Origin of the sequence: Streptomyces sp. NPDC058880 (assembly GCF_042742535.1) — a bacterium.
GTDB lineage: Bacteria > Actinomycetota > Actinomycetes > Streptomycetales > Streptomycetaceae > Streptomyces.
Genome location: NZ_JBHYMC010000001.1, coordinates 336,366 through 394,036, shown reverse-complemented (window position 1 = coordinate 394,036; position 57,671 = coordinate 336,366). Strand labels below are relative to the sequence as shown.

Here is a 57,671-nt window from a genome sequence, read left to right as displayed (position 1 = left end):
TGCACGCCGGCCTGCGGGCCGCCACCGCCGGCGACACCGCGCTCGCCCGGACCCGGCTGCGGGCCGCGATCGCTCTCTACGGCGGGGAGTTCCTGCGCGGCGAGAGCGCCGACTGGGTCGTCGAACAGCGCGAGTACCTCCGGGCGCTGGTGCTGCGGGCACTGGGCGTGCTGCGCGCGGACGCCGAGGAACGCGAGGACTTCGTGGAGCTCATCGAGCTCTGCAAGCGCACCCTGGAGATCGACCGCCACCACGAGGAGACCTACCGCGCGCTGATGGCCGCCCACGGCCGGCGCGGCGAGCTGGCCTGCGTACGCCGCTGGTACGAGCTGTGCGCCCGCCGGCTGCGCGACGAGCTGGCGGTGGCGCCGGGCGCGGAGACCCAGCGGCTGCTGCGCTCCCTGATCCCGGCCGCCGCCCGCAGCGCCGCTCCGGCACCGGCCTCCGTCGGCGGCGCCCCCGCCACGGTCCGCGCGCTGCGGCCCGCAGGGCGCCAGCCCGGAACGCCCCCGTGGACCGCGGAGGTCCGTACGACCGTCACCCTGGCCCGCCCCGTCCGCAGGGCCAGGCCCGACACCCGGGCCCCGGCCGTCCTGGCCCGCACCGCGGACCCCGCGACCGCGTGACCGACGCAGCTGTTCAGCGAGCCCGTCAACTCCGTGACCGAGTGAGGAACCCACCGTGACCGTGCTGACCGTGCCGACCGTGCCGCAGGACTCCAGACCGCCCGGCGGCGAACCGAACGCGGCACCCCTGCCGCCCCGTTACACCGACCAGTGGATCGGCGGCGCCTGGGTCGCCTCCGACACCGACGGCCGCCTCGTGGTGACCGACCCCGCCACTGAGCGCGCCCTGGCCACCGTGCCCGCCGGCACCGGCCGGGACGCCGATCTCGCCGCCCGCGCGGCCGCCGCGGCCTTCGAGGGCTGGGCTGCCACCCCGCTGCGCGAACGCACCGCTCTGCTGCGCAGGGTCGTCGAGGCCATGGAGGCACGGGCCGACCGCTTCGCCGAGGTCATCACCGCCGAGGTGGGCGCGCCCACCCGGATGGCCCGCCACACCCACGTCGGGCTCTCCCTCGGCATGGCCGCGCACTGCGTCGAGACCGCAGCCTCCTACTCCTTCGAGGAGCGCGTGGGCCACTCGCTCGTCGTGCGCGAAGCGGCGGGGGTCGCCGCTTGCATCACCCCGTGGAACACCCCGCTGCTGCTCACCGTGCAGAAGATCCTCCCGGCGCTCGCGGCCGGCTGCACCGTGGTGCACAAGCCGAGCGAGATCACCCCGCTGCACGCCCGGCTGTTGGCCGAGGCCATCGCCGAGGCGGACCTGCCGCCCGGGGTCTTCAACATGGTCGTCGGCACCGGCGACACCGTCGGGACCGCGCTGGTCGCCCATCCGCTGGTCGACGTCGTCTCCCTGACCGGTTCCACCCGGGCCGGACGCGACGTCTCCGCGCTCGGCGCCGACCGCCTCAAGCGCGTCCACCTCGAACTCGGCGGCAAGAACGCCAGCCTCGTCCTCGACGACGCCGACCTGGCCCCGGCCGTCGCCGCCACCGTCGACCAGATGCTCTTCAACACCGGCCAGACCTGCCTGCAGTGGAGCCGGCTGCTGGTGCCGCGCGAGCGCCAGGACGAGGCCGTGGAGCTCGCCGTCCGGGCCATGGACGGCTACGTCACCGGCGACCCGCGCGACCCCGCGACCGATCTCGGCCCGCTGGTGTCCGCGGCCGCGCACGCCCGTGTCACCGCGTACATCCGCCGCGGCGCCGAGGAAGGCGGAGCCCGTCTGGTCCACGGTGGCCCCGACCGGCCCGCCGGCCTCGACACCGGCTACTACGTCCGGCCGACGGTCTTCGCCGACGTCGACCCGCTCACCACGATCGCCCAGGAGGAGATCTTCGGGCCGGTGCTGTCCGTCATCCCCTACGACGACGAGGAGCAGGCCGTCCGGATCGTCAACGGCACCCGCTACGGGCTGCACGGCGCGGTCTGGTCCGGCGACGACGTCCGCGCCCAGCGGATGGCGCGCCGCTTCCGCTCCGGCCTGGTCGACGTGAACGGCGGCCAGTTCAACCCGGCCGCACCGTTCGGCGGGTTCAAGCAGTCCGGGATCGGCCGAGAGTGCGGCACCGCCGGGCTGGAGGCCTTCCTGGAGACCAAGTCGATGCAGCTCCCGCAGGGCGCGGGGGACCAGGTGGTGGGTCCGCGGCTGCGGGCCACCGAGGCCGCCCGCCCCGTGGACACCGAGAGGAACGACGGATGACCGAGCCCCTTGCCGGGCCGCCCGGGGCGAACGCCCCGGGCGGGCTCCCGCCGCTGTTCGCCCGCCTGGAACGGTGGACCCGCGAACAGCCGAACGAGACCGCGGTCAAGGCCGTGGACGGGAATCTCACCTACGCCGCGCTGACCGCCCGCACCGCCCGGTACGCCGCCGCCCTCGCCCGCGCCGGAGTCGGCCCGGAGACCTCGGTCGGGCTCCTGCTGGGACGTTCCCGGGAGAGCGTGCCCGCCCTCCTCGCCGTCTGGAGCCTGGGCGGGACCGCCGTACCGCTGGACCCCGGGCACCCCGTGGAACGCCTCGGCGGCGTACTGCGCGACGCCGGGGCCGCCGTCCTGGTCGCCACCGGGGTGCCCGCCGGCCTGGAAGCGGGCGGGACCGAACTCCTGACCCCCCGCGAGGTCCGCCGCGGCGCCCCCGGGGCACTCGCCGTGTCCCCGCCCGCCCCCGACAACTGCGCCTACCTCATCTACACCTCCGGAACCACCGGCCGTCCCAAGGGCGTCGAGGTCACCTACCGCGGCCTGGACACCTTCGTCGAGGCCCTCCGCGGACTCGGCCTGCCGCCCGGCGGTCTGGGCCTCAACGCCGTCTCGCCCGCCTTCGACGGCTGGCTCTGGTGCACCCTCCTCTACCTCGTGCACGGCCAGGGGGTGGCCCTCACCGACCTCTCCCTCGACGGACTGCGGCAGGCCGCGGCGGAGGGCCGCGAGCCGCTGCCCGCCGGACTGCGCACCGTCTCCCTCACACCGTCGCTGCTCGCCGCCCACGGCGCGGGACTCGACTCCGCCGAGGTGGTCGTCGTCGCCGGGGAGGCCTGCCCGGCCGCACTGGCCGAGCGGTTCGCCCGGGACCGCCGCCTGCTCAACGTGTACGGGCCGACGGAGGTGACCATCGCCGCCACCTGGGCCGACAGTCGACGAGGGGACGACGTGACCGGAATCGGACGACCGCTGCCCGGCTACCGGGCGTACGTGCTGGACGAGGAGCTGCGGCCGGTGCCCGCGGGTGCCGAGGGCGAGCTCTACCTGGGCGGGCCCGCCGTCGCCCGCGGCTACCGGGGCCGCCCCGGCCTGACCGCCAGCCGCTTCCTGCCCGACCCCTTCCAGGGCGGCGGCACCCGCATGTACCGCACCGGCGACGTGGTGGTCCGCCGCGACGGCGGCGAACTGGAGTACCGGGGCCGCCGGGACGACCAGGTCAAGATCCGCGGCCACCGCATCGAGCTCGGCGAGATCGAGCGCGTCGCCGCAGAACTCCCCGAGGTCGTCGCCGCCGCCTGCTGCCCGCTGGCCTCGGGACAGGCCCTCGGCCTCGCCGTCGTCGCCGCCCCCGGCGTCGACGACCCGGACGGGCTCGCCGGCCGGGTCGTCGAACGCTGCCGCAAGCAGTTGCCCGCCGCGGCGGTACCGGGCACGGTGCGGGTACTGGACCGGATCCCGACCCTGACCACCGGCAAGGCCGACCGGGTGGCGCTGGCCCGGGCCCTGGAGCAGCCGGAAGACGGCGCCGGAAGTGGCGCGGCCGGGGACGGCGCGGTGAGCGCGAGCGAGCGCACCGTGATGACGGTCTGGGCCGAGGTGCTCGCCACCGAGGTCCCCGGCCCCGAGTCGGACTTCTTCGACCTCGGCGGTCACTCCCTGGCGGCCGCCCGAGCGGTCTCCGAGCTGCGCCGTGCCACCGGACTGCGGGTCGGCCTCGGTGCGCTCCTGGCCCGGCCGACGGTCACCGACGTCGCCGCCGAGATCGACCGGCTGGCGGCCGAACAGGGCGGGTCCGCAGCCGATGCGGCCGGCGCCGCCGAAGGGGCGTAGGCCATGGGCACCTGGATCTCCACCTGGACGGCGGAGCCCGCCGACCCGGCCCTGCCGGTACTGCTCTGCCTGCCCCCCGCCGGGGCCGGCTGCCAGCAGTTCCGCGCCTGGCAGCCCGCGCTCGACGGCACCGCGCAGGTGTACGGCGTACAGCTGCCGGGCCGCGAGAACCGCTGGCGGGAGCCGATGCCGGACACCTTCGACGAAGCCGTCGAGGCCATCGCGGCCGAACTTGTGTCCGTCGTCGGGAACCGGCCGCTGATCGTCTTCGGCCACAGTTTCGGCGGCCTCCTCGGCTACGAGGTGTCTCGCCGGGTCACCCCGCGGGCCCTGGTGGTCAGTGGCTGTCGGGCCCCCGGCCACTGGACCGGCGCCGGACGCGGCATCGTCGACGACGGTGAGGAGCTGGACAAGCTCTTCGACACGGCCGACCTCGACCCGCGGCTGCTCGACGAGGACACCCGGGCCCTGATGGTCGGGATGCTCCGCAAGGACGCCCAGCTCTCCCTGAGCTATGTCCACCAGCCGGGCACCCGGCTGTCCGTGCCCGTCCACGCCTGGGGCGCCGATGGCGACGAGACCGTCAGCGCGGCCGAACTGGACGGCTGGGCGGAGGTCACCACCGCCGGCTTCACCCGGCACAGCACCACCGGCGGACACCATGCCGTACTGCGCCGCCCGCAGCCCGTACTGGATCACTTGACCGCCCTGTTGCGGGGCGAGGGCGCCCCCCTCGCTCCGACCGCCTGACAGCCCGCCCGCACCCATCGGCCGAGTCCGGAGGACACCGTGCCCACCACCCACCAGGTCCTCGTGAACCACGAGGGGCAGTACGCGCTGTACCCCGCCACGCGCGAGACGCCCGACGGCTGGACGCCGGCCGGCTTCGACGGCACCGAGGACGAATGCGCCGCCTTCGTCGACGCCCACTGGCCCGACACCCGCCCGCTCAGCCTGCGAGGAGCCTGAGATGGAGATCGACCTGCTCGACCCGGGCCCCTTCGGCCGCAACGACTTCTGGCCGACGTTCACCTGGCTGCGCGCCAACGCGCCGGTGCACTGGCACCCCGAGCCCGGCAGCGACGACGGCGGCTTCTGGGCGCTGAGCCGGCACCGCGACATCATGAAGGTCTACGCCGACAGCGACACCTTCCTGTCGGGCCGCGGGATGCGGCTGGGCAGCGACCCCGCCGCCGTCGCCGCGGTCGCCCAGCGGATGCTCATCGTCTCCGACGTCCCGCACCACACCCGCCTCAAGCGGGCCCTCGGACAGGCCTTCGGCCCGCAGCAGATGCCGCGCCTGGAGGCCCTCGTCGAGCAGGTCGTCGCCGACCTGGTCACCGAGGCCGCCGAATGCGACGAACTGGACTTCATCGACCTCGCCAAGCAGCTGCCCAACCGGGTGGTCTGTGCCATTCTGGGCATTCCGCGCGCCGACTGGTCCTGGATCGGCGCCCTGACCACCGACGCCTTCGACTCCCCGGACGAGGCGGTGCGCAGCAGCGCCCACTCGGAGATCTTCCTGTACTTCATCGAGCTGCTCGCCGAGCGCCGGGTCCGCCCCGGCGACGACCTGGTCAGCCAGATCGCCCACGACACGCTCGTGGACGAGGGCGACGGCAGCGAACGGCCGCTCAGCGACCACGAGATCGTCTTCAACCTCAACGGCGTCCTGTCCGGAGCCAACGAGACCACCCGCTACTCGGCGGCCGGCGCGGTCCACATGTTCGCCGAGCACCCCGACCAGTGGCGGCTGCTGCGCGGTCTGGGACCCGACGGAATCGCCCCGGCGGTCGAGGAGATCCTGCGCTGGACCACGCCCGGGGTGCACGCCCTGCGCACCGCCGCCCGCGACACCGAGATCAACGGGATCCCCATCGCCGAGGGCGCCCGCGTGACCCTGTGGAACGTTTCGGCCAACCGGGACGAGGACGTCTTCGCCGACCCGCACTCCTTCCGCGTCGACCGCCGCCCCAACCGGCACGTCGCCTTCGGGCACGGCCGTCACCTCTGCCTGGGTGCCCGCCTCGCCCGCTTCGAACTCGGCGCCCTGCTCACCGAGATGCTCGCCGTACTGGACGGGTTCGAACTGACCGGTCCCGCCACCTTCAACTCGTCCAACTTCACCTGGGGGATCAACAGTCTCCCCGTGCGGCTGCTGCGCAGCCGAGCCTTCGCGAAGTAAGAAAGGGCCCGTACTGTGACCACCGCACTCGTCGACTTCAACCGTTCGGACGCCGCGTTCCCCACGACCGGGTACCCGGAACTGCTCGCCGGACAGGCCGCCCGCACCCCCACGGCCACGGCCCTCGCGCAGGGCGGCCGCACCTGGACCTACGCCGAACTGGAGGGCGCCACCAACCGCCTGGCGCACGCCCTGATCGCCCGCGGTGCCGCGCCCGGGGCCAGAATCGGCCTGTGCTATCCGCGCAGCGCCGAGTACGTCCTGGGCTCCCTGGCGATCCTCAAGACGGGCGCGGCGATCGTCGCCCTCGACCCGGTCAACCCGGACGACCGGCTCGCCGCGATGATCGGTGACGCCGACCCGCTGCTCGTCCTCGCCCCGGCCGAACTCGCCCGCCGGATACCCCAGGACGTGCCGCGGGACGAGGTCGCCACCGCCGGACAGGGCATGCCGGACACCGCGCCGCCGTCCGTGACCGGGCCCGACACCGTCAGCCACCTCATCTACACCTCCGGCTCCACCGGCACCCCGAAGGCCGTCCTGGAACGGCACGGCGCGCTCACCAACCTGGTCCACTGGACCACCCGCGCCTACGGGGTCCGCCCCGGCGACCGCGCCTCGTGGATGTCCACCCCCGGCTTCGCCGTCCAGATCATGGAGTGGCTGGCCTACCTGCCGGCCGGCGCCGCGATCCACATCCCCGAGGCGGGCCAGGCGCAGACCCCCGAACAGATCCGCGACTGGCTGGCCGGCGAGGGCATCACCCACACCATGCTGGTGGCCGCACTGGCCGAGCCCGTGTGGGGCCTGAGGTGGCCGGCGGACACGGCGCTGCGGATCCTGGTGACCACGGCCGAACGCGTCCACAGCTGGCCGCCCGTCGACACCCCCTTCCGGGTGGTGATGACCTACGGAACCACCGAGACCACCAACGTCCTGTCCTGCTTCGACCTGGGCGCGGGTACCGACTTCACCAGTCAGGCCACGCCGGAGGAGGTCCGTGCCACCCGCCAGGTCCCGGTCGGCGTGCCCATCGCCAACCTCCGCGTCCACCTCCTGGACGACGACGGCCGTCCGGTTCCCGAGGGGGAGGTCGGCCGGCTGCACGTCTCCGGCGCCGGGGTGGCGGCCGGCTACCACGGCCGCCCCGAGCTCACCGCCGCCACGTTCCACCCGAACTTCGTCGAGGGCGACCCGCACCCGGTGCTCTACGACACCGGCGACCTCGCCCGCCGGCGCGAGGACGGGGCCGTCGAGCTCCTCGGCCGGTCCGACTCGCAGGTCAAGATTCGGGGCTTCCGCGTGGAGCTCGGCGAGGTCGAGACGCACATCGCGCGCCTCGACGGCATCGCCGAGGCGGTCGTCGTCGCCCAGGAGCGCGACCCCGGCGGCAAGCGGCTCGTCGCCTACGCGTCCCCGGCCGGCGGGGCCGAGCCCGACCCGGCCGGCGTGCGCGCCGACCTCGCCCGCACCCTGCCCTACTACATGGTCCCCGCCGTCGTCGTCGTGCTGCCCGCCCTCCCGCGGCTGCCCAACGGCAAGGTCGACCGGCGCAGCCTGCCCGAGCCCCCCGAGGGCCGCGACGGCGTCGGCGCCGGCTACGAGGCACCGCGCAACGAGGTCGAGGACGGCCTGAGCCGGCTGTGGGCCGACGCGTTCCGCACCGACGGCATCGGTGTCCACGACAACTTCTTCGAGCTGGGCGGACACTCGCTGCTCGCCTTCCAGCTCATCGACGAGATCCGCCGCCGCTACGGCGTCGAGCTGAGCCTCTCCGACCTGTCCACCTGCCCCACGGTCGCCGAGCTCGCCACCCTGGTCACCACCGAACGCGCCGGTGGCCGCGGCTCCTTCGGCGGACTCCCGGCGATCGTCCCCGACCCGGCCGCCCGCTTCGAGCCCTTCCCGCTGACCGAGAGTCAGCAGGCCCTGTGGATCGGCCGGGGCGGGCTCGTCGAGCTCGGCAACGTCGGCTGCCACGGCTACTTCGAGTGGGAGAGCGAGAAGCTCGACGTACCGCGCTTCGAGGGTGCCTGGCGCCGACTCGTCGAACGCCACGACGCCCTGCGCACCCGGGTCCTGCCCGATGGCACCCAGCAGGTCTTCGAGGAGATCCCGGCGTACGAGATCCCCGTGACCGACTTCGGCGGCCTCGACGAGGAGACCCGGACGGCGGAACTGGCCGCCCTGCGCGAGCGGCTCTCCCACCAGGTCCTGGACGCCGACGCCTGGCCGCTGTTCGACGTGCGGATCAGCCTGCTCGGCGGCGGGCGTGCCCGCATCCACCTGTCGCTGGACTTCCTCGTCGCCGACGCCTGGAGCTACTTCCAGGTCCTCGTCCCTGACCTGGTCACCTACTACGTCGAACCGGACGCCGAACTCGCCCCGCTGGAGCTGACCTTCCGCGACTACGTGCTCGCCGTAAGCAATTCGCTGCGCGACAGCGAGATCTACCGGCGTTCCGAGTGGTACTGGCGCGACCGTCTCGCCACCCTCCCGCCCGCGCCCGCGCTCCCCGAGCGTCCGGCCGACGCACCCGAACTGCCCGTCCGGTTCGAACGGCGCAGCCACATCGTCTCCCCGGAGCTGTGGACGCGCATCCAGGAGCGGGCACACGCCCGCGAGGTGACCCCCTCCGGGGTGCTGGCCGCCGCCTACGCCGAGGTCCTCGGCAGGGCCTGCGGGCAGGCCCGCTTCACCATCAACTTCCCGCTCTTCAACCGGCTTCCGCTGCACCCCCAGGTCAACGCCCTGCTCGCGGACACCACCACCACCCTGCTGCTCGCCGTCGAACAGCAGGACTCCACCTTCGCCGGACGCGCGCAGGCCGTCCAGCGCCGTCTCTGGGCCGACCTGGAACACCGTTACTTCAGCGGGGTGCAGGTGCTGCGCGAGCTGACCAAGCTGCGCGGCTCCCTCGCACCGGCCATGCCCGTGGTGATGACCAGTCTGGCCGGCCACCCGCCGCAGTACGAGGAGACCGAACTCGGCGCCCCGGTCTACGGCATCTCCCAGACCCCCCAGGTCTCCCTCGACTTCCAGGTCTTCGAGAAGCCCGAGGGGCTCACCTTCAACTGGGACTTCCTGCCCGCCGTCTACCCGGACGGGCTCATCGACGCCATGTTCGAGGAGTTCACCGCCCTGCTGCAGGCCCTCGGAGAGGACGAGGTCTGGGAGCGTTACTCCCCGCCGCCCGGCGAGGAGGGGACCGACAGCGGCAAGGCCGAGGAACGTGACACGGGCGACGCCTGGGAGCGCTACTGGGCCGGCATCCAGCGCACCGGCCGCGGCGGCGACGTCATCTGGGACGCCGACAGCGGCGAGGAGTTCCGGTGGCTCCTGGACCAGGCCAAGCGGCACTTCCGGGGCGACCTGCCGCTCATCGACCTCGGCTGCGGCAACGGCCGCTACAGCCGCGAACTCGCCCCGCACTACCCGTCGGTCATCGGTGTCGACGTCTCCTCCAGCGCCATCGACCACGCCAAGCGGGAAGCCGAGGGCGTGGCGAACGTCGACTACCTGGCGATCGACATGACCGACGCCGAACAGGCAGCAGTGCTGGGGGAGGGGCCCTACAACATCTTCGTCCGCGGTGTCTTCCACGTCCTGGACACCGAGGCGCGGGCCCGGCTCGCCGCGGTCGCCGACCGGCTGCTGGGCGACGAGGGCACGCTGATCGTGCACGAGCCCGACTACTCCAGCAACTCCTTCGGCTACCTGGGCTTCGTGGGAGGCAAGCGCGGCCGCGCCGAGGACCTGGTCGGCCCGCTGGAGGCGGCCGGTGTCCGCCACTCGCACCGCTTCACCCGGCCCGAACTGGCCGAGGCGTTCGGCGCGGACGGCTGGGAGATCGTCGAGGACGAGGCGATAGAACTGCATGCCATCGACCCCCGGTCGGACTCCGACGCGTTGCGGCTGCCCGGCTACTACGCGGTGCTGCGCCGCAGGCGCTGATGGCCGGTCTCGCACTGGCCGGGCCGACCGGGGCGGTGCTGGCCGCGGCCGGGGACGTACGGGAGCTGCTGACCCGTACCGAACTGGACCGCGCCGGCGCCCTCCGGTCGGCCGCCGACCGGGAGGACTTCCTGGCCGCGCACGCACTGGTCCGGCTCTGTGCCGGGCGGCTTCTGGGCCGCCCGGCACAGAGCCTCACCGTCGTTCAGCGCTGCGGCTCCTGCGACCGGCCGCACGGCAGGCCGCGGCTCGCCGAGGTGCCCGGCACCGCCGTCAGCCTGGCGCACACCCGGGGCTGGGTCGCGGCCGCCGCGGCCGGCGGCCCGGTGGGCGTGGACGTGGAGGCCGTCGAGGAGGCGGAGATGGACTGGCGGACGGCCGAAGCCGTCTGCACCGGAAAGGAACTGGCCGCCCTGCGGTCGGACACCCACCCGCGGCGCGCTTTCCTGCGCCAGTGGGTGCGAAAGGAGTCCCTGGTCAAGGTCGGGGCGGGCACGCTCGACGAGCCCGCCCGCCTCGACGTTCCCGTGTACGGGCAGGAGCCGCCGCGCTGGCACGGCTGGCGGCTGCTGGACTGGGGTGGAGCGGAGGCCGTCGGATGCGTGGCGGCCCGCGAGGAGATGCGGCTGCGGCTGCTCGGCTGAAAGACTGGACACGTGGAACGACGTACGACCGAACGGCTGCTCAGGGCGCGCGCACAGGCGATCGGGGAGGAGGTCCGGGAGGAGTCCGTCGCCGGCGTCCTCGGCCGGGTGCTGGCGATCCAGGCCCAGGACCTGCCCGCGGCCGAGCTCGGACTGCGGGTGCGGGCCCGCGGGCTGACGCGGGAGGCGGTGCGCCGGGCCACCGACATCGAACGCACCGCCGTCCGGGGCTGGTTCATGCGGGGAACCCTCCAACTCGTGCCTGCGGCCGACGCCCGCTGGCTGCAGGCCCTGTTCGGCCCCGTCTACCTGGCCCTCGCCGCGCGGCGCCTGCGCGAGCTCGGCCTCGACGAGGCCCTGTGCACGCGTGCGGAGCGGCTCATCGCCGACGCGATCGCCGCGGAGGGCCCGCTGACCCGCGCCCGGCTCACCGACCGGCTCACCACCCTCGGGGTCGAGCCGAAGGGACAGGCCGCATTCCACCTCATCCGCCGCGCGGCCCTGGCCGGCCTCATCTGCCACGGACCACAACAGGGCGGCGATGCCACCTTCGTCCTCCTCGACGACTGGTTGCCCGCCACCGGATCCCTGCCGTACACGGGGGAGGCGGCCGTACGGGAGCTGGCGCGGCGTTACCGCGCCGCCCACGGCCCGTCCGACGCCCTGGACTTCGTCCACTGGTCGGGACTGAAGACCACGACGGGCAGGAACGCATGGGCCGCCGTACGCGACACCGGCCCCGAAGCCCCTCCCGCCCCCGGCGAACCCGACGTACGGCTGCTGCCGGCCTACGACAACTACCTCGTCGGCTATCGCAGCCGTGACCTGTCGGTGCCCGCCGAGCACGAACGCCGGGTGTGGCCCGGCGGCGGACAGATCCGCGCCACCGTGGTGGTCGACGGCCTGGCCGTCGGCACCTGGTCCGGCGGCCGACGAGGGGCGCCGGTCACGGTCGAGCCCTTCCCCGGGTCCGAGCCGCCGAGCCCCGCCGTGGCCGCCGGAATCGCCCGCGAGAGCGCCGACATCGCACGCTTCTCCAGCTGAACCATCGCATGTCTACAAGCGTTCTATAGTCCCGGAATTCATAACCGGGGTCTAACTCGCGGTCCATAGCGTCGGTGCCGTCCGACAATTCCGTACCCAATCAGAAAAGGGCGTCGACATGGCACTCGGTCGGCATTCCGATTTCAATCGCCTGTGGTTCGGGCAGACCGTCAGCAACTTCGGCGACAAGATCTCCCTTCTCGCGCTGCCGACCCTCGCGGTCGTGGTGCTGGACGGCGGAGCCTTGGAGGTCGGCGTGCTCGGCGCGCTGCGCTTCCTCCCCTTCCTGCTGCTCGCCCCGATCGCCGGGCTGGTGGCCGACCGGGTCTCCAGGCGCACCGTCATGATCGTCGCCGACCTGGGCCGCTTCCTGGCCCTGGGGACGATCCCGCTGGCGTTCGCCCTCGACTCCGTCACCATGACGCACATCTTCATCGTGGCCGGCATCACCGGCTGCCTGACGACCTTCTTCGAGGTCTCGTACCAGTCCTGGCTGCCCCAGCTCATCGGTACCGAGAACCTCATCGAGGGCAACACCAAGCTGCAGATCAGCCGCAGCGTCGCCGAGGCGGTCGGCGCGGGCGCCGGTGGCGCACTCATCCAGCTGCTCGGCGCCGCACGCGCCATCACCGCCGACGCGTTCACCTTCCTCGTCTCGCTCGTCGCCCTGCTGGTCATCCGCCACCGGGACGTACGCGAGCGGACCGAGGAGCGGAAGGCCTCCGCGAAGGCGGAGATGAAGGAGGGCATGAAGACCCTCTTCGGCAACCCGGTCCTGCGCGGCCTGTTCACCGCCAACGTCGTGGTCAACCTCGGTGCCGCGATGGGCGACGCGATCCTGATCGTCTACGCCTACAAGGAGCTGAACCTCAGCCCCGGCCAGGTCGGTGCCGCATTCGCCGTCATGTCGGTCTTCGTCATCGTCGGCGCGGTGCTCTCCGAGGTCGTCTCCAAGAAGCTCTCGGTGGGCCGCCTGCTGGTGATCACCGCGGTGGTGCTCGGCGCCGGCTACATCCTGGTCCCGACGGGCGGCGCGCTCGGCGGCTTCGTCGGCCTGATCGTCGTCCAGGCCGTCATCGGCTTCGTCTCCCCGATGTTCGACATCCACGTCCTGAGCCTCGTGCAGGGTGTCACCCCGAACGAGCAGATGGGCCGCGTCAGCGGCACCGCGCTCTCCGCGGTGTACGGCGCCCTGTCCCTCGGCTACTTCGCCGGCGGCGCGCTCGGCGAGGCGGTCGGCCTGACCGGCGGCCTCGCGGTGGCCGGCACCGTCACCATCATCGGCGGCCTGACCCTGCTCAGCGGGCCGGTCGCCAAGATCAAGGAAATGCCCGGCGGCGACGACACCGCCGAGGAGGGATCTCCGGCCTCCGACGAGACCAGGATCACCGCCTGACCGGCACCTCCAGAGGTGTGGAGTGGGTGCCGGCCCAACGGCACCCACTCCACACTGCGCCCCGCACACCGGCACATCCCCACCCGGCGCCGCCGCACGCGGCGTCCCCCTCGCCGTATCCCTCTCCCGACTCCCGAAGACGCACGGAGGCTCAAGGTGAGCGAGTCCCTCGCCGAACGCATAGCCGCACTGCCGAAGTCCCGCAGGGCACTGTTCCAGGCCCTGACGGGCCGCAACGGCGGGCGTGCCGCCGTACGGGAGGACCCTGAGCCGGCACCCCGTGACCCCGCCGACCCGCCGGTGCTCTCCTTCGCACAGCGCCGGCTCTGGTTCATCGACCAGCTCCAGCCCGGCAGCCCCGCCTACAACGTGCCAGTGGCCACCCGCATCCGGGGCCCGCTGGACGTCCCCGCCCTGCACGCCGCGCTCCAGGACGTCGTCGACCGGCACGAGGTCCTGCGCACCGTCTACACCTACCAGGAGGGCGCCTCCGAGGCCCTGCCCCGCGTGGTGGACGGATTCCGGCTGCCCCTGCCGCTGACCGAACTGCCCGACGAGGCATCCGTCCGACCGTTCTACGACGCGGACGCGGGCGCCCCCTTCGACCTGGCCGGCGCCGTCCCGCTGAGGGCCCGGCTCGGCCGCCTCGGCGCCGAGGACCACGTCCTCGTCCTCAACCTCCACCACATCGTCACCGACGGCTGGTCGATGCGGATCCTCTACACCGAACTGGAGCGCGCCTACGCGGCCCGCACCGGCGCTGCCGCCGAGGCGAACACCCCGCTCGCCCTCCAGTACGCCGACTTCGCCACCTGGCAGCGCCGCCGCGTCAGCGGTGACCGGTTGGAGGCACTCACCTCCTTCTGGCAGGAGGAGCTCGGCGGAGCCGTACCCGTGGACCTGCCCACCGACCGGCCCCGGCCCCCCGTCTTCGGTCACGCCGGAGCCTCCCGCTACATCGACCTGCCGCCCCAGCTGATCGCCCGGCTCCGCGCGTTCGGCAAGTCCGAGGGCGCCACCCTCTACATGACGATGCTGGCCGGGTTCGCCGCCACGCTGCGCCGCTGGACCGGCCAGGAGGACATCGTCGTCGGTACCTCGGTCTCCGGCCGCGACCACCCGGCCTTCAGCGACCTCATCGGCTTCTTCGTCAACACCCTGCCGCTGCGCATCAGAACCGGCGGAGACCCCGTCTTCGCCGAACTGGTCCGTGCCACCCGCCACACCACCCTCCAGGCGTACGCACACCAGGAACTGCCCTTCGACCTCATCGTCGACACGCTCGGACTGCCCCGTGACCCCAGCCGGCCGCCGCTCACCTCCGTGATGTTCCTGCTCGACGAGACCCCGGACACCGCCCCCGGCCTGGCCGGCCTCGCGACCGAGCCCATCGACTTCTCCTCGCACGCCACCAAGTACGACCTCATGATCAGCGTCCACGACACCGGCACCGCGGTCCGCGCCCTCGTGGAATACCCCACCGCCCTGTTCGACGCCTCGACCGTGGACCGGCTGCTCGGCCACTTCCTCACCACCCTCGAAGGCGCCGTCGACCGCCCGGACGCCCCGCTGTCGACCCTGCCGCTGCTCACCGACGCCGAACGGGCCGCCGCCCTGGACGACTGGAACGCCACCCGCGCCCCCTTCCCCCAGGACGCCTGCCTGCACCACCTGTTCGAGCAGCACGCCGACCGCCGGCCCGACGCACCCGCCGTGGTGCTCGGCGGAGTCGGCGGCTGGAGCGTCACCTACCGGGAGCTGGAGGAACGCGCCAACCGCCTCGCCCACCGGCTCGTCGAGTCGGGGGCGGGTCCCGGCCGGACCGTGGCGCTGTGCCTGCGCCGCGGTCCCGGACTGGTCACCGCGATCCTCGCCGTCCTCAAGGCCGGCGGGGCCTACGTACCGCTCGACCCGGACTACCCCGCCGAACGCCTCGCCCTGCTGCTGAAGGACGCCGCACCGCCCATCGTCGTCTCCGACGCCGAACTGATCGGCCGGCTCCCCGTGCCGGACGGCACCGCGCGCGTGCTCCTGGACACCGACCGGGCCGTCCTCGCCGAACTGCCCGCCACCCGGCCCGAGGCGCCCGTCACCGCCCGGGACCTCGCCTACGTCATCTTCACCTCGGGCTCCACCGGCACCCCCAAGGGGATCGCCCTGGAACACCGCGGCGTCGTCAACAACCTCCTCGACCTCAACCGTTCCTACGGCATCGGCCCCGCGGACTCCGTGCTCGCCCTGTCCTCGCCCAGCTTCGACATGAGCGTCTACGAAACCCTCGGCATCCTGGCGGCGGGCGGCACGCTCGTCCTGCCCGACCCCGCCGCCGCCAAGGACCCGGCGCACTGGGCCGATCTCGTCGAGCGGCACGGAGTCACCGTCTGGAACTCCGCCCCCGCCCTCCTCGGCCTCCTGGTCGACCAGCTCGAACACGCCGGCGGCCCCCGGCTGCCGAAACTGCGCACCGCCTTCCTCGGCGGCGACTGGATCCCCGTCACCCAGCCCGGCCGGATCCGCACCTTCGCGCCGGAGCTGTCCTTCGCGGCACTGGGCGGGGCGACCGAGGCGTCGATCCACTCGGTGGAGTTCCGGGTCGGCCGCGTCGACCCGCAGTGGACGAAGCTCCCCTACGGGCGCCCCATGGCCAACCAGCGCACCTACATCCTCGATGCCCACGACCGCCTCGTCCCCGTCGGCGTGCCCGGCGAACTCCACCTCGGTGGGGTCGGACTGGCCCGCGGCTACCTGAACCGGCCGGAGCTCACCGAGGAGAAGTTCGTCCACGTCGAGCTGGCACCCGGCCGCACCGAACGGCTCTACCGCACCGGCGACCTGGCCCGCTACGGCGCGGACGGCACCATCGAGCTGCTCGGCCGCACCGACTTCCGGATCAAGCTCAACGGGCTCCGCATCGAACCCGGCGAGGTGGAAAGCGCGCTGCGCGGCCGCCCCGGTGTCCGCGAGGCCGTCGTCGCCGCCCGCCGCTCCGCCGCCGGGTCCGACCGCCTCGTCGGCTACGTCGTCCCCGAGGCCGGCGCCGCCCTGGACACCGCCGCCCTGAGGACCGCGCTCGGCGCGGTCCTCCCGCCGCACTGCGTCCCCGCCGAGCTGGTGCTGCTGGAGCGGCTGCCGCTGAGCCCCAACGGCAAGGTGGACCGGGGCGCGCTGCCCGACCCGCGCCCGGCCGCCCCCGCCGCACACCTGCCCGCCGCCGCTCCCGCGCACGGCGACGGCGACCCCGTCGCGCTGCGGATCGCCGCCGTCTGGGCCGAGGTGCTGGGCGTGGCCGACGTGGCCCCCGGGGACGACTTCTTCGCCCTCGGCGGAGACTCCTTCGCCGCCGTGCGCGCCGTCCGGGCCGTCGCCGCCGCCCTGCCGGACGGCGGGGCCGCCGCCCTGCGCGTCGTCGACCTCTTCAGCAATCCGACCCCGGCCGGCCTCGCCGCCCGCAGCGCCGAACTCAGCGACCCCGGAACCCGGGCGCACAGCCTGCTGCACCGGCTCACCCCCGAACGCCCCGCCGGCACCACCGCGCTGACCCTGGTCTGCTTCCCGCACGGCGGTGGCGATGCCATCGCCTACCAGCCCCTCGCGGCCCAGCTCCCCCCGCACATCGAGCTCCTGGCCGTCTCCCCGCCCGGGCACGACCCGCTGCGCCCCGGCCCGATGCTGCCGGTCGCCGAGTTCGCCGAACTCGCCGCCGAGGAGATCGCCCGCACCGTGCGGGGCCCGTACGCGGTCTATGGCCACTGCGCCGGAGTCGTCACCGCACTGGAGACCACCCACGTCCTCGAACGCAGGGGACAGCGTCCGATCGCCCTGGACCTCGCCGCCGCCCTCCCGGAGGAGGACCCGGAGTACGCCCTGGAGATGGAACGGACCTCCGGCGACGACGATCTCGTCGCGTACCTGACCACCATGGACGGCTTCGACGGCGTCCTGGACGACCGCGACCTCGGCGCCGTCCTGCGGATGGTGCGGCACGACATGACCGAAGCCGCCCGGTTCTTCGCCCGCACCCCCGGCGGCTACGACCGGCCCCTGGCCACCCCGCTCACCTGCATCATCGGCGACGCCGACGACGCCACCGAGGGCTACGAGGACGGGTACCGCGCCTGGGGCCGGTACGCCGCCGACGTACGGCTCGCCGTGATCCCCGGCGGTCGCCACTACTTCGCCAAGCACCTGCCCGACCGGCTCGCCGCCCTGCTCGCAGACCTGCACCGCAACGGAGGAAACCATGTCTGATCTCGCCGAACGGCTCGGCCGCCTGCCCCAGGGACAGCGCTCCCGGCTGCTGGGGAGAATGCGCAACCAGATGACGGCCGGTGTGGGCCGCCGCATCGAACTCAAGCGCGCCGACCACGGACCGCGCTCCCGCTCCTCCTTCCAGCAGGAGCAGATGTGGTTCGTCGACAAGCTCGGCGCCGGCAAGGCCCGCAACAACATAGCCCTGTCCATAGCGCTGGGCGGTCCGCTCGACCGGGCCGCCCTGCACGAGGCCCTCAACGCCGTCGTGGCCCGGCACCAGGTGCTCCACAGCAAACTCGTCGAGATCGACGGGGTCCCCTGGCAGGAGCCCGTCCCCTCCTTCGTCCTCGGCGTCCAGAGCACCGACCTGTCGGGCAGCGAGGACGCCGACCGCGAACTGGCCGAGCTCACCGCCGACTGCGCCGCCGCCCCCTTCGACCTGGCCGCCGCCCCGCCCGTGCGCGCCCACCTCGTACGCCTCGCCGAGGACCGGCACGTCCTGCTCTGGGTCGTCCACCACATCGCCTGGGACCCGGGATCGACCCGGATCTTCACCGAGGAGCTGACCGCCAGCTACGCCGCGGCCGCCGCCGGCCGGCGTCCCGAGGCCCCCGGACTCGCCGTCGAATACGCCGACTTCGCTGCCTGGCAGCGGGCCAAGCTGGAGAACGACGAGCACGGCCGGGCGCTCGCCGCCAAATGGCGCCAGATCCTCGCCGGCGCCGTCGCCACCGAGGTCATGCCCGACCACCCGCGCGGTCCCGAAACCCGTGGTGACGGCCGCGGTCTGAAGCTGAACCTCGACCAGAAGCTGCTCGACCGGCTCACCGAACTGGCCGACGCCAACAGCACCACCGTCTTCACCACCCTGCTGGCCGCCTTCAACGCGCTGCTCAGGCACTGGACCCGAACCGAGGACGTCGTCGTCGGCACGGCCAGCGCCTCCCGCCCGCACCCCGACCTGGAACGGGTCATCGGCTGCTTCGTCCAGATGATCACCCTGCGCACCGAGGTCACCGACGCGCTCACCTTCCGCGAGCTCGTCACCCGTACCGCGGCCTCCGTGATGGACTCCTTCACCAGCAGCGAACTGCCCTTCGAGCAGGTCGTGGAGGCCGTCCGCCCGGTCCGCGACCCGCTGCGCCACCCGCTCTTCCAGATCGAGTTCACTTCCCTCGGCCGGTGGGGCACCCACCGGGCACAGGCCGCGGACGTCGAGTTCGCCATGGACCAACTGCACGACGGCGCAGCCAAGTTCGACATGAGCTTCCTCGTCGGCGAGAACGACGGCCTGGAACTCTCCCTGGAGTACAACACCTCCCTCTACCGGCACGGCACGGCCAGCGCCCTGCTCACCGCCTTCAAGCAGGTCCTGGAGCAGGTCGCCGAGAACCCCGACCTTCGGGTCGGCGACATCAGCCTGGTCGAGGAGCCGGCCGCCTCCCGGCACGCCCGCGAGCTCTCGCGGGGCGGCCCGGTCGACGAGGCGGCCTGGACCACCACCCTGGACCGCGCCTTCCGCGAGCGGGCCACCATCCACCCCGACGCCGTCGCCGTCCGGCACGGCACCACCCGGCTGGACTACGCGGCCCTCGACCGCTGGTCCGAGGCCATCGCCCACCGGCTGCGCGACCGCGGCGTCGGACACGGCGACCCCGTCGCGGTGTGCGTGGCCCGCGGCCCGGCCGCCGTCGCCGGAGTCCTCGGCGTCCTGAAGGCCGGCGCCCACTACATCCCGGTCGACCCGGCCGCCCCGGCCGAGCGGACCCGCACGGTCCTCGCCGATGCCAAGGTCCGCCACGCCCTCGTCGACGAGAGCGCGCAGCTGCCCGTACCGCTGGAGCTGGTCACTACCGGGAGTGCGGCCCCGGTCCGCGAGGTGCCCTCCCTCGCCCTCAGCTCCACCCCCGCCGACCTGGCCTACGTGCTCTACACCTCCGGCAGCAGCGGAACCCCCAAGGGGGTCATGATCGAGCACCGCTCGGTCACCCACTTCTCCCGCACCATCGCCAAGGCGTACGAGATCGGGGCCGCGGACCGGGTGCTGCAGTTCGCTCCGCTCACCTTCGACGTCTCCGTCTTCGAGATCTTCACCACGCTGCTCGCCGGCGGCTCCCTCGTCATCGCCACCGACGACGAACGCCGCGACCCCGCCCTGCTCCAGGCCCGGATGCGCGCGGACGCGGTCACCGTCGCCGAACTCCCGCCCGCGCTGCTGCCGCTGCTCGACCAGGCGGCCCTGCCCGACCTGCGCCTGGTCTCGGTCGGCGGCGAGGCCTTCCCCGGCCGGCTGGTCGCCGAATGGACCGCGGGGGAGCGCCGGTTCGTCAACGGCTACGGCCCGACCGAAGCCACCGTCGCGGTGACGCTGATGGACTGCACCGGCAGTTACGACCGCAACCCGCCCATCGGCCGCCCCATGCCCGGTCACCAGGCGTTCGTGCTCGACGAGCGCCTGCGTCCGGTGCCCCCGGGCGTCCCCGGCGAACTGTGCGTGGCCGGACCCGGCGTGGCCCGCGGCTACCTGGGACGCCCCGACCTCACCGCCGAACGCTTCGCGGACAACCCCTACGGCGACGGTCCCGAGACGGCACGCCTCTACCGCACCGGCGACCTCGTCCGCTGGCTGCCCGGCGGCAACCTCGACTTCCTCGGACGCACCGACCGCCAGCTCAAGGTCCGCGGCCACCGGATCGAGCCGGGCGAGGTCGAGGCCGTCCTGACCGGGCACCCCTCCGTGCAGCAGGCCGTGGTGGTGGCCCAGCCCGCCGCGGGCGGCGAGCGCATGCTGGCCGCCTACGTCACCGTCGAGCAGGTCGGCTCCTACGCCTCGGAGGTCGCCGACGCCGAGGGCCTGCGCGCCTACACGGCCGTCCGGCTCCCCGGCTACATGGTCCCGGTCGTCGTCGTCCTGGACGAGCTGCCGCTGACCCCGCACGGCAAGGTCGACACCGCCGCCCTGCCCCTGCCCACCGAGCAGTCGGCGCAGGGCGGGACCCCGCCGCGTGACGCCGTCGAGGAGCAGATCTGCCGCGACATCCTCACCCCGCTCCTGGAGTGGCAGAACCCGGACGTGGAAGGCGACTTCTTCGCCCTGGGCGGCAGCTCCCTCCAGGCCACCATCGTGGTGTCCCGGGTGCGGGCCCTCTTCGGCATCGACATCGCCCTGGCCGACTTCTTCGGCCGTCCCACCGTCGCGGGCCTGGCCGAACTCGTCCGCGCCGCGAAGGCCGAGGCCGCAGGCGAACAGGATCGGCTGCTCGCGGTCTTCGAGCAGATCGAGAACATGAGCGACGAAGAGGCCGCCGCGCTCCTCGGCTCCCTCCAGCAGCCGGAGGGACCCTGATGGCCGGACCGGCAGGGCTGGAGGGGGCGCTCGCCGCACTCCCCGAGGGCAAGCGCGAACTCGCCCGCCTGATGCTGGCCGCCCGCCGGCCCGTCCCCGCACACCCGGCCCCGCGCCCCGGCGCGGGGCCGGTCCCGCCGACCGCCCTGCAGACCCGGCTGTGGCGCCGGGAGCGCACCCACCCGGCCGTCGCCACCGGCTCGCACGCGCTCCGGCTGGCCGGCCCGCTCGATCCGCAGCGGCTGACCGGGGCCCTCACCGCGGTGCTGCGCCGCCACGAGGCGCTGCGCACCCGGCTGGTCCGCTCCACCGCCGGCCAGCCGCGGCTCCACGTGGACGAGGAACCGGCCCTGCGGCTCACCCGGGCCGACCTGTCGGGCTTCACCCCGCGGGCCGCGGCCGAACGGACGGCCCAGCAGCTCACCGAGAGCGCCTCCACCGTCCTGGACCTGGAGAGCGGCCGCACCAGCGCGTTCCGGCTGCTGCGGACCGCTCCCGACGAGCACGTCCTGATCCTCGCCTCCCACCTCGCGGTCTTCGACGGCTGGTCCTCGGGGGTCTTCCTCGCGGACCTCGCCGCCGGCTACCGCGCGGGTCCCGAGGCCCTCACCCCGCCAGAGCTGCAGTTCCCCGACTACGCCGACTGGCAGCACCGCTGGCTTGCCGGACCGGACGGCACCGCCGAACTGGAGCGCCGCCGTGCCGTGTTCGCGGCCGACCCGCCCGCGCCCCGGGCCCCCGGCGGCTTCGAGCGCGGACACCTGCCCGTACGGCTGGCCCGCGGGCCCGTCGACGCCGGGCTGGAGCTGGGCGCGGCCGAGGGGGCCACCCCGTTCATGACCCTGCTGGCCGCGCTCGCCGTCGTACTGGCCCGCAAGGACGACCGTACCTCCGTGGTGATCGGCACTCCGGCCGCCGGCCGGTTCGCCGCACCGCTGGAGGGCGCGGTCGGGCAGTACACCACCGTGGTGCCGATCCGGCTCGACCTCGCGGGCGGACCGACCTTCCGCGAGCTCCTGCTCCGTACCCGCACCGCGGTGGCCGATGCCCTGGCCCACCAGCGCCTGCCCGTGGACGTGCTGTTCGGCGACGGCACGCCCCCGCCGTACAACGTCCTGTTCGCCCTGCACAACTACCCGGCCGTACCGCTGGACCTGCCCGGCATCGAGGTCGGTCAGCTGCCCGGGCCACCCGCCCGCCACCTGGAGCTTTACAGCCCCGACCCGGCCGCGGCCCTGGCCTGCGTCGGCCTGGTCGAGCGGGACGGTGAGATCGGCGGAACCGCCGAGTACAACCGGCACGCGGCCACGCCCGAGGACGTGCGGGGCCTGCTCACCGGCATCGAGGAGGTGCTGGACCGGGCCGTCACCGCGCCCGCGTCCCCGGTCGGCACCAGCCGGCACTGAGCCGGGGCCGGGGCCCCACGGCCCCGGCCTCCTCGCCGACCCCCACCCGGAACCACCCAGATCCGCCTGAGGAGTTGCCCGTGCTCACCACCGAGTTCTACCGCGCGCCCGCGGACTGCGGGCTCGTACGGAGCGGGGCCGACGTGCCCCGCACCCCCATGCGGGCCCTGCGCGAGGACATCCACGACATCCTGGTGTCCGCCCCCGTCGCCGAGGCCCAGCGCACCCGGGACCCCCGGCCCATCCACCGGGCCCTGGGCGAACGGGGCCTGCTCGCACCCCAGTGGCCCGAGGAGTACGGGGGGCGGGGCGTCAGTCAGGTCGCGGCCGCCGTGCTGGTCGAGGAACTCGCCATGCACGACGTTCCCGACCTGCTGCACACGCTCACCGTGCAGATCGTCGGATCCACCCTGCTCCATGTCGCAGGCCCGCAGATGAAGGCGCGCCACCTGCCCGGTTTCGCCGCCGGCACCTCCTTCGGGTGCGTCCTCTTCAGCGAGCCGCAGGCAGGCTCCGACCTCAACATCCTCTCCACCCGCGCCGTCTCCGACGGTCGCGGCGGCTACAAGCTCTACGGCACCAAGGTCCACTCCCTCTTCGCCCGTTTCGCCGACTACGGCCTGTGCCTGGCCCGCGGTGAGGACGACGCCTTCAGCCTGTTCCTCGTGCCACTGGACCAGCCGGGCGTCACCATCCGGCAGATCCCGGGCATCGGCGACGACGCCTTCCACGAAGTCGCCCTCGACGGGGTGTCCGTCACCGCCGACGACGTCGTCGGCGGCATCGGCCAAGGCTGGGCGATCGTCGTCAAGACATTGGCCTTCGAACGCACCGGTCTCGACTACTACGTCAAGGCGCTGCGTTGGTACCGGGCCGCCGTCGACCGGCTGGAGGCCCACACCGACCGGCTGGAGGCCGGCCAGCACGACCAGATCGGCCTGGCCAAGCTCAACGCCCGGCTGCTCGCGGCCGGCACCCTGGTCCGCCGCGTCCTCACCCGCCTCGACCGGGGCGAGCTCAACGAGGACGAGGCCGCCGCCGCGAAGTGGTACACCACCGAACTCGCCGCGGAGGTGGCCTGGTGGGCCGCCGAACTCGACGGCGACACGAGCATGACCCTCGACGACCCGGAGGTCGACGGGGTGGCCCACCCACTCGATTCGGCGATGCGTGAAGCCCCGGGGATGCGGATATCCGGCGGCACCGCCGAAATGATGCTGGAGACGCTGGCCCGGCTGCGTCTCGACTCAGGGGCGGAGGTACGGCCGTGACGACCCAGGCGGTCAACGGGAGCGGTACGGACGGGGCGGCCGGCGAGGCGCCCGAGCGGTGGCGGGAGCGGGAGGACGAGGACTCGCTCTTCCGGCAACTCCGGCTCACCGTGCGGCAGGGCCTGGAGGTCGACGGGGAGACCCCCGCGGGCGCCTGGGAGGCGCTGACCCAGGTCGGGGCCTGGGAGTTCGCCCTCCCCATCGAGAAGGAGGGCCTCGACCTCGGCCAGGCCGTGCTCGCCATGGTCTGCGAGGAGGCCGGCAACGCGATGCGGCCGGTCCCGCTCGTCGACACCCTGCTCGCGCTCGACGTGCTCTCCGCCCTCGGCCCCCTCGCCCCCGAGGGCACCGAGGACCTGCTGGACCGGGTGCGCGCCGGCGAGCTCCAGCTCGCCGTCCCGGGCCGGCTGCCCGATCCGCGCGGCTCCGTACCGCCGGGGATCGCCTGGAAACCGGACGGTGACGGCGCGGGTATCGTCCTGACCGGCACAGGAGGCCCGTTCGCCGCCGGCATCGGGCCGGACGCCCTGCTGGTCCTGGCGAGCGGTCCCGACGGCCCCTGCGTCGCCCTCGTCGGCCTGCCCGCGCAGGGCGTGACCGTACGCCCGCTGCGCGACCACGGCGGGGGAGCGGTCGCCGGTGCCGTCTTCGACGAGGCACGGATCCCGGCCCCCTCGGTACTGCTGCGAGGGATCGCCGCCGAACAGGCCCTCGCCCGGGTCGGCCTGCGCGCCGCCGTCCACCAGGCGTCCCTGCTGGCCGGCATCACCGCGGCCGCCCTGACCGCGGTCGTCTCCCGGATCCGCGGACGGCAGCAGTTCGGCCAGGCCCTGGTCAAGCACCAGGGGCCCCGGCTGCGGGTCGCCGGGCTCCTGGCCCGACTGGACGCCGTGCGCTGGGCCGTCGGCGACGCGGCCCGCGACCTCGACGAGGGCCGCCTCACCCCCGGGGAGGCCGCCGGGCTGATCGCCCTCACGGCGGAGACCGCGCTCGACGTGACGCGGGACGCGGTCCACCTGCACGGCGCCTCCGGTCTCGTGCGGGACGGCCTGGTCGCCGGCTGCTATCGGCGCGCGGCATGGGAGGCCCTGCGCTGCGGACGCCCTGCCCACCTGTGGGACACCGCGGCGCACACCCCCTGATCCGCCGGGCCCCGCGGCGGCCTGCGCCGGCGCCGCGGGGCCCGGCGGGACGTCGCGGACACGACCGGGTACGGCCCGGGCACGACCCGGTAGACCCGGACACGAGGAAGGGGCCCCCGCACCGCGGGAGCCCCTTCCCTGCACCACCGGCGCGACCGTCAGACCAGGTCGCGGCGCATGATCCAGCGGTGCCGCTTGTCGCTCTTGGCCTCGGTGCGCTGGATCCGGCGGAAGCCGGCCCGTTCGAACATGTCCATCGTCCCGACATAGGCGAGGGTCGGGTTCACCCGGCCGCCCTCGGGGTCCACCGGGTAACCCTCGACGGCGGGCGCGCCGTTGGCCCGCGCGTGCTCGACGGCCCCCTCCAACAGACCGGAGGCGACCCCCTTGCCGCGGAACTCCTTGCGCACGACGAAGCAGGTCACCGACCACACCGGCAGCTCGTCCACCGGCTTGATCGTCTTGGAGGAGGTGAGCCGGTCGAGCTGGCGGCGCGGGGCCACGTTGCACCAGCCGGCCACCTCACCGTCGAGGAAGCCGAGGACCCCCGGCGGCGGGTCCGCCTTCTCGGTGAGGGTGCGCAGGTGCTCGCCCCGCTCCTCGGCGGTCATCCGCCCGTAGTCGCCGGTGGTCAGCCGCCACGCCATGCACCAGCACGTGTGCGCGCTCTTGCGGGGCTGGAGCACCCGTCGGACGTCGTCCCACAGATCCGCCGTGGCGGGCCGGACTTCTAAACTCATGCTGTTACTTCGCTCTCTTCCGCTTCTTGTTCTTGCGAGCGTCCCGCCGGCGCGCTCCTGCGCGCCCCGGCGACGACGTCGGTCATCACGGCGGTCAGCACCTCCAGGGCGCGCCGACACGCCTTGTCCCCTGCGTCCAGATGCGTGACCAGCCGGACGGTGTCCGGGTCCGGCGCGGTCACCAGCACTCCTTCCTGCGATGCCCGTGCGACGACCTCGTCGGCGCCCGGCACCTCGACGAGGACGATGTTGGTCTCGGGCGGGCGCACGGGGAAGCCCGCGTCCCGCAACCCCGCCGCCAGCATCCCGGCGTGGTCGTGGTCCTCGCCGATCCGCTCCACGTGGTGGTCCAGGGCGTACAGCCCCGCAGCCGCCAGGATGCCCGACTGACGCATGCCGCCGCCCAGGCCGTGCCGCAGCTTCCGCGCCCTGGGCAGATGTTCGGACCGGAGCAGGAGCACCGAACCGACCGGCGCGCCCAGCCCCTTCGACAGGCACACCGAGAGCGAGTCGGCGGTCTCCCCGTACTGCGCCGCCGCCGTCCCGGTCGCGGCCATCGCGTTCCAGATCCGGGCGCCGTCCATGTGGACGGCCACACCCGCGCCGGAGGTCAGCTCGCGCACCTCGCGCAGCGTCTCCAGCGGGTGGACGGTACCGCCGGCCCGGGTGTGGGTCTGCTCCACCTCCACGGCCCGCGTGCCCAGGGTGTACGCGTTGCCCCGCCGGACCGTGCCGGCCAGCAGCGCCGCGGTGACCACCCCGCGCTCCGCCGCCACCGTACGCGTCTGGATCCCGCCGTAGCGGGCGGGGGAGGCCTCCTCGTGGGCCAGGACGTGCGCCTCCGCGTCGCACACGAGCTCCTCGCCGGGGGCGACCAGGAGCTGGAGCGCGATCTGGTTGGCCATCACTCCCGAGGGTGTGAACAGGGCGGCCGGGAAACCGAAGAGACCGGCGAGGCGCTCTTCCAGGGCGCGGACGGTCGGATCCTCCCCGAAGAGGTCGTCACCGACCTCCGCGCCGGCCATCGCGGCCCGCATTCCGGGACCCGGCCGGGTCACCGTGTCGCTGCGCAGATCGACGATGCCGGAGCTGTCGGTGTTCATGACGGTTCCTCAACTCCTCGCTCACGGGGCTTCGGGGTCAGATCGCGTGCCGCCATCCAGTCCAGCAGCGGCCGCACCAGCAGCCAGGTCTCCCGTACGAGTTCCCCGGCGCGCGCCGTGTGCAGGCCCGCGGCCGGACCGTACCGGCGCCCCGCGTCGATCTTGCGGTGGCGCAGCAGGTCCAGCCGCGGGTGGTCCGCGGGCACTCCCCGCGGCCGGGACCTGAGCCGGTCCCCGCCCAGCGCGAAGCCCTGCTCCGTCAGCCGGGCCGCGATCGCTGCCAGCTCCGTGCCGCCGTCCTCCTCCTCGACGGCGGCACGGTAGCGGGCGACCTCGGCCCCGGCGTACGGGTACCAGCGGCCGGAGGCGTACAGCCCGTCCCGGTCCAGGTGCACCCACAGGCCGAGGCAGGGCAGCAAGTCCAGATAGGCGCCCTGGTAGGTCTTGTACGGGGACTTGTCGTGGGACATCCGGGTGTCCCGGACCGGGCCGAGCACCCGCACCGCGTCCGGCCCGGCCCACTCCTCGAAGAACGTGCCCAGTTCAGCGGCCAGCTCGTCCATCGGCGCACGTACGTCACGCTCGTACCGCTCGCGGTGGCGCAGCCGCCACGCCTCCTTGCTGTTGTCGGCCGCGAGGTCCTCGTACAGGCGTAGTGCCGAGGGCGGGAAGCCGCTGAAGGTCACGGCAGGTACCCCGGAAGGGGGTGGGCGGCGCACAGCTCGCCGACCCGGGTGCGGACCCGGTCGCGCAGGTCATCCGGCAGGCTGCCGCCCGGCGCAGCCAGCGCCGTCAGGACGTCCGCGACCAGGTCGGCGCACTCGGCGGCAACCGTCCGGTCCATTCCGCGCGCGGCCAGCGTGTTGGTCCCCAGCCGCAGGCCCCCCGTCACGCGTACGGGTGTGGTGTCTCCGGGGACGCGGTTGCGGTTGACGACGATCCCGCAGGCCTCCAAGGCCTCCTCGGCCACGTCCCCGGTGACGCCGCTGCCGCGCAGGTCGAGCAGCACCATGTGGGTGTCCGTACCACCCGTGACCAGCCGGAAGCCCCGGTCCAGGAGCCGCTCCGCGATCGCCTGCGCGCCGTCGGCCAGCCGCTTGGCGACCTCCGCGAAGTCAGGGCTCGCCACGAAGGCCAGCGCACGGGCCTTGGCCGCCACGGACGCCAGGTCGGGGGTGCCCTGGGTGAAGGGGAACACGGCACGGCGCAGGGTCGCGGCCAGCGTGCCGCGCTCTGGTCCGGGCCTGCGGGCCTCGCGGCCCAGCAGGATCAGCCCACCGCGCGGACCGTACAGCTGCTTGTAGGTGCTGGTGGTCGTCACGTGGGCGTGGTCGACCGGGCTCTGGTGCAGGCCGGCCGCGACGAGTCCCGCGATGTGCGAGATGTCGGCGAGGAGGTAGGCGTTGGCCTCGTCCGCGATCTCCCGGAACCGGGCGAAGTCGATGCTGCGCGGGTACGCGCTCGCCCCGCACACGATGAGCTTCGGCCGGTGTTCCAGGGCCATTTCACGGATCTGGTCGTAGTCGAGAAGCCCTTCCGGTGTCACCCGGTAGCCGTGGGCGCGGTAGTACCGGCCGGTCACCGAGGCGGGGGAGCCGTGGGTCAGGTGGCCGCCGCAGTCCAGGTCGAGCCCGAGCAGGCTGTCGCCCGGACTCAGCAGCGCCGTGATCACGGCGAGGTTGGCGGAGGACCCCGAGTGCGGCTGCACGATCGCATCCTGCGCCCCGAAGGCGGCGCACGCCCGCTCGATCGCGAGGCGCTCGATGTCGTCGGCGATGCCGCAGCCCGCGTGGTAGCGGTTGCCGGGATACCCCTCCGCGGTCAGGTTCCCGAGTACGCTGCCCTCGCAGGCCAGCACGGACGGGTCCGCGACACTGGACGCCGCAACCATCATCAGCGTCTCGTGCTGGCGCGCCGACTCCCGCGCCAGCAAGTCGTACAGGACGGAATCGCTCTCTCTCAGCCGGGTGTTGGCGTGCGCGGAGAATGCGGCCAGGTCCGGCACGGGCACCCGCGGTGCGCCGCCCCGGTGTCCGTCCCCGTCCAGCGGATCGCTGACGGGCGCGGGCAGGGTGAGACTCATGACTGTCCCCTCTCGGAATCGTCCGTGATGGCCGTGCTGGATGCGCCGGTGTCCTCAGCGGGCCGCATCGGCGGTGTCCGTCCCGTCGGCCTCCAGCGCACCGAAGGCCTCGGCTGCCCGGACCGCTTCCGCACCGTGCTGCCCGTCCGCGGCGATCTTCTCGGCGAGCTCGGAGACCACCGGGTTCTGGAACACGGTCTTGACCGGTACCGGCACCCCGAGCAGCTGCCCCAGCAGCCCCGCGAGCCGGGTCCCGCTGAGCGAATCGCCGCCCAGGGTGAAGAAGTTGTCGCCGGGCGCCACCCCGTCCAGACCGAGGATGTCGGCGACGGCCGCGCACAGTACCAGCTCCAGCGCACTGCCCGTCCCGTCCCCGCCCTCCCGTGCGGCCTCGTCGTCGGCGGACTGCCGGCTCCCGGCGGAGGAGGCCAGCCGCAGCCGGTCGACCTTGCCGTTGCGGGTCAGCGGCAGCTCGTCCAGCACGGTCAGTGTGGCGGGCACCATGGAGCCGGGCAGCTGCGCGGCGAGCCGCTCCAGCACCCGGTCCGCCGCGGCGGCATCGCCGTCGGCGCCGGCGACCACGAAGGCGTGCAGGCGCCGCACTCCGTGGGCGCTGGCGGGGGCCACCACCACGGCCGCCTCGACCTCCTCGTCCTGGCGCAGCACGGCCTCGATCTCGCCCAGCTCGATCCGGTGGCCCTGGATCTTGACCTGGAAGTCGTCCCGGCCCAGGATCTCGATGCTGCCGTCCGGCAGGTAGCGGCCCAGGTCGCCGGTCAGATAGGCGCGTTCGCCCGTCTCCGGCAGGCGCACGAAGCGGCTCGCGGTGCGATCGGCGTCGTTCCAGTAGCCGAGCGCGAGGCCGACGTCACTGGCCACGGCCATCTCGCCGACGACCCCGAGGGGGCGCTCGTACGCCGCGCCGTCGACGATGTAGTAGCGCTGGTTGGTGATCGGCTTGCCGTAGGGGATGCTCGTCCAGGACGGGTCGACCTCGCCGATCGGCTGGAACAGCGACCAGCAGATCGTCTCGGTCGGACCGCCCGAGCCCACGACCTGGATCCGCGGGCTCTGCGCGCGCAGCCGGTCCGGCAGGGTCAGCGGGATCCAGTCGCCGGAGAGCACCGACAGCCGCAGCGACTCCAGCGGTCGGCCGCCGCCGCGGCGCTCGCGCACCTCTGCCTCGCCGACGAGCAGCTCCATCAGGACGGGCACGGAGTTCCAGAGCGTGACCCGTTCCGTCTGCACCAGATCGGCCCAGACATCGGGTTCGGCGTGGTCGAACGGCGGCGGCACCACCACGGTCCCGCCCTGCGTGAGCACCCCGAAGACGTCGTAGATGGACGCGTCGAAGTGCAGCCCCGAGATGGCCAGCAGCCGGTCCCGTGCACCGACCTCGAAGCGTGCCGCGACGTCGCGGATCAGGTTGACCACACCGATGTGGTCGACCATCACGCCCTTCGGCTCGCCCGTCGAGCCCGAGGTGAAGATCGTGTACGCGAGGTCCGCCGGGGTCTGCGCGGTGTCGGGCCGCGTGGCGGTGCCGGTCTCGAAGTCCTTGTCCACCCGATACCGGCGGGCGGTGGGCGGCCAGCTGATCCGGGACTCCAGCGAGGACTGCGTGAGGATCCGGTCGACCTTGGCCTCGGCCAGCAGCCGGCGCAGCCGCTCCGGCGGCACGGAGGCGTCCAGTGGCAGGTAGGCCGCGCCGGAGGCGAGGATCCCGTACACCGCGGCGTACTGCTCCCAGCCCTTCTCCATCACGACGGCGACCAGCTCGCCGGGAGCCGCCCCGTGCTCGCGCAGGGTGTGCCCGATCCGCCAGGCGTACGCGGCCAGCTCGGCATAGCTGAGCCGCCGCCCGGTGGCGTCCACCACGGCCTCCGCGTCGGGTGTGAGCTCGGCCTGCCGGGCGAACAGCTCGTGCAGGGTGGTGTACGGGATCTGCCCGGCGGTGTCGTTGACCTTGCGGCGCAGCTCCCGCTCGGCCGGCGGGATCAGGTCGAAGCGGGTGGTGTGCAGGCTGTCCGGGTCGTCGGTGAGCCGTTCCAGGAGGTCCACGTACACGCCGAAGGCGGCGTCGACGAACCCGGGAGCGAAGGCGCCGTCCACGAAGTCCCAGATGACGCGGAGCTCTCCGGCCAGTTCGCGCAGCTGCACGTCGAGCGTCACCTGCGGGGTCTGCGAGATCGAGTACACCTCCCGGCCCAGGTCCGTGACCGGCCGGCGCACCGGGTAGTCGAGCAGGCTGGTGACGACCACGGGCATCCCCGCCTGCGCGCCCACACCGTGCAGGCGGGTCAGCTCCCGCAGGACGCGCACGCCGTTGAAGGCCCCGTGCTCCACGTCGCGGGCGAGCTGGTCGCGCAGGGCGTGTGCGCGGTCCAGGAAGGTCGCGCCGGAACCGTCGGCGGCGAGCATCACCGCATTGGTGAAGTCGCCGAGCACGCCGGTGATGTCCGGGTGCACGGCCGGGCGCTGGAAGACCGGGTAGTTGATCGTGAAGTCGGACTCCTCCGCCCAGGCCCGGACCACCTCGGCGAAGGCCGCGGTGAGTAGCACCGACGGGGTCAGGCCCGCTCCTTGCGCCCGCGCGGAGAACCGCTGCCAGTCGGCGGGGGAGAGACGGTGCTCGCGCCGGTCGAAGCGGACTTCGCCGGTGTCCCCGCCGGAGCCGCCGGTGGGCAGCGACGGGGCCGGCGGCAGGGTGGGCACGCGCTCCACCCAGTAGTCGCGCGCGGCGCGAAAGGCCTCAGTGTGCGGCAGGGCCTCGGCGCGCCAGCGGGCGTATTCGGCGAAGCCGATTCCGGGCTGGGGGAGTTCCGCCTCCGGGTTCTCGTACAGGTCGACCAGCTCGGGGAAGAGCACCTGGAAGGCGCTGGAGGCATCCAGCACCTGCAGGTCGATCCCCAGGTGGACGCGGCCGAGGTTTTCGGGGCCGCCCAGCCGGAAGATCCGCAGGTCGAACAGCGGCCAGCTGCCCACCGGGAAGACCACGTGGCTCATCTCCTCGCGCAGGGCGGCGAGGTGCTCACGGGCGGCAACGGCGGACAGGTGGCGCAGGTCCACGACCGGTATCTCGAACGGCAGCGGGTCGGACGGCACCCACTGGGTGCCGTCCGTGCTGCCGATCGCCCGGAGCATGTCGTGGCGAGCGACCACCCTGCGCCAGGCGGTGGCGAACCGCTCCGGGTCGAGGTCGGCGCGCTCCCACTCGAAGTATCCGTAGCAGCCGATGCCGCCCATCTCGACGGCTTCGCCCCGCCCGATCATCAGTGCCTGCTGCGTCTCGGTCATCGGGAAGGACGCGGCACTGTCCGCGCGGGCGGGCAGGAGCTCGGTCATGGTCCAACTCCATTCGGTGTTACGGGCCGTTGGCTGTTGCGTGCACGGGTGGATGCGGGCCGGGGACGCCCTGCTGCGGGGCAGGGCGAGGCTAGGGGCGGCGAGTTAGCCGCCGGTTATGCTCCGCAAGGCCGGCCGGCCCGCCGGACACCGGAGCCCGCCCCTGCGCCAGGGAGAGCGCGAAGAGGCGTACGAGCGGATGGAACAGGTAGCAGGGCTGGCCCCACTCGTCGGCGCCGCTCACCTCCAACAGGGCCGCGTCGGCGAGCGCCTCCAGCAGCCGCTCGGCCTCCGCCTCCGGCAGGTCCAGTGCCGTCGCCGCCTCGGCGGCCGGGAAGGGCAGCGCTCCCAGCGCGGCCAGCGCCGGGAACACCGCCCGCACCTCCGGCTCCAGCGCACGCCAGGACGGCAGCAGGGAGGTGTGCACGTCCAGGTCGCCGGAGTGCAGCTCACGCAGCCGGGTGACGGGATCCGCCAGCCTGCGGGCCAGCCGGTCAGGAGTGCAGTGCGGCCGGGCCGCGATCCGGGTTCCGACGATCCGCAGCGCCAGGGGCAGGCCGGCGCAGTGCTCGACGATCGCGGAGGCGGCGCACGGGGCGGCCGCCACCCGGGCGGGGCCGGCCGCAGCGGCGAGCAGCTCCAGCGAGTCCCGCGGCTGCAAGGGGGCGAGGGCCACGGTGTGCGCCCCGGCCACCGTGGGCAGCGCCGTACGCCCTGTCACCAGTACGGCGGGCTCGGGGGTGTTGGGCAGCAGCGGGCCCAGCTGGGCGGCGCCCGAGGCGTTGTCCAGCACGATCAGCAGCCGCCTGCCCCGGGTCCGCTCCCGGTACAGGCGCACCAACTGGTCCTGGTCGTCGGCGGCCGGTACGTCGTCCATCGGGCCCAGCGCCCGCAGCAGAAGGCGCAGCACCCGGGCGGGGTGCCGCGGGGTACCGTCCGCGGCGCGCAGATCGGCGTACAACTGCCCGTCGGGGAAGTGTCGTTGGCAGCGGTGGGCCGCGTGCACGGCCAGGGCGGTCTTGCCCAGCCCCGCCATGCCGGTGACCAGCACCCGGCGGGGTCGTCCGGAGCTCTGCCGATCGGGGGCGAGCGCGCGGCACACCAGCTCCAGTTCCGGTCCCCGGCCTGTGAAGTCGACGGTGTCCGGCGGCAGCATCGCCGGAGCCCCGGCCGACGGTCCGGACGGCCGCGGCCGGGCGGCCGCGCGTACGGCGGGCGCGGCCACCGGCCGGCGGTCGAGTGTGCCGTCGAGCAGCGCCCGGTAGGTGGCCTGGAGCTCCTCGCCCGGATTGATCCCGAGCTCGTCCGCCAGTACCGCGCGGCCGTGGTGGTAGAGGTGGATGGCGTCCGCCTGCCGCCCGGACCGGCACAGGGCGGTCATCAGCTGGCAGCGGATGCGCTCGCGCAACGGGAACTCGGCGACCAGCCCGGTGAGCTCACCGGTGATCTGCTCGTGCCGGCCGAGGGCGAGGTCCGCGGCGATGCGGTGCTCCAGGGTCACGGCCCGGGCCTCCGTCAGCCGCGGGGCCTCGGCGTCCGCGAGGTATTCCGTGGCGTTCGCGAACGGCTGGCCGTTCCACCGGGCCAGGGCGTCGCGCAGCAGCTCTCCGGCGCGTTCGTAGTCCTCTTTGACCAGTGCCTCGCGGCCGGCGAGCGCCAGCTTCTCGAATTCGTCCAGGTCGACGGTCGCATTACCGATGCTCATGGCATATCCCGGCGGTCTGCGATCGATCGTCACATCGTCGCCGAGAATCTTGCGCAGGCGCGAAATATAGGTGTAGAGCTGTGCGCTGACCGTGGCCGGAGGCGCCCAGCCCCACAGCAGCCGGCACAGCCGATCGTCCGACACGACCTCTTCGCGGGCCAGGAGGAGCGCCGCGAGCACGGTGTGCAGCTTCGCTCCGGAGAACGCGACCCGGTGGCCGTCCCGCCGTACCTCTACTGGCCCGAGCACTCGGAATTCCATGTACCGCCCCATCCGTGATTCCTGAGAAGAATCTTCGAACGAAGCTAGAGGAGTCCGTTGTCTCCTCGATATCGTGTCGATTTCGCGGTGTGCCCGGGTCGCGAAATCGGTGGAACACGGAAGAGAAAGGAGCCGTCCCTACTGTTCCGTTCGTGCCGCAGCGAGCGGTGCAGAGATGATCCACCGAGAGGGGAACCTGAGATGCGCAGCACCCGGACGGCGAAGACGACGGCCGCCTGCCTGGTCGTTCTTGCGGGAATGTTCGTGGGTACCGGGGCCGTCTCGGCCGTCACGGCGGACGGGGGCACGAGCGTCGTGGCGGACGACATGCCGTGGGGGATCGTCAAGCCGGTGCACCCCTCGCACCCGGGCTCCGCCGGCACCCACGGCGACATGCCCTGGGGCTGACCGGCGGCCGGCGCCCGCCGACGTACCGCACCACCGCGAACCCGCACGACCACACCACCGCACCACCGCAATCCCGCACTCGCGCGCATGCCGCCGCCGCGGCCCGATCCGTACCGGACGGGCGTCAGTCCGCCGGATGCGCCAGGAGGGCCGTCAGTTCCTCCGGAGTGAAGGAACGATGCGGCAGCCCTCCGGACTCCCCACGGCCCGGTTCTCCCGCTGCCTCCCGCACGGCCGTCAGCAGCCGGCCCGCCTGCGCCCGCCAGGGCTGCGCGCCGACCTCGCCGAAGCCGGCACAGGCCCGCCGGAACCTCTCCGCCGCCTCCGCACAGCGGCCCCCGAGTGCGTCCACGCATCCGAGGTCCGTTTCCACCCGCGCGTAGAGAAACCGGTCCGCCAGCTCATCAGTGATCTCCAGGGCCTGTTGCAGCGTGTCCCCCGCCGCCTGCAGCAGGCCCTGGCTCCACTGCGTCTGCCCCAGACCCCGCAGCGCGTGGGCCTCGCCGACCCGGTCGCCCTCACCGCGGGTGAGTCGCAGTACGGCGCCGAACGCCTTGCCGGCCTCACCCAGATCGCCCGCACGCAGCCGCACTTCGGCCAGCCGGTACACGCTCTGCGCCTCCGCCCGCACCGATCCGGTACGCCGGCTCAGTGCCACCGCCTGTTCCGCGAGCGGCAGCGCGGCCGACACGTTTCCCCGGTCCAGCTCGATCTGCGCCTGGAAGCCCAGCAGATGGGCCTCGTTCCCGATGTCGCCGGAGGCGTGGAAACCACTCAGGGCCGCTTCGCAGTACTCCAGCGCCCGCTCCCAGTCACCCTGGAAACGTGCGCACATGGCCAGGTTCCGCTGCGCGAGCGCCGCCCCGTCCAGGTCACCGGTGCTGCGCAACAGCCGCAGCGCGGCCATGTTCCAGCCCTCGGCCTGCTCGTAGCGCCGCTGGTAGATCGCCAGCGACCCCAGGAGCCGCAGCATCGTCGCCTCGCCCTGCTCGTCGCCGGCCCGCCGGGCCGAGGCCAGGGCCTGTTCGGCGCTGCGCTGCCAGTCCTCCAGGTAGTTCTTCGTCTCGAAGTGCGGAACCGCGCTCTCGGTCAGCATCCAGGCGTAGCCGGCCCGGCCCGTCTCCGCCGCCTGGGCCACCACGTCGGTCACCGCGGTGCGCTCCGACTCGAACCACTCCATCGGCGAGCCCAGCAGTTCCTCGGCGAGCTCGCCGAGGAAGCCGGGCGCGGGCGCCGCCGGCCGGCCCACCGGGAACCGCCTGCCGTCGATCCGCCGGTGCGCCTCCTCCGCCAGCCAGAGCCAGGCCCCGAAGGCCCGCTCCAGCGCGGCGTCCGTCTCCTCCTCCGGCTCGTCCGACTCCGCCCGCTCCCGGGCGAACAGCCGCAGCAGGTCCTGGAACCGGTAGCGGGCCGGCCGGCCCGGCGCCGCCTCCGCCACCTCCAGCAGCTGGGCGTCGACCAGGTGGTCGATCAGCTCCTCCGCGTGCCACACGCTGGTGTCCAGTACGGCCGCGCCCGCCCAGGCGGCGAAGTCCGCCGTGCGCAGCAGCCCGAGGCGCCGGTACATCCGGGCCGCCTCCGGCGGCAGGTCCCGGTAGGTGAGCCGGAAGCCGGCCCGCACCCCGCCCTCTCCCGGGCTCAGTACGTCGAGTCGGGACCGGTGGTCGCGCAGCCGCTCCACCAGGCTGCGCACGCTCAGGTTGGGCTTGGCCGCCAGCCGCGCTCCGGCGATCCGCAGTGCCAGCGGCAGGCAGTCGCAGAGCGCGCCGAGCTGCTCCACCGCCACCGGGTCGCTGCCGAACCGGTCCGCCCCGGCCAGTTTGATCAGGAGGGCGGTCGCCTCAGCCGGTTCCAGCATCCGCAGCCGGATGCTCAGCGCCGTGTAGTCGCCGGTCAGGTCACCCAGGTTCTCCCGGCTGGTGGCCAGCACCACGCTGCGTCCGCCGCCGGGCAGCAGGGGTCTGAGCTGTTGGAAGGAGCGTACGTTGTCCAGGACGATCAGCGTTTTGCGGGTGCTGAGCAGACTCCGCAGCAGTGAGGCCCGCTCGTCGGGGTCGGCCGGGACCTGGGGTGCGGCGATGCCGAGAGCGCGCAGGAAGCGGTCGAGCACGGCGGCGGGGGACACCGGTGCCTGCTCCTCGTCGTATCCCCGCAGGTCGGCGAAGAGCTGACCGTCCGGGAACTGGTCGGCGACCTGGCTCGCCCAGTGCACCGCCAGTGCCGTCTTGCCCACCCCGCCCACGCCCACGATCGTCGCCAGGGCGGGGGTGTGCGGGTTGTACGGTTCCTTCAGCAGCCGGTCCAGCGAGGCCATCTCGCGTTGGCGCCCGGTGAACGCCATGACCCCGGCCGGGAGTTGCGCCGGAATCGTGTGCACGGCGGCGGGTGCGGGGGTGACCACGGCCGGGGGCCGGGTCAGTTCCGGTGAGTCCCGCAGGATCAGGTCGTGCAGCTGGCGCAGCCCCGGACCGGGCTCGATCCCGAGCTGCTCGGTCAGTAACCGGCGGCCGTGCAGGAAGACGTCGAGGGCCTCGGCCCGCTGGCCCGACCGGTACAGGGCGAGCATGAGGTGTTCGCGGCACTGCTCGCGCAGCGGGTGCCGGGCCACCAGTTCCGTGAGTTCGCCGATCAGTACACGGTGCCGGCCCAGCTGGAGCATCAGCCCTGCGCGCTCCTCGACCAGCGTGAGCCTCACCTGTTCCAGGCGCGTCGCCTCGGCCTCCAGCCGGGACCCGGGCGTCTCGTCGAGCGCCGAGCCCCGCCAGATGCTGAGCGCCTCCTCGAACAGCGTGCAGGCCTCCTCGGTGCGGCCATGCCGGGCGGCATCGCGGCCCTGGTCGGCCCGTTCCAGGAACTCCTGGACGTCGATGCGGTGCTCGCCCTTGGCCAGCAGGTAGCCGGGGGGAGAGGTGATCAGCACGTCGGTCACTCCCGCCTGCTTGAAGGTCTTGCGCAGGGTGGCCACGCAGATCGCGATCTGGTTCCGCGCCGTCGCGGGAGGGGAATCCGGCCAGACGGCGTCCACCAGGGTGTCCACCGAGACGACGCGGTCGGCGTAGAGCACCAGCATCGCGAGGACGGTCGCCTGGCGCCGGCCGTTGATGCGCAAGGGGCCGTCCTCGGCCTGGACGAGCAGTGGCCCCAGCAGTCTGAAGACAAACCGATTCAACAGGTCCCCCGCCTTTGAAACCCCGCGTCAGGCGCGAACGGTACCGCAAAGACGATTCCCCGGTGCAGTCAACCTTTGGGAAAATCACCGGCTGTTTCAGGCCAGCTTGTCCGTATAGGCGTAGAGCGCCTGAGGGTTCATCACGGAGAGTCGCCGCCGCCGACCGAGGACAGGGCGCCCGACAGCCCCCGAAGCATCTCGGCCGTCCGGTGCACCTCCTCCTCGCCCCCCAGGCTCTCGCACAGATGCCGAGCCAGCTCCGCCAGGCAGGAGTCGATCTCCCGCTTCGCCGCCGCGCCCCGCTCGGTGGCGGCGAGGAGCTTCGCCCGCCGGTGCGCCGGATTGTCCAGGTAGGCGGCGAGCCCCTGGGACACGAGCAGGTCGGCTATGCGCTGCACGCTCTGCCGGGTGGTCCCCACCCGCCGGGCGACCTCGGAGACCGACAGCGACTCGTCCGTCACCGTGCTCAGGATCTGCCAGCGTGCCGCGCTGAGCCCGACCGACAGCGCCAGCCGGTCCACGGCCGCGGTGAACCGTCCGTTCAGTCGGAAGACCGCCACGGCGGCCCGGCTGAACGCCTCGACTTGCCCGGACTCCGCTGTACGCGTCAACGCCGGCCCCCTTCCGTACGCCCCCCGGGTCGCTGCACGATAACAGCGCGTGGTCGCCCGGACGAGAGCCCTGCGCGGTCGAGGTCGAGCAGCCTCCCCGACTGGTCCGTTGGCCGCATCATGGCCGACGAATCCCCTCAGGGGCCATGCCAATGGCCCTGCCCACCGGTCACGAGTTGAGCCAGTGGGCCTCCAGGTGCTTATCTGTGTCCTATCCATGTACTTACGGCGCCGCGCAGCGCCGGACGGCAACGAGGCCGGTTCCGGAGCGCGGCGCCTTCGCCGTGCCCGTCCGCCGCCCACCACCCCCGGGCGGCGCCGGGCCGGCGCGCACCGTTCCAGGGGGGCGGCACACCGCTGTGAAGAGGATGTTCGTAGCTCCGGATCCGGGGCGCCTGCGGCTCAGGACCTCGGCCCGCGCCGTGATCGGCGTCGGCGCCGCCGCAGCCCTCGCCGAACTGTGCGGTCTCTCCCTGACCGCTTCCATCACCGGCGGCCTCGCCGCCCTGCTCGCGCTCTTCACCGTCACCGACGCCAGCGTGCGCCGCCAGGCCGCCACCACCGCCCTGCTTCCCGCTGCCGGATTCCCGGTCCTGGCCCTCGCCACCGCCCTGCACGGGGTCACCCCGCTGCGCGACGCAGCCTTCGTCCTCGTCGTCTTCTGCGGGGTCTACGCCCGCCGATGGGGTCCGCGCGGTCATGCCCTGGGGATCTTCGCGTTCATGAACTTCTTCATCACGCAGTTCCTGCACGCCCTCCCCGCGCAGCTCCCCGAGCTGTACGCCGCCGTGGGCCTCGCCCTCGGCGCCGCCGCGGCCGTGCGCTTCCTGCTGTGGCCCATCGAGCGGCGCACTCCGCCGCCCGCCGCCCCCGCGCCGCTGCCCGGCCGCGGCCTGGCCCGGCACACGACCCGCCAGGCCTTCCAGGCGACCGCCGCCTGCGCCGTCGCCCTCAGCGTCGGCCAGGTGCTCTCCGAGGAGCGCTGGTACTGGGCCGTCGGCACCGCCTGGTGGATCTTCGTCAACACCGCCTCGCGCGGGGAGACGCTCGTCCGCGGCTTCCGCCGGGTGCTGGGCACCGTCGTCGGCGTGGTGGCCGGGGTGCTGATCGCGATCCCGCTGGACGGCGCGCCCGTGCCCACCGCCCTCCTGGTCGGGGCCTGCGTGTTCGGGATCTTCTACACGGCCGCCGTCTCGTACAGCTGGATGATCCTCGCCGTCACGCTCATGGCAGGCCTGCTCTACGGCCTCCTCGGCGTGCTGGACCCGGGCCTGCTCGTGCTCCGCCTGGAGGAGACCGCCGTCGGGGCCCTGTGCGCCGCGCTGGCCGTGGTGCTCGTCCTGCCGGTCACCACCCACGCCACGAACGACGCCTGGATCCAGCGCGCCCTGCTCTGCGTGCACGCGGCCACCGCCGAGGCCACCGCCCGCCTCGCCGGCTCCCCGGCGGCGGATCCCGCCCCGCACGCCGCGGAGCTGGAGACGCTGCTGGCCCGGGTCCGGATGGCGCTCGCGCCGCTGGTCCACCCGCTCAGTCCGTTCCGCGCGCGCAAGGCCCGCGCCGGCCAGGTCATCACCCTGCTGGACGACTGCGCCCGCGAGGTGCGCGGCCTGGTGGCCGTCGCCGCCGATCCGGACGCCGGCCACGACGCCCGCCTCGCCGCGGCCTGCTGGCGCGTCGAGGCCGCGGTGCAGGCACTGACCGTCGGGGAAAGGGAACTCGAAGGCCCCGCGTCGGCGGACGCCACCGCGCCGCCCGCCGCCACGACCGAGCCCGCGCTCGCCCACCTCCAGGGCCTGGAGCGGGCCCTCGCCGAACTGGCCACGCCGCTGGGCAGCGACCCCAAGGCCCCGTTCGTCATCAGCGCCTGAGCAGCCCTCCCCAGGCCGGCGCCCGCCCCGCGGGCGTCCGGCCGGGGGAGTGCACCACGCCCAGGGCCTGGGTCGCCCGGGTCAGCGCCACGTACAGGTCGCTCGGCCCCAGATCGGCCGGCTCCACCACGATCACCGTGTCGAACTCCAGCCCCTTGGCCTGGCGAGGATCCAGCAGGACGACCTCCCGCGTCAGATCGGGCCCCTCCTCCTGCCGCACCTCCGGCAGCCCGCCCGCCAGCGCCCCGTGCAGATCCCGCGGCGCGATCACCGCCAGCCGCCGTCCGGCCGACCGCTCCCGCTCCACGGCCTGCGCAACCGCCCCGGCGAGGTCGTCGGCCTCCCGCCCCCACGGCCGCACTCCGGTGGCCCGTACCGAACGCGGTGGTTCGAAGCCCGGATCGCGCTCGCGCAGCACGGCCGCCGCCACCTCCATGATCTCGGCCGGCGTACGGTAGTTCACCCCCAGCCGGACCAGCTCCCAGCGCTCGCCCACGTACGGCGAGAGGATCCGTTCCCAGGACCCGCAGGCCGCCTCGTCCCCGGTCTGCGCCGGATCGCCGACCAGGGTCATCGAGCGGGTCGGGCAGCGCCGCATGAGCAGCCGCCACGCCATCTCCGACAGCTCCTGCGCCTCGTCCACGATGACGTGCCCGAACGCCCAGGTCCGGTCGGCCGCGGCACGCTCGGCGGTGCTGCGGTGGTCGGCCTCCTCGTGACGCTCCGCCATCCGCTCGGCGTCGATGATGTCGTGCGCCGCGAGGTACTCGCTCTCCTCGTCCTCGAACTCGTACGACCGGGAACCCGCGGACAGGTCCAGCACGCCCTGCGCGTACGCGATGCGCCGCTCGCGCTGCCGCTCCTCGGCGGCGCGCAGCGCGCTGTCGTCCTCTCCGAGCAGCTCGGCCGCCTCGTCCAGGAGCGGCACGTCGGCCGGGGTCCAGTCGGGCCGCGCCGAGGGGCTCCGCCGGACGAGCCGGGCCTCGTCGTCGGGCAGGTGCGTGGGCTCTGCCAGGAAGTCGACGATCAGTTGCTGCGGCGTGAGCGGGGGCCACAGCGTGTCGATCGCCGCGTGCACGGCGGGGCTCGTGGCGATCTCCTTGCCGAGCTGGGCGACATCGTCGGGGCCGAGCAGGTTCGGTCCGCCGTACGGGTCGGCGCCCAGTCGGTCGGCGAGCTGCGCGGTGAGCGCGTCGATGATCCGGAAGGCGAAGACCGGCCTCGCCCGGTTGTGCGGCAGCCCGGTGGCCCGGGCCGCATCCCGTGCCCCGTGAGCCATCGTGCGGTCCAGCAGCAGGGTCCCGTAGTCGTCGTGGTCGATCTCCAGCGCGGGCTCGGGGACGGTGTCGTACTCCTCGCCGCTGTCCGCCGGCACGTGCTCCGGCAGGCGCTGCCGGTCGGCCACGACCCGGGCGAGGACCTGGGCCATCGCGGCGCGGCCCTTCACGGCGGCGGCCCCGGGGCGGTCGGTCCCGGTGGCGTGAACCCCGGGGAACAGCTCGCCCGGGGTGGACAGCAGCACGCCCGTCTCGCCGAGCGCGGGGAGGACCCCGCCGATGTAGCCGAGGAAGGCCGGACCCGGCCCGACGATCAGCACACCGCGCCTGGCGAGCAGCTCGCGGTGGGCGTACAGCAGGTAGGCCGCGCGGTGCAGAGCGACCGCGGTCTTGCCGGTGCCGGGTCCGCCCTCGACGACGAGCACCCCGCGGTGCGGGGAGCGGATGACCCGGTCCTGGTCGGCCTGGATCGTCCGCACGATGTCGTGCATGCGGCCGGTGCGGGCGGCGTCGAGCGCGGCCAGCAGGACCGCGTCGGCGTCGGAACCCTCGTGGCCGGTGCGCTCCGCGTCGGCCAGGTCCAGGATCTCGTCGTGCAGGGCGGTGACCACCCGGCCCCGGCTGCTGATGTGCCGACGCCGGCGCAACCCCATCGGGGTGTGTCCGGTGGCGAGGTAGAAGGGACGGGCGGCCTCGGCGCGCCAGTCCAGGACCAGCGGCGTGTGTTCCGTGTCGTCCGCGCGGATCCCGATGCGGCCGATGTGGTGGTCGCGGCCGTCCGAGAACTCCAGGCGCCCGAAACAGAGACCGTTCTCCCCGGCGTTCAGGGCGGACAGGAGACCGGACTGCTCAGCCACCAGGACATCGCGCTCCAGACGCGCCTGAAAGCCGCTTCCCACATCGCGCAAGGCGCTTTCCACCGCCTGTTCGGCCTGGTCGCGCAGGTCGTCGAGGCGCCGATAGAGATCGGTGACGAATTGCTGCTCTTTCCGGAATTCCTCAGTTGACAATTGCACTCCTGCCGCGATACTGTGCCCACGTTGCGTTTATCGCGCCTTCGTTCGCACGAAAACGCGAACTGATAAATATACGCCTTCCGCTCCCTCGGTTGCCCATTCGGCCGGGGGGTTTTTTGCGTACGGTGGATCTCATGACCACCGCACACGGCCCGGCCGACGGAATCGTCTACCGCCTCGCGCGCCCCGAGGACGCGGGCGCCGTCGCGGCCCTGGACAGCTCCTTCACCACCCGCACCGTCTTCGAGGTGGCCGTCTCCGGTGACGGTTCCGGCTTCCTGCTCCGCGAGGTCCCCGTGGACCCGCCCGTGCGCAGGGCGTTCCCGCCCGAGGAGCACGACGAGCAGGGCATCGCAGGCCCCCGGGGGGCCGACGTGGACGCGGACACGCGCACCTTCGTCGCCCTCGACAGCGGCGAGCTCTGTGGCTTCGCCGCCGTCGGCTACGCCGCGTGGAACCGGCGTCTGACGGTCGAGGACATCGAGGTCGCACCCGGCCACCGGGGCCGCGGGATCGGCAGCGCCCTGATGGAGTGCGCGGCTCAGTTCGGCCGGCAGCGGGGTGCGGAGCACATCTGGTTGGAGGTCAGCTCGGTCAACGCCCCCGCCGTGCACGCCTACCGGCGCATGGGGTTCACCTTCTGCGGCCTCGACACCGCCCTCTACGGAGGCACCCCCGCCGCCGGCGAGCAGGCGCTCTTCATGAGCCGGCCCTGCCGCTGATCCGACCCCGCCCCCGCGTGGGGTGCGCCGGCGTGCGGAAGTGGGTCTGACGAAACGTCAACCCATTTCGCGCGCCGCATCGTACGCTTGTACGGCCCTTGTTCGCAGCCCGTTCCGTGAGGATCACCCGGAGGAGTGTTCCGGGTGCCCGGACGGTACGCCGCTGACCTGCGGCAGGTACAACGGGTCATTGTTTACTGCACATTCATCCGGCACGTACAGGGTGGATCTGGTCGGACAGGGGGTAACCCGCCGGAATGGAAATTCTTCAACAGCGCTCCACCACCGCACAGGTGTGGCAGGCGGCCGAGGAGTTCATCCGACTCTTCCACCGGGAAAACGCCGGCGCGGGTGATCCGCGCGCTCGGCTCGCCGCCGTGAGGGCGGAACTCGCGGACACGGGGACTTACGTGCACACCCCCGAGGAGCTCGTCCACGGGGCGCGCGTGGCCTGGCGCAACAGCAACCGCTGCATAGGCAGGCTCTACTGGAACTCGCTGCGGGTCCGTGACCGCCGCGGGCTCGCCGACGCCGACGCCATCGCGGCCGAATGCTTCGACCACCTGCGCGAGGCCACGAACGGCGGCCGGGTCAGACCCACCATCACGGTGTTCGCCCCGGAGACCCCGCAGCGCCCGGGGCCGGTGATCTGGAGCGAGCAGCTCGTCCGCTACGCCGGCTACGGCGACCATCCCTCGATAACCGTCGGCGACGCCCGCAACGCCCCGCTGACCGAGGCCCTGCTCCGGCTCGGCTGGTCCGGCGGGGCCGGCACCCCCTTCGACCTCCTCCCGCTGGTGGTCCAGGGCTCCGACGACAAGCCCAGGTGGTTCGACACCCCCGCGGACGCGGTCATGGAGGTGCCGATCGGCCACCCCGACGGCGACGGCTGGGAGGACTGGGGCCTGCGCTGGCACGCCGTACCGGCCATCTCCAACATGTGCCTGGAGGTCGGCGGCATCCACTACCCGGCCGCCCCCTTCAACGGCTGGTACATGGGCACCGAGATCGGCGCCCGCAATCTCGCCGACACCGACCGTTACAACCTCCTCCCCGCCGTCGCCCGCCGCCTGGGCCTGGACACCTCCAGCGACCGCTCGCTGTGGAAGGACCGTGCCCTCGTCGAGCTCAACCGGGCGGTCCTGCACTCCTTCGACCGCGCGGGGGTCACGATCGCCGACCACCACAGCGAGTCCCGGCGCTTCCTCTCCCACATGGAGCGCGAGGAGCGCAAAGGCCGCGAGGTGGGGGCGGACTGGTCCTGGATCGTGCCGCCGATCTCCGGCGCCGCGACCCCGGTCTTCCATCGCACCTACGAGGACCGCCCCAGCAGCACGGCCTACGTCCACCATTCCGGCGCACAGGAGCGAGCCCGGGGGCGGGATTTGGTCTAGACCTTCTGTTACCGTCGGCTCGGGACGGATCCGAAAGCGGTGAGAGGGGTTTCCTGTGGGCGACGCGGACAGCACGGACCGAAGCGGCGAACACCGGGCCTACATCGGCTCCTTCACCTCGGGGGGCGGCCGCGGTGTCACCATCGCGGCCGTGGATCCGAAGACCGGGGCGCTGACCCCGCTCTCGGTCGCCACCGCCGAGGATCCGTCGTACCTCGCCCTCGCGCGGGACGCCGGCGTCCTCTACGCGGTGAGCGAGACCGAGCGGGGCGGGGTGGCGGCGTTCCGGCGCACCGCCGGGGGCCTCGCCCCGCTCGGCGCACCTGTGTCCGTCGGCGGCTCCGGACCCACCCATGTCAGCGTGGCCGGAGGTCGCCTGTTCACCGCGAACTACACCTCGGGCAGCGTCAGCAGCCTCCCCCTGGACGCTGAGGGCCGCCCGCACGGCCCGGCGCGCGTCCTCGCACACCGGGGCTCCGGACCCGACGCCGCCCGGCAGGCGGGTCCGCACGCCCACCAGGTGCTGCCGGACCCGACCGGCCGCTGGGTGCTGAGCGTCGATCTCGGCACCGATTCCGTACGGGTCTGCGCGCCGGACCCGGCCTCGGGCGGGCTGCGGCAGCACGCCGAGACGGCGCTGCGCGCCGGTACCGGCCCCCGTCACCTGGTCTTCCACCCGGAGGACGCGTTCGTCTACGTCCTGCACGAGCTGGAGCCGCAGGTGACCGTCTGCCGCTGGAACGCCGCGCTGGGGCTGCTGGAGCCGGTCGGTGAGGTTCCGGTGGCCTCCGAGGGTGCCTCAGGGGTCGTACGGGCGTACCCATCGGCGATCGTGGCCTCGCCGGACGGGAGGTTCGTCTGGGCGGCCGTCCGCGGTACCGACGCGCTGGCCACCCTGTCGCTCGCCGACGGGCCCGGGAGGCCGCGGCTCACGGGCACCGTCGCCTGCGGCGGCAGCTGGCCGCGCGACCTCGCCGCGGACGCCACCGGGAGCCGCCTCTACGCGGCCAACGAGCACTCGGGAGACGTCACCTGGTTCGACGTGGACCCGTCGACCGGGCGGCCGCACAGGGCGGGCGCGCTCGCCGTCCCCGCCGCCACCTGCGTGGTCCTCGGCTGAGATGCCACGCGGGCCGGACGTGCGACGGCCCCCGCAGTCCGGGTGCACCGGGTCTGCGGGGGCCTCCGTGGCGTGTCGGGCGGGTCAGTGCGCGGGCGAGCCCTGGGGGATCCCCAGCGTCGCGGTGTACTGCGCGACGGCCAGCTTGCCGAGCGCCGGGTAGGCGCCGAGCACCTCGGCGGTGGCGCAGTCGGCCTCCTTGCAGGCGGTGTCCAGCAGGCCGTCGGCCGCCTCCGGCCCGATCAGGTAGGGGGCGAGCGCGAGCTGCGTGGAGCCTTCGCGGCGCAGCTGCTCGGCGACCGCGGCCACCGAGCCCTCCTGGTCCAGCGCTGCCGCCTGGACGGGCACGGCGAGGCGGGCCGCGAGCAGCATGCCCGTGATCCCGGCGGCCTGCACGGCCTCCTCGCCCCCGGTGGTTGCCAGGACGATGCCGTCGGCGGCGGTGGTCACGGTGAAGAGGCGGGCGCGGTCGGCGCGGGCCAGACCGGCCTCGGAGAGGCGCACGTGCAGCCCCTCGGCCAGCAGCGGGTGCGGGCCGAGGACATCGGCCAGCTCGGCGGCGGCGGAGGAGTCCATCAGCGCCTGGCGCATCCGGCGCAGCAGGTCGCTGTCCGGACCGGCCAGCAGCGGGACGACCACGGCGTCCGGGCCGGACGGTTCGGGCACCTCGTGGCCGGCGGCGCGGGCGAACTCCGCACGCGCGGTCCGGTCGGCCGCGACGGCGCTCAGCACGCCCGACAGCGACGGGAACTCGGTCGCGTCGTCACCTTCGAGGAAGCCGATGCGGGCGTCGAGGCCCGGCAACTCGGAGCGGCCGATGCTGATGATCTCTTCCGCGAGCCCCCGCGAGGCGGCCGAGGGCGCACCGGGCACGGCGAGCACCAGCGCGGGCGCGCCCTCGGGCGCAGCCGCGGGCTCGGGCCGGCGGTGCCGTCCGGTCGGGCGGGGTCGCGGCATTCGTACGGGCAGGCCATTTGCGGGGCCAGTGGGGGAGCTCATGGCGCCGCATGCTACTGGCTTATCGGAACAAGGTGTTCGGGCAGGGCCTTTTCGTGCCGCATCTGTCCGTATTTATCCGTTGAATTGCAGATACGCTCAACTGACGGACGGCAAGCGCCAGTCCACAGGCTGTGCACCCTGGCCCACTAGCAGCTCGTTCGTCCTGCTGAACGGCCGGGAGCCGAAGAACCCGTAGTCGGCCGACTTGGGCGAGGGATGCGAGGACTCCACCACGGGCAGGTCGCCGAGCAGCGGCCGCAGGTTGCGGGCGGCCCGGCCCCACAGGATGGAGACCAGCGGCTTCCCTCGGGCGGCCAGCGCGCGGATCGCCTGGTCGGTGACGGCCTCCCAGCCCTTGCCCTGGTGTGCGTTCGAGCGGCGGGGAGCGGTCGTGAGCGAGCGGTTGAGCAGGAGCACGCCCTGCCGGGTCCAGGGGGTGAGGTCGCCGTTCGCGGGCCGGCCGGTCCCTATGTCCCGGTGCATCTCCAGGAAGATGTTGTCCAGGCTCGGCGGCACGGGACGCACCTCGGGGGACACCGAGAAGGACAGGCCCACCGCGTGCCCCGGGGTGGGGTACGGGTCCTGGCCCACGATGAGGACCTTGACCTCGTCGAAGGGCTGCTGGAAGGCGCGCAGCACATGGGCCCCGGCGGGGACGTACGTCCTCCCCGCCGCGATCTCGGCTCGCAGGAAGTCGCCCATCGCGGCGATCTGCGCCGCCACCGGCTCCAGAGCGCGGGCCCAGCCCGGCTCGACGATCTCGTTCAACGGTCGTGCTGCCACGGTGGATCACTCTACTGGCCGATCGTCGCCGCCCGCACGCACAGCACGTCCGGCAGGTGCTCGGCGAGCAACTGCCAGCTGTCGCCGTCGTCGTGGCTGGCGTACAGCTCGCCGTTGCGGTTGCCGAAGTAGATGCCCGCGGGGTCCGCGTCGTCCGTGCAGAGTGCGTCCCGGAGCACCGTGCCGTAGTGGTCGGAGTCGGGCAGTCCGCGCGTCAGCGGCTCCCATGTGGCGCCCGCGTCCCCGGTGCGGAAGACCCGGCAGCGGCGCTCGGCCGGCACCCGGTCGGAGTCGGCGTTGAGCGGGAAGACGTAGGCGGTGTCCGGCCGGTGCGGGTGGGCCGCGACGGCGAAGCCGAAGTCGGAGGGCAGCCCGTCCCCGATGTCGCTCCAGCGGCCCCCGGCATCGTCGCTGCGGTAGACGCCCCAGTGGTTCTGCAGGTACAGCCGGTCCGTGTCCCCGGCATCCCGGGCGATCTTGTGGACGCACTGGCCGAACTCGGGGTTCGGGTCGGGCAGGAACACCGCCGAGACGCCCTCGTTGGACGGCTGCCAGCTCGCCCCGCCGTCCACGGTCCGGAACACCCCGGCCGTGGAGACGGCCACCGTCACCGCGTCCGGGTCGCGGGGGTCGGTGAGGACCGTGTGCAGGCCCTCGCCACCCCCGCCCGGCACCCACTTCCCGCGGGTCGGGTGCTCCCACAGCGGGCGGACCAGCTCGAAGGACTCGCCGCGGTCGGTCGAGCGGAACAGCGCGGCCGGCTCGGTCCCGGCGTAGACCACGTCCGGCGCCTCGGGCCCGGCCGGCTGGAGCTGCCAGACCCGCTCCAGCGAGGCTCCGGTGTCCTGGGGGAACTTCACGGCCGGCCTGGCCGGTTCCCGCCAGGTGGCTCCTAGGTCGTCGGAGGTGAAGACGGACGGCCCCCAGTGCGTGCTGTCCGCGCCGACCAGCAGCCGGGGCGCCGGGCCGCGCCGGTCCACCGCGGCCGCGTAGACGGCCTGGGCGTTGAAGTGGGGCTCACCGAACTCCCAGGGCCCGTCGCCCCGGCGGCGGCCGATGAACAGTCCCTTGCGGGTTCCCACGAGCAGCAGTACGTCGGCCATGGCCGGCACCTCCGGACCTCGTCCTCGCGCGCTTCGTTCCTCACAGAGCGTCTTTCCGGCCAGTCTGCACCCGGCCGCCGGCGAAGGCCCGGCAGGCGCCGCACGCCTCGCATCGGATGATCTATACCGATCATTTACCGGCCGGAAATGATTGCGCCTTGCATGGGGGTGTTCGTAATGGGTTGACTTCAAGGGGTTGACTTCAAGCCAACGCCGCCGCACGTGAGAGGACGTATGTGGCCACCGAGCACCTGTCTCCGCTCGACCTCGCCTTCTGGCGGATGGAGTCCGCCGACCACCCGATGCACCTCGGCGCCCTCGCCGTCTTCCGCGCCGCCGGACCGCCCGGCTCCGGCGGCGGGCGCCCCGCCGAGCGTGCCGCCGCACTCCTCACCGCGCGCTGCGCGGCGGTGCCGGGCCTGCGCCGCAGGATCCGGGACGTGCTCCTGCCCCTCGGCGCCGCCGCCTGGTCGCCGGACCCGGACTTCGACCCGGCGCGGCACGTCTTCCTCGTCCGCGCCGACCGAACCCTCCCGCACGAGGCTGCCGGGCCGCTGATGGCCCGCCCGCTGGACCGCGGGCTGCCGCCGTGGGAGGCGCACGTGCTGGACGGGCCGGATCCGGACTCCTTCGCCGTGCTCTTCAAGTTCCACCACGCCCTCGCCGACGGTCTGGGCGCCCTCGCCCTCGCGGCCGCGCTGTTCGACGACGTGCCGGGGCCGCGGTCCCCTGCGCGCCCGGTCCCGGGACAGCGGGCCGGGTCCGTCCTGGGGCGGCTGCCGGGGGCGCTGGCCGCGCGGGTCCAGGGGGTCGGACAGGCCCTGGAGATCGGGGCCGCCGTGGCCCGAGGCGGGTTGCCGCTGGGCGTTCCGGCCGCGCTCACGACCGGTCCCGCCGGCGCGGGCAGCCGCGCCGTCGCCGGTCTCGCGCTCGATCTGGACGAGGTCAATCTGATCCGCAAGGGGGCCGGCGGTACCGTCAACGACGTGCTGATCACCCTGGTCGCGGGCGCTCTGCGGCGCTGGCTGGCCGAGCGCGGCGACCCCGAGCCTCTGGGGGCGGGGCCGCGGGCCCTGATCCCGGTGTCCCGCCGCCGCGGTCCCCGGGGCGCCGAGGGCGCCGGGAACAGGCTTTCCGGGTACCTGCTCCGGCTGCCGTTGGCCGAGCCCGATCCGCTGCGCAGGCTGGACCGCGTACGGGCCGGCATGGACCGCAACAAGGACGCCGGGCCCACCCGGGGTGCGGGGGCTGTCGCCCTGCTCGCGGACCACGTCCACCCGCTCGGCCACCGGCTCGGCGGCCCGCTCGTCGCCCAGGCGGCCCGCCTGCTCTACGACATCCTCGTCACCAGCGTCCCGCTGCCCGGTCTGACCTTTTCCCTCGGCGGTAGCCGGGTCCACGAGGTCTACCCGCTCGCGCCGCTGGCGCGCGGCCAGTCGTTGGCCGTCGCGGTCTCCACCTACAAGGGGACGGTTCACTACGGCCTGGTCGCCGACGGAGCCGCCGTTCCGGACCTGGCGGCGCTGGCCGGGGCGCTGCGCGCGGAGCTCGACACACTTGTACGAGAGGTCTCGTAGTACGAGGAGGTTCGTAGTATGGTGATTCTCGTACTTAGGCGCCGACCCCGGCGCGCCCGGTGACCCCTGGAGAGCCCCGATGAGTGCTGCCCCCGCCGTACCCGCTGCTTTCGCCGCCCTGTTCGAGCCGTACACCCTGCGTTCGGTCACCGTGCCGAACCGCGTGTGGATGGCCGCGATGTGCCAGTACAGCGCCGAGGCCTCCGGGCCGGACGCGGGGGTCGCCAACGACTGGCACTTCGCCCACTACGCCGCCCGCGCGACCGGCGGCACCGGCCTGATCATCCAGGAAGCCACCGCGGTCTCCCCCGAAGGCCGGATCTCCCCCTACGACCTCGGCATCTGGAACGACACCCAGGTCGAGGCGCTGCGCCGGATCACCGGCTTCCTCAAGGCCCGGGGGGCCGTGCCCGGCATCCAGATCGCCCACGCGGGCCGAAAGGCCTCCACCGACCGCACCTGGAAGGGCGGCGCACCGGTCGGCCCCGACGCGCACGGCTGGCAGCCGGTCGCCCCCAGCGCCGTGCCGTTCGCCGAGGGCCACGCGGTACCGCACGAGCTGACGACCGATGAGATCGCCGAGATCACCGGCCAGTTCGCGGCCGCGGCCGAGCGGGCGCTCGCGGCGGGTTACGAGGTCGTCGAGATCCACGGGGCCCACGGGTACCTGATCGGGGAGTTCCTCTCCCCGCACAGCAACAGGCGTACCGACGCCTACGGCGGATCCTTCGAGAACCGGACCCGCTTCGCCCTCGAGGTCGTCGACGCCGTGCGGGCGGTGTGGCCCGAGGAGCTCCCGCTCTTCTTCCGCATCTCCGCCACCGACTGGCTGGAGGAGGAGGGCTGGACCGCCGACGAGACCGTGCGCCTGGCCCGGCTCCTGCGGGAGCACGGAGTGGACCTCCTCGACGTCTCCACCGGCGGCCTCGCTCCGGGGGTGACGATCCCGGTCGGCCCCGGATATCAGGTGCCCTTCGCCGCCCGGGTGAAGGCCGAGACGGAGCTCCCGGTGGCCGCGGTCGGCCTGATCACCGAGCCCGAGCAGGCCGAGAAGATCCTGGCCAACGGCGAGGCCGACGCGGTGCTGCTGGGCCGCGAACTGCTGCGCGACCCGTTCTGGGCCCGCCGCGCGGCCGCCCGGCTGGGCGCGCCCGTCCGCACGCCCGAGCAGTACCACCGGTCCTGGTGACGGCGGTGCGGCCGCGCCCACCGCGCCGTGGCCGCACCCACCCGTTCCCGCCGATTCCCGCGACCGCCACGCCTCCTTCGATGCCTCTCGTACCATGGGGATCCGGACCAAGCCGAGTGAGCGGAGCAGGGACATGACGGATCGGGACACCTCCCGCACCCTGGCCCACCCGGAGGCGGCCGAGATCCGCCTGGAAGGCGTGCTGCACGCCCTCTCCGACCCGGTGCGGCTCTCCATCGTCCTGGACCTGGCCGGCTCGGTGGAGGACCTGGCCTGCTCGCACTTCGAGCTGCCCGTCACCAAGTCCACGACCACGCACCACTTCCGTGTCCTGCGGGAGAGCGGTGTCGTGCGCCAGGCCTACCGCGGCACCACCAAGCTCAACGCCCTGCGCCGCGACGACCTGGAGGCACTGTTCCCGGGTCTGCTCGACAGCGTCCTGACGGCGGCAGCGGCCGAGGCGGCCCGGCGCCCGTCCTGACCCGCTCCGGCCGTCCGCGCGGACCGCTGTCGTGGCGTCGGTCGAGGGACGGCTGCCGCGACCGCCTTCCGCGTGCCCCGACCTGACAGGGCGCCCCTCCTTAGGTTCGCCCGGCCGCGTCCAGCAGGCCCGCCCAGTCCGGGATCTTGACGGAGCGCCGTCCCAGGGAGTGTCCGAGGTCCGCCTCGGCCGACTCGATGGCCAGCCAGCCCGGCCACCGGACCGGGTGCAGGCCGGCCGCCCGCAGGGCGTCCAGCGGGTCGCCGGGCAGCTCGCGCCGGGCCAGTGCCCCGGCGTCCTGGAGCAGCGAGGAGGCGGTCTCCTTGGCACACGGCCGGTTCGTGCCGATCACGCCGGTCGGGCCGCGTTTGATCCAGCCCGCCACGTACTCGCCGAGCGAGGCCCGGCCCGCGCGCAGCACCCGGCCCGCGGCATGCGGGACGGTGCCCTTCGCCGGGTCGAAGGGCAGCCCGGCCAGGGGCACGCCCCGGTACCCGACGGAGCGCAGCACCAGCTGTGTGTCGAGGTCCTCGTGGACGCCCGTACCGGTCACCCCGCCGCGGCCGTCCGGCGCGGTCCGCTCGAAGCGCATCGCGCGGACCCGCCCGTCGGGCCCGCCCAGGATTTCCACCGGGCGCAGGTAGAACCGCAGTGCGATCCGGCGCGGTCCGGAGCCGGCGGCTCCGCCGGCCCACCCGCGCAGCACCTCCAGGTTGCGCCGCGCCACCGCAGGCAGTGCCGCGGCCGCGCCCGGATCGGCGTACAGCGGGTCCAGCGCCAGCTCGGCGGGGTCGGCCCGGGCCTCCACGCCCGGCAGCGTGCCCAGCTCCCGCAGCTCCTTGGTGGTGAACTTCCCTTGCGAGGGCCCGCGCCGGGCCACCATCGACACGCTGCCGAGCCCGCTGTCCGCGAGCGCGGCGAGTGCCGGCTGAGGCATGTCCGTGGGCGCCAGCTCCGTCGTGCCGCGGGCCAGGATCCGGGTCACGTCCACTGCGACGTTGCCCGCCCCGACCACCACCGCCGCCTCCACCCCGGGCAGGTCGAAGGCCTCGGCAGCGGCGTCCGGGTGCCCGCTGTACCAGGACACGAAGGCCGTCGCGGAGTGCACCCCGGTCAGCTCCTCGCCCGGGATCCCCAGCAGCCGGTCCCGGGCGGCGCCCACGCAGTACACGACCGCGTGGTACAGCTCCAGCAGCCGCGGTACGGGCAGGGTCTCCCCGCCGACCTCCACGTTCCCGAGGAAGCGGATCCGCTCGTCCTCCAGCACGGTGCGCAGGCTGCCCTGCAGTGATTTGATCTTCTCGTGGTCGGGTGCGACCCCGTACCGCACCAGCCCGTAGGGGGCGGGCAGCCGGTCCAGTACGTCGACCCGTACCCCGGGCACCTCGCGCTGCTGGACCAGCGTCTGGGCCGCGTAGACCCCGCTGGGGCCCGATCCGACGACGGCGACACGAAGCACGGCGGAACTCCTCCCGCAGGTGGTTACAGCATGACACCGGTCCCTTCCGCCGGTCAGCCCATCGCGCGCATCCGGTGGATCTCGGCGCTCTGGGTGGCCACCACCTCGTTGGCCATCTCCTCGACGGCCACGTTGTTCCCGCCGGCCAGTGCCTCGCCCGCCATCGTCAGGGCCCCTTCGTGGTGGGTGGTCATCAGCTTCAGGAAGAGCCGGTCGAAGTCGGTTCCCCGGGCGTCGGCCAGCTCCCTGAGCTGCTGTTCGGTCGCCATGCCCGGCATCGAGGCGTGGTCGTGGACGGGGTCGTGGGCGTGTCCGGGGGCGGTCGTGGCGGTGCCCGCCGGCACCGGCGCCGGATGGCGGGCCAACCACTTCTCCATGGCGCCGATCTCCGGCTTCTGGCCGGCCGCGATCCGTTCGGCGAGGCGCTTCACGGGGTCCGCCGCCGCCCGTTCGGGTGCCAGCGCGCTCATCGTCAGCGCCTGGCGGTGGTGCTCGATCATCCGCTCCACATAGGAGCGGTCGGCGGCGTTCGGGCTGTCGTCGGGTTTCGCCCTGGCGGCCTGTTCGGGAGTGAGCGTGCGTGACGTTTCGCCGGGTCTGCCCGGCGCGACGATCCGGGCCGGACCGTCGTCGGCCCGGTCCGCCCCGCCGTCTTGGCAGGCGGTGAGGGTCAGCAGGAGGCCGGCGGTCGCCGTCGCCGCGGCGAGCCGGAAGGCAACCGCGGTCGAGGCCCTGCGGCCCCGGAGGTCTTTTGCCATGTCCATGAAGGGAAGATACTGCCGGGGTCCTGGTTTCGTTCCCCTGCGGACGGAACCGATCGGGCTCCCATGGGAGGCACAGTGACCTCGCTGCACACCAGGAGAGCGCGCAACAGGGGAGTGGGGGTGGCCGTCGCGGCGGCCGGACTCCTCACGACCCTCCTCACGGCCGGACCGGCCGCAGCCACCCCCGACCCGGGCGACCTGACGCCCGGCCACGGCAACCACCAGAGCGCGGGCACCGCCGAGGGCGGGGAAGCCGCCCCGGGCGACATCCCGGGCCAGGACGAGATCGTGCACAGCGCCAACATCAAACCCCTGGCCAACGTCCCCTCCACCGACCCGACGGCGATCAACTCGGACCTGGCGTTCCAGGGCCGGTACGCCTACGCGGGCAACTACAACGGCTTCACGATCTACGACATCGCCGATCCCAAGGCTCCGAAGAAGGTCACCGAGGTGTTGTGCCCCGGCGGGCAGAACGACATCTCCGTCGACGGCGACCTGCTCTTCCTCTCCACCGACTCCTCCCGCAGCGACGACTCCTGCAACAGCGTCTCGCAGCCCGCGACGGAGAAGTCCTCGTGGGAGGGCATCAAGATCTTCGACATCAAGGACAAGAAGAACCCCAAGTACATCAAGTCCGTCGAGACGGCCTGCGGCTCCCACACCCACACCCTGGTACCGGGCCGCAAGGACATCTACCTCTACGTCTCCTCCTACTCCCCGAGCGAGGCCTTCCCCGACTGCCAGCCGCCGCACGACGGCATCTCGGTGGTCAAGGTCCCCAAGAAGAGCCCGACGAAGGCCGCGGTCGTGGCCTTCCCGGTGCTCTTCCCCGACGGCGGCAACCCGGGTGCGCCCACCAACCCGGGCGTCTCCAAGACCACCGGCTGCCACGACATCACCGTGCTGCCGTCGAAGAACCTTGCCGCCGGCGCCTGCATGGGCGACGGCATCCTCTTCGACATCAGCCGGCCCGAGCAGCCACGCGTCATCGACCGGGTGCAGGACAACGTGAACTTCGCGTTCTGGCACTCGGCCACCTTCAACGAGCGAGCGGACAAGGTGGTGTTCACCGACGAACTCGGCGGCGGTGGCGGGGCCACCTGCAACGAGGCCACCGGCCCCGACCGGGGCGCCGACGGCATCTACGACATCACCGGCCGCGGGAACCAGCGCACACTCACCTTCCGTGGCTACTTCAAGATCCCGCGACACCAGGCTGACACCGAGAACTGCGTGGCCCACAACGGCTCACTGGTCCCGGTCGGCGGCGGCCGCGACATCATGGTGCAGGCCTGGTACCAGGGCGGCGTCTCGGTATGGGAGTTCACCGACTCCACCCGGCCCAGGGAGATCGCCTACTTCGAGCGCGGCCCGCTGACGACGGACCGGCTGGGCGTCGGCGGTTCCTGGTCCGCGTACTACTACAACGGGCACATCTACTCGAACGACATCACCAAGGGCCTCGACGTGCTGCGGCTCGACGACCGGCGCACCGACAGCGCCAAGAGGGTCCGCATGGACCGGCTCAACGTACAGACCCAGCCCGACTACCACTGAGCCGCGTGAGGTCAGAGGTGTGAAGGAGACGTTCCGCCGGGCGGCCCGCCGTCCGGCGGAACACCGAGCTCCCAGTCCAGCCCGTAGCGCTGGAACAGTTCCGCCCGCAGCCGGACGGCCGGCATCGGGGCACCGGGCAGCAGCACCGCCACGACCGCGCCCATCAGCAGGGCGCGCAGCAGCGGGTAGTCCGTGTCCACGTCCGCCGAGCCGTAGCGACCGACGGTGTCCCGCAGCAGTTCGGCCAGCCGCTGCTGCTCCGGGCACTGCACGAAACCCTCGGCCGTGAGGATGCCCGCCATGTGCGTCCGCATCAGCAGCGGTTCGTCCCGCGCGAGCCCCAGGACCGCGTCGATGGCGCGCGCGAGCCGCTCGCGCCCGTCCTCGCTGCGGGGCTCGCGCTCCAGCGCGGCGTACAGGGTCAGGTGCATCAGTCGGTGCACGGCCGACTGGAGCAACTGCCGCTTGCCCGGGAAGTAGTACGAGACCAGGCCGCGCGCCGCCCCCGCCCGGTCGGCGATGTCGCCGAGTGTGGTGGCCTCGTAGCCCCGCTCGGCGACGAGCTCCACCGTGGACTGCAACAGCCGCTCCCGGGAACGTCTGCGCAATTCTTCATTGACCGATGCGCTGCGCGGGGACATGCTTACTCCTGCGTTGACTGGCTCACGGCCAATATACTCAGCGCACGGCGTCGCCTGCTCTGGGTGACACGGGGGATCATCCAGGGCAGGCACGCCCCGTCCTCAGCGCCGTCCTCCGCGCGCTCCTCGGCTCAGCGCTCCACCGGCTCACGCCCACCGAAGCGCAGCGACGTCGCCAGAACCACCAGGACCGTGCCCAGCAGCCAGCCCGCCACGACGTCCGAGAACCAGTGGACGCCGAGGTAGAGCCGGGTGAAGCCGACGCCGAGGACCGAAAGGGCCGCCACGGCCCAGGCGGCCGGGGCCCACGTCGGGGCGGGGCGGGGGACCAGCCACAGCAGCATCCCGCACACCACCGTCGCCGTCAGGGCGTGCCCGGACGGGTAGGCCGCGGAGTGCGCGGAGTCCACCGGGTCCGACCACACCGGGCGCTCCCGCCCCACAGCGGCCTTCAGCCCCTGTGACACCGCCAAAGCGCCCACCGTCGCAAGCGCCACGCGCAGCGCCCGCTCCCGGTCGCCGCGCCACCACAGGAGGAAAGCGGCCACGGCAGCCAGCACCCGCATGGTCCACGGGTCCCAGACCAGGTCGGACAGCACCCGCATGGACTCCCTGACCCCGGAGTGGACGACGGCGTGGGCGTGCAGGTCCCGCGCGACCCGGTCGTCCCAGGCCGACAGGGGCTGCCAGCCCGTGACCACCAGGGCGGTCAGCACCGCCGCAAGCAGCGCGCAGCCGATGCCCACCCGACGCAACAGATCGTTCCACATGAAGGGATCCTTGCACCGGCGACGGCCCGGCGGGGCCGGACACCCCTGGAATGTCGTGCCGGTCGGGCCGGGCCCGCGGCGCCGGGGCACCTCCTACGCCAGCGCGCTCAGCCCCGGTACGAAGGCCACCAGCAGGGGGACGGCCGGGACCAGCGTGGCCAGTGCGGTCAGTCGCAGCCGGCGGCCCGGCGACAGCCGGGGCGCGGCCGACAGCAGTCTGCGCACCCGCTGCGGGACGTGCGCCTCCGGCGCCGAGGAGGCCGCGAACACCCCGCGGTCCTCATTGAGTCCGACGAGCGCCAGCGCGACCGTCAGCCGCCCGAACCGCCGCGAGGCCATGTCGTCGGCGGCCAGCTCCACCAGCCGGTGCATCTCCGCCTCGAAGGCCGCGAAGACGGGCACTTGGGGGAAGGCGCGGGCCAGCGCCCGCGAACAGTGCAGCAGCCAGTCGTGCCTGGCCGCCGCGTGCCCCTGCTCGTGCGCCATCACGGCGTCCAACTGGCTTCCCTTGAGCCGGCCCAGCGCCGCCGTCGTGACCACCAACTGCGGCGCCGCTCCCGGCAGCCACCAGGCATCCGGCCGCGGACCCTCCAGTACGACGAGCCGAGCCCCCACCGGGTCCTCTCCGGGCAGCAGCGGGGCCCGCTGCATCAGTTCGCTGCCCTGCGCGCGCCGACGGGCCCGGGCCCGCAGCACCTCCCCGGCCAGCATCGCCCCGGTCCACAGGCCGCCGCCCGCGAGCGCGAGGGCGGTGACGGCGGCCCACGGGCCGCCGGACGCGCCCAGT

General features: G+C 73.5%; 40 protein-coding genes and 1 pseudogene (2 of these 41 cut by a window edge). 24 read left to right on the top strand and 17 right to left on the bottom strand.

The window, feature by feature from the left end:
* The 15 genes and pseudogenes from ACFW2G_RS01740 to ACFW2G_RS01670 form a co-directional block, all read left to right on the top strand.
* Positions 1–626, top strand: partial view of a BTAD domain-containing putative transcriptional regulator gene (locus ACFW2G_RS01740; RefSeq protein WP_052030546.1) — the 3' portion only. 370 nt of this gene lie to the left of the window's left edge; only the last 626 of its 996 coding nucleotides appear in the window; its start codon lies beyond the left edge, outside the window; its stop codon occupies positions 624–626.
* Positions 627–753: 127 nt separating this feature from the next.
* Positions 754–2,265 carry an aldehyde dehydrogenase family protein gene (locus ACFW2G_RS01735; RefSeq protein WP_384580229.1) on the top strand — a complete coding sequence of 504 codons (1,512 nt, stop codon included), beginning with the start codon at positions 754–756 and terminating at the stop codon, positions 2,263–2,265.
* The gene (locus ACFW2G_RS01730) at positions 2,262–4,094 is read left to right on the top strand and encodes a non-ribosomal peptide synthetase (protein WP_384580043.1); all 1,833 of its coding nucleotides are present in this window, start codon (positions 2,262–2,264) and stop codon (positions 4,092–4,094) included. The genes ACFW2G_RS01735 and ACFW2G_RS01730 overlap by 4 nt, the downstream gene beginning before the upstream one ends.
* A 3-nt stretch (positions 4,095–4,097) precedes the next feature.
* Complete coding sequence (locus ACFW2G_RS01725; protein WP_384455991.1) at positions 4,098–4,844, top strand: thioesterase II family protein; 747 nt, start codon at positions 4,098–4,100, stop codon at positions 4,842–4,844.
* 36 nt (positions 4,845–4,880) lie between these two features.
* A pseudogene (locus tag ACFW2G_RS01720) lies at positions 4,881–5,063 on the top strand (MbtH family protein); the annotation flags it as partial.
* A gap of 1 nt (position 5,064) precedes the next feature.
* The gene (locus ACFW2G_RS01715; RefSeq protein WP_037921709.1) at positions 5,065–6,279 is read left to right on the top strand and encodes a cytochrome P450; all 1,215 of its coding nucleotides are present in this window, start codon (positions 5,065–5,067) and stop codon (positions 6,277–6,279) included.
* Between the two features lie 15 nt (positions 6,280–6,294).
* Positions 6,295–10,233 (top strand): amino acid adenylation domain-containing protein, encoded by a 3,939-nt coding sequence (locus ACFW2G_RS01710; protein ID WP_384580045.1) that lies wholly within the window; start codon positions 6,295–6,297, stop codon positions 10,231–10,233.
* A complete protein-coding gene (locus tag ACFW2G_RS01705) occupies positions 10,233–10,877 on the top strand; it encodes a 4'-phosphopantetheinyl transferase superfamily protein (protein ID WP_052030553.1) in 645 nt (214 codons plus the stop codon). Before ACFW2G_RS01710 ends, ACFW2G_RS01705 begins: the two co-directional genes overlap by 1 nt.
* A 12-nt stretch (positions 10,878–10,889) precedes the next feature.
* On the top strand, positions 10,890–11,921 hold the full coding sequence (locus ACFW2G_RS01700; protein WP_384580047.1) for a winged helix DNA-binding domain-containing protein: 1,032 nt from the start codon (positions 10,890–10,892) through the stop codon (positions 11,919–11,921).
* 118 nt (positions 11,922–12,039) lie between these two features.
* A complete protein-coding gene (locus ACFW2G_RS01695) occupies positions 12,040–13,317 on the top strand; it encodes an MFS transporter (protein ID WP_384455982.1) in 1,278 nt (425 codons plus the stop codon).
* A gap of 156 nt (positions 13,318–13,473) precedes the next feature.
* Positions 13,474–17,565: an amino acid adenylation domain-containing protein gene (locus ACFW2G_RS01690; RefSeq protein ID WP_384580048.1), complete on the top strand. Its 4,092-nt coding sequence runs from the start codon at positions 13,474–13,476 to the stop codon at positions 17,563–17,565.
* On the top strand, positions 17,558–20,914 hold the full coding sequence (locus ACFW2G_RS01685) for an amino acid adenylation domain-containing protein (protein ID WP_384445000.1): 3,357 nt from the start codon (positions 17,558–17,560) through the stop codon (positions 20,912–20,914). Before ACFW2G_RS01690 ends, ACFW2G_RS01685 begins: the two co-directional genes overlap by 8 nt.
* Positions 20,914–22,320 carry a condensation domain-containing protein gene (locus ACFW2G_RS01680; RefSeq protein ID WP_384580051.1) on the top strand — a complete coding sequence of 469 codons (1,407 nt, stop codon included), beginning with the start codon at positions 20,914–20,916 and terminating at the stop codon, positions 22,318–22,320. The genes ACFW2G_RS01685 and ACFW2G_RS01680 overlap by 1 nt, the downstream gene beginning before the upstream one ends.
* 80 nt (positions 22,321–22,400) lie before the next feature.
* Entirely contained in the window at positions 22,401–23,591 is a 1,191-nt protein-coding gene (locus tag ACFW2G_RS01675; protein ID WP_384680815.1) for an acyl-CoA dehydrogenase family protein, read from the top strand.
* Positions 23,588–24,733 (top strand): acyl-CoA dehydrogenase family protein, encoded by a 1,146-nt coding sequence (locus tag ACFW2G_RS01670; protein WP_384580054.1) that lies wholly within the window; start codon positions 23,588–23,590, stop codon positions 24,731–24,733. The genes ACFW2G_RS01675 and ACFW2G_RS01670 overlap by 4 nt, the downstream gene beginning before the upstream one ends.
* Positions 24,734–24,891: 158 nt before the next feature.
* On the opposite strand, the gene ACFW2G_RS01665 is transcribed toward ACFW2G_RS01670, so the two are convergent.
* The 6 genes from ACFW2G_RS01665 to ACFW2G_RS01640 form a co-directional block, all read right to left on the bottom strand.
* Positions 24,892–25,473 (bottom strand): GNAT family N-acetyltransferase, encoded by a 582-nt coding sequence (locus tag ACFW2G_RS01665; protein WP_384444993.1) that lies wholly within the window; start codon positions 25,471–25,473, stop codon positions 24,892–24,894.
* Positions 25,470–26,576 carry a threonine aldolase family protein gene (locus ACFW2G_RS01660; RefSeq protein ID WP_384444991.1) on the bottom strand — a complete coding sequence of 369 codons (1,107 nt, stop codon included), beginning with the start codon at positions 26,574–26,576 and terminating at the stop codon, positions 25,470–25,472. Before ACFW2G_RS01660 ends, ACFW2G_RS01665 begins: the two co-directional genes overlap by 4 nt.
* Positions 26,573–27,262: a DUF2461 domain-containing protein gene (locus tag ACFW2G_RS01655; protein ID WP_384444990.1), complete on the bottom strand. Its 690-nt coding sequence runs from the start codon at positions 27,260–27,262 to the stop codon at positions 26,573–26,575. Before ACFW2G_RS01655 ends, ACFW2G_RS01660 begins: the two co-directional genes overlap by 4 nt.
* Positions 27,259–28,659 carry a serine hydroxymethyltransferase gene (gene glyA / locus ACFW2G_RS01650; protein ID WP_384444988.1) on the bottom strand — a complete coding sequence of 467 codons (1,401 nt, stop codon included), beginning with the start codon at positions 28,657–28,659 and terminating at the stop codon, positions 27,259–27,261. Before glyA ends, ACFW2G_RS01655 begins: the two co-directional genes overlap by 4 nt.
* A 54-nt stretch (positions 28,660–28,713) precedes the next feature.
* Complete coding sequence (locus ACFW2G_RS01645) at positions 28,714–32,004, bottom strand: amino acid adenylation domain-containing protein (protein WP_384580056.1); 3,291 nt, start codon at positions 32,002–32,004, stop codon at positions 28,714–28,716.
* 91 nt (positions 32,005–32,095) lie between these two features.
* Positions 32,096–33,970 carry a BTAD domain-containing putative transcriptional regulator gene (locus ACFW2G_RS01640; RefSeq protein WP_384580058.1) on the bottom strand — a complete coding sequence of 625 codons (1,875 nt, stop codon included), beginning with the start codon at positions 33,968–33,970 and terminating at the stop codon, positions 32,096–32,098.
* Between the two features lie 201 nt (positions 33,971–34,171).
* On the opposite strand from ACFW2G_RS01640, the gene ACFW2G_RS01635 reads away from it, so the two are divergent.
* On the top strand, positions 34,172–34,378 hold the full coding sequence (locus tag ACFW2G_RS01635; protein WP_037921718.1) for a hypothetical protein: 207 nt from the start codon (positions 34,172–34,174) through the stop codon (positions 34,376–34,378).
* 124 nt (positions 34,379–34,502) lie between these two features.
* On the opposite strand, the gene ACFW2G_RS01630 is transcribed toward ACFW2G_RS01635, so the two are convergent.
* Entirely contained in the window at positions 34,503–37,547 is a 3,045-nt protein-coding gene (locus tag ACFW2G_RS01630; RefSeq protein ID WP_384580060.1) for a BTAD domain-containing putative transcriptional regulator, read from the bottom strand.
* A gap of 140 nt (positions 37,548–37,687) precedes the next feature.
* The gene (locus tag ACFW2G_RS01625; protein ID WP_037921720.1) at positions 37,688–38,158 is read right to left on the bottom strand and encodes a MarR family winged helix-turn-helix transcriptional regulator; all 471 of its coding nucleotides are present in this window, start codon (positions 38,156–38,158) and stop codon (positions 37,688–37,690) included.
* Between the two features lie 368 nt (positions 38,159–38,526).
* Here ACFW2G_RS01625 and ACFW2G_RS01620 point away from each other — a divergent pair, with 368 nt between their 5' ends.
* Complete coding sequence (locus tag ACFW2G_RS01620; protein WP_384444979.1) at positions 38,527–40,029, top strand: FUSC family protein; 1,503 nt, start codon at positions 38,527–38,529, stop codon at positions 40,027–40,029.
* On the opposite strand, the gene ACFW2G_RS01615 is transcribed toward ACFW2G_RS01620, so the two are convergent.
* The gene (locus ACFW2G_RS01615) at positions 40,019–42,316 is read right to left on the bottom strand and encodes a HelD family protein (protein WP_384580062.1); all 2,298 of its coding nucleotides are present in this window, start codon (positions 42,314–42,316) and stop codon (positions 40,019–40,021) included. The two genes, ACFW2G_RS01620 and ACFW2G_RS01615, sit on opposite strands and share 11 nt — an antisense overlap.
* Positions 42,317–42,456: 140 nt before the next feature.
* On the opposite strand from ACFW2G_RS01615, the gene ACFW2G_RS01610 reads away from it, so the two are divergent.
* The 3 genes from ACFW2G_RS01610 to ACFW2G_RS01600 all read left to right on the top strand — a co-directional run bounded on the left by ACFW2G_RS01610 (position 42,457) and on the right by ACFW2G_RS01600 (position 45,558).
* Positions 42,457–43,044 (top strand): GNAT family N-acetyltransferase, encoded by a 588-nt coding sequence (locus tag ACFW2G_RS01610; RefSeq protein WP_384444975.1) that lies wholly within the window; start codon positions 42,457–42,459, stop codon positions 43,042–43,044.
* 257 nt (positions 43,045–43,301) lie between these two features.
* A complete protein-coding gene (locus ACFW2G_RS01605) occupies positions 43,302–44,438 on the top strand; it encodes a nitric oxide synthase oxygenase (RefSeq protein WP_384444973.1) in 1,137 nt (378 codons plus the stop codon).
* Between the two features lie 55 nt (positions 44,439–44,493).
* On the top strand, positions 44,494–45,558 hold the full coding sequence (locus ACFW2G_RS01600; protein WP_384444971.1) for a lactonase family protein: 1,065 nt from the start codon (positions 44,494–44,496) through the stop codon (positions 45,556–45,558).
* Positions 45,559–45,642: 84 nt separating this feature from the next.
* Here the strand turns inward: ACFW2G_RS01600 and ACFW2G_RS01595 are convergent, their stop codons facing one another.
* From ACFW2G_RS01595 to ACFW2G_RS01585, 3 genes are all read right to left on the bottom strand, one after another.
* Positions 45,643–46,557, bottom strand: a complete 915-nt coding sequence (locus ACFW2G_RS01595) for a sirohydrochlorin chelatase (RefSeq protein WP_384444969.1) — start codon at positions 46,555–46,557, stop codon at positions 45,643–45,645.
* Between the two features lie 96 nt (positions 46,558–46,653).
* Positions 46,654–47,340, bottom strand: coding sequence for a uracil-DNA glycosylase (locus ACFW2G_RS01590; RefSeq protein ID WP_037921730.1), 687 nt, complete (start codon positions 47,338–47,340; stop codon positions 46,654–46,656).
* A gap of 11 nt (positions 47,341–47,351) precedes the next feature.
* A complete protein-coding gene (locus ACFW2G_RS01585) occupies positions 47,352–48,443 on the bottom strand; it encodes a hypothetical protein (protein WP_037921732.1) in 1,092 nt (363 codons plus the stop codon).
* A 236-nt stretch (positions 48,444–48,679) separates the two neighbouring features.
* Here ACFW2G_RS01585 and ACFW2G_RS01580 point away from each other — a divergent pair, with 236 nt between their 5' ends.
* From ACFW2G_RS01580 to ACFW2G_RS01570, 3 genes are all read left to right on the top strand, one after another.
* A complete protein-coding gene (locus ACFW2G_RS01580; protein WP_384580064.1) occupies positions 48,680–50,020 on the top strand; it encodes a wax ester/triacylglycerol synthase family O-acyltransferase in 1,341 nt (446 codons plus the stop codon).
* Positions 50,021–50,099: 79 nt separating this feature from the next.
* A complete protein-coding gene (locus ACFW2G_RS01575; RefSeq protein WP_037921736.1) occupies positions 50,100–51,209 on the top strand; it encodes an NADH:flavin oxidoreductase/NADH oxidase in 1,110 nt (369 codons plus the stop codon).
* A gap of 133 nt (positions 51,210–51,342) precedes the next feature.
* On the top strand, positions 51,343–51,690 hold the full coding sequence (locus tag ACFW2G_RS01570) for an ArsR/SmtB family transcription factor (RefSeq protein ID WP_384444962.1): 348 nt from the start codon (positions 51,343–51,345) through the stop codon (positions 51,688–51,690).
* Positions 51,691–51,790: 100 nt separating this feature from the next.
* On the opposite strand, the gene ACFW2G_RS01565 is transcribed toward ACFW2G_RS01570, so the two are convergent.
* Both ACFW2G_RS01565 and ACFW2G_RS01560 read right to left on the bottom strand, forming a co-directional pair.
* A complete protein-coding gene (locus ACFW2G_RS01565; protein WP_384580066.1) occupies positions 51,791–53,149 on the bottom strand; it encodes an FAD-dependent oxidoreductase in 1,359 nt (452 codons plus the stop codon).
* 53 nt (positions 53,150–53,202) lie between these two features.
* Positions 53,203–53,913: a DUF305 domain-containing protein gene (locus ACFW2G_RS01560; RefSeq protein ID WP_384580068.1), complete on the bottom strand. Its 711-nt coding sequence runs from the start codon at positions 53,911–53,913 to the stop codon at positions 53,203–53,205.
* 75 nt (positions 53,914–53,988) lie between these two features.
* Between ACFW2G_RS01560 and ACFW2G_RS01555 the strand changes: the two genes are divergently transcribed.
* The gene (locus ACFW2G_RS01555) at positions 53,989–55,473 is read left to right on the top strand and encodes an LVIVD repeat-containing protein (RefSeq protein WP_384580230.1); all 1,485 of its coding nucleotides are present in this window, start codon (positions 53,989–53,991) and stop codon (positions 55,471–55,473) included.
* An 11-nt stretch (positions 55,474–55,484) separates the two neighbouring features.
* Here ACFW2G_RS01555 and ACFW2G_RS01550 read toward each other — a convergent pair whose 3' ends face one another.
* The 3 genes from ACFW2G_RS01550 to ACFW2G_RS01540 form a co-directional block, all read right to left on the bottom strand.
* Positions 55,485–56,114, bottom strand: coding sequence for a TetR/AcrR family transcriptional regulator (locus tag ACFW2G_RS01550; RefSeq protein ID WP_037921746.1), 630 nt, complete (start codon positions 56,112–56,114; stop codon positions 55,485–55,487).
* A 131-nt stretch (positions 56,115–56,245) separates the two neighbouring features.
* On the bottom strand, positions 56,246–56,884 hold the full coding sequence (locus ACFW2G_RS01545) for a phosphatase PAP2 family protein (protein WP_384444951.1): 639 nt from the start codon (positions 56,882–56,884) through the stop codon (positions 56,246–56,248).
* A gap of 93 nt (positions 56,885–56,977) precedes the next feature.
* On the bottom strand, positions 56,978–57,671 hold the 3' portion of the coding sequence (locus ACFW2G_RS01540) for a M56 family metallopeptidase (protein ID WP_384444949.1). 245 nt of this gene lie beyond the right edge of the window; the window shows 694 of its 939 coding nt (coding positions 246–939); its start codon lies beyond the right edge, outside the window; its stop codon occupies positions 56,978–56,980.

Coding starts and splice junctions, on each gene's coding strand:
- ACFW2G_RS01730 (WP_384580043.1), top strand. CDS start 2,262: ATGACCGAGCCCCTTGCCGGGCCGCCCGGGGCGAACGCCCCGGGCGGG.
- ACFW2G_RS01725 (WP_384455991.1), top strand. CDS start 4,098: ATGGGCACCTGGATCTCCACCTGGACGGCGGAGCCCGCCGACCCGGCC.
- ACFW2G_RS01715 (WP_037921709.1), top strand. CDS start 5,065: ATGGAGATCGACCTGCTCGACCCGGGCCCCTTCGGCCGCAACGACTTC.
- ACFW2G_RS01705 (WP_052030553.1), top strand. CDS start 10,233: ATGGCCGGTCTCGCACTGGCCGGGCCGACCGGGGCGGTGCTGGCCGCG.
- ACFW2G_RS01695 (WP_384455982.1), top strand. CDS start 12,040: ATGGCACTCGGTCGGCATTCCGATTTCAATCGCCTGTGGTTCGGGCAG.
- ACFW2G_RS01685 (WP_384445000.1), top strand. CDS start 17,558: ATGTCTGATCTCGCCGAACGGCTCGGCCGCCTGCCCCAGGGACAGCGC.
- ACFW2G_RS01680 (WP_384580051.1), top strand. CDS start 20,914: ATGGCCGGACCGGCAGGGCTGGAGGGGGCGCTCGCCGCACTCCCCGAG.
- ACFW2G_RS01665 (WP_384444993.1), bottom strand. CDS start 25,473: ATGAGTTTAGAAGTCCGGCCCGCCACGGCGGATCTGTGGGACGACGTC.
- ACFW2G_RS01660 (WP_384444991.1), bottom strand. CDS start 26,576: ATGAACACCGACAGCTCCGGCATCGTCGATCTGCGCAGCGACACGGTG.
- glyA (WP_384444988.1), bottom strand. CDS start 28,659: ATGAGTCTCACCCTGCCCGCGCCCGTCAGCGATCCGCTGGACGGGGAC.
- ACFW2G_RS01645 (WP_384580056.1), bottom strand. CDS start 32,004: ATGACCGAGCTCCTGCCCGCCCGCGCGGACAGTGCCGCGTCCTTCCCG.
- ACFW2G_RS01640 (WP_384580058.1), bottom strand. CDS start 33,970: ATGGAATTCCGAGTGCTCGGGCCAGTAGAGGTACGGCGGGACGGCCAC.
- ACFW2G_RS01635 (WP_037921718.1), top strand. CDS start 34,172: ATGCGCAGCACCCGGACGGCGAAGACGACGGCCGCCTGCCTGGTCGTT.
- ACFW2G_RS01620 (WP_384444979.1), top strand. CDS start 38,527: ATGTTCGTAGCTCCGGATCCGGGGCGCCTGCGGCTCAGGACCTCGGCC.
- ACFW2G_RS01610 (WP_384444975.1), top strand. CDS start 42,457: ATGACCACCGCACACGGCCCGGCCGACGGAATCGTCTACCGCCTCGCG.
- ACFW2G_RS01605 (WP_384444973.1), top strand. CDS start 43,302: ATGGAAATTCTTCAACAGCGCTCCACCACCGCACAGGTGTGGCAGGCG.
- ACFW2G_RS01595 (WP_384444969.1), bottom strand. CDS start 46,557: ATGAGCTCCCCCACTGGCCCCGCAAATGGCCTGCCCGTACGAATGCCG.
- ACFW2G_RS01585 (WP_037921732.1), bottom strand. CDS start 48,443: ATGGCCGACGTACTGCTGCTCGTGGGAACCCGCAAGGGACTGTTCATC.
- ACFW2G_RS01575 (WP_037921736.1), top strand. CDS start 50,100: ATGAGTGCTGCCCCCGCCGTACCCGCTGCTTTCGCCGCCCTGTTCGAG.
- ACFW2G_RS01570 (WP_384444962.1), top strand. CDS start 51,343: ATGACGGATCGGGACACCTCCCGCACCCTGGCCCACCCGGAGGCGGCC.
- ACFW2G_RS01560 (WP_384580068.1), bottom strand. CDS start 53,913: ATGGACATGGCAAAAGACCTCCGGGGCCGCAGGGCCTCGACCGCGGTT.
- ACFW2G_RS01550 (WP_037921746.1), bottom strand. CDS start 56,114: ATGTCCCCGCGCAGCGCATCGGTCAATGAAGAATTGCGCAGACGTTCC.
- ACFW2G_RS01545 (WP_384444951.1), bottom strand. CDS start 56,884: ATGTGGAACGATCTGTTGCGTCGGGTGGGCATCGGCTGCGCGCTGCTT.